This window comes from Thiocapsa sp. C2-2m, from assembly GCF_041903745.1.
Lineage (GTDB): Bacteria > Pseudomonadota > Gammaproteobacteria > Chromatiales > Chromatiaceae > Thiocapsa > Thiocapsa roseilacustris.
In genome coordinates this window covers 1-57,671 of record NZ_JBBWVD010000017.1, presented here as the reverse complement: position 1 = coordinate 57,671, position 57,671 = coordinate 1, and the positions used below count along the sequence as shown (strand labels likewise).

The 57,671-nt window shown below is 64.6% G+C and carries 43 protein-coding genes, 2 pseudogenes and 2 riboswitches (1 of these 47 running past the window's edge); of the genes and pseudogenes, 15 read left to right on the top strand and 30 right to left on the bottom strand.

The window, feature by feature from the left end:
• From AADX97_RS14500 to AADX97_RS14490, 3 genes are all read left to right on the top strand, one after another.
• Positions 1–1,706 carry the 3' portion of a phosphoketolase gene (locus AADX97_RS14500; RefSeq protein ID WP_374234047.1) on the top strand. It extends 691 nt beyond the left edge of the window, so the window shows 1,706 of its 2,397 coding nt (coding positions 692–2,397); its start codon lies beyond the left edge, outside the window; its stop codon occupies positions 1,704–1,706.
• Between the two features lie 223 nt (positions 1,707–1,929).
• The gene (locus AADX97_RS14495) at positions 1,930–4,458 is read left to right on the top strand and encodes a glycogen/starch/alpha-glucan phosphorylase (protein ID WP_374234045.1); all 2,529 of its coding nucleotides are present in this window, start codon (positions 1,930–1,932) and stop codon (positions 4,456–4,458) included.
• Between the two features lie 646 nt (positions 4,459–5,104).
• A complete protein-coding gene (locus tag AADX97_RS14490; protein ID WP_374234043.1) occupies positions 5,105–5,536 on the top strand; it encodes a PIN domain-containing protein in 432 nt (143 codons plus the stop codon).
• Positions 5,537–5,699: 163 nt separating this feature from the next.
• On the opposite strand, the gene AADX97_RS14485 is transcribed toward AADX97_RS14490, so the two are convergent.
• The 4 genes and pseudogenes from AADX97_RS14485 to AADX97_RS14470 all read right to left on the bottom strand — a co-directional run.
• Positions 5,700–6,467 (bottom strand): alpha/beta hydrolase, encoded by a 768-nt coding sequence (locus AADX97_RS14485; RefSeq protein ID WP_374234042.1) that lies wholly within the window; start codon positions 6,465–6,467, stop codon positions 5,700–5,702.
• 42 nt (positions 6,468–6,509) lie between these two features.
• Positions 6,510–7,289: a M15 family metallopeptidase gene (locus AADX97_RS14480; RefSeq protein ID WP_374234040.1), complete on the bottom strand. Its 780-nt coding sequence runs from the start codon at positions 7,287–7,289 to the stop codon at positions 6,510–6,512.
• A complete protein-coding gene (locus AADX97_RS14475) occupies positions 7,277–9,355 on the bottom strand; it encodes an EAL domain-containing protein (protein ID WP_374234039.1) in 2,079 nt (692 codons plus the stop codon). Before AADX97_RS14475 ends, AADX97_RS14480 begins: the two co-directional genes overlap by 13 nt.
• A 412-nt stretch (positions 9,356–9,767) precedes the next feature.
• Positions 9,768–10,235, bottom strand: a pseudogene (locus AADX97_RS14470) (histidine kinase dimerization/phospho-acceptor domain-containing protein); the annotation flags it as partial.
• Positions 10,236–10,296: 61 nt separating this feature from the next.
• On the opposite strand from AADX97_RS14470, the gene AADX97_RS14465 reads away from it, so the two are divergent.
• The 4 genes from AADX97_RS14465 to AADX97_RS14450 are packed head-to-tail and all read left to right on the top strand — an operon-like array spanning position 10,297 to position 15,132.
• A complete protein-coding gene (locus AADX97_RS14465) occupies positions 10,297–10,497 on the top strand; it encodes a hypothetical protein (RefSeq protein ID WP_374234038.1) in 201 nt (66 codons plus the stop codon).
• A gap of 20 nt (positions 10,498–10,517) precedes the next feature.
• Positions 10,518–13,277, top strand: a complete 2,760-nt coding sequence (locus AADX97_RS14460; protein WP_374234037.1) for an ATP-binding protein — start codon at positions 10,518–10,520, stop codon at positions 13,275–13,277.
• Positions 13,270–13,641, top strand: coding sequence for a response regulator transcription factor (locus tag AADX97_RS14455; protein ID WP_213456541.1), 372 nt, complete (start codon positions 13,270–13,272; stop codon positions 13,639–13,641). The genes AADX97_RS14460 and AADX97_RS14455 overlap by 8 nt, the downstream gene beginning before the upstream one ends.
• Before the next feature lie 18 nt (positions 13,642–13,659).
• On the top strand, positions 13,660–15,132 hold the full coding sequence (locus AADX97_RS14450; RefSeq protein ID WP_374234035.1) for a DUF294 nucleotidyltransferase-like domain-containing protein: 1,473 nt from the start codon (positions 13,660–13,662) through the stop codon (positions 15,130–15,132).
• Between the two features lie 68 nt (positions 15,133–15,200).
• Here the strand turns inward: AADX97_RS14450 and AADX97_RS14445 are convergent, their stop codons facing one another.
• The 8 genes from AADX97_RS14445 to AADX97_RS14410 all read right to left on the bottom strand — a co-directional run bounded on the left by AADX97_RS14445 (position 15,201) and on the right by AADX97_RS14410 (position 23,252).
• A complete protein-coding gene (locus tag AADX97_RS14445) occupies positions 15,201–15,953 on the bottom strand; it encodes an adenosylcobinamide-GDP ribazoletransferase (protein WP_374234034.1) in 753 nt (250 codons plus the stop codon).
• Positions 15,954–16,535 (bottom strand): histidine phosphatase family protein, encoded by a 582-nt coding sequence (locus tag AADX97_RS14440; RefSeq protein ID WP_374234033.1) that lies wholly within the window; start codon positions 16,533–16,535, stop codon positions 15,954–15,956.
• Complete coding sequence (gene cobT, locus AADX97_RS14435) at positions 16,535–17,590, bottom strand: nicotinate-nucleotide--dimethylbenzimidazole phosphoribosyltransferase (RefSeq protein WP_374234032.1); 1,056 nt, start codon at positions 17,588–17,590, stop codon at positions 16,535–16,537. The genes AADX97_RS14440 and cobT overlap by 1 nt, the downstream gene beginning before the upstream one ends.
• On the bottom strand, positions 17,587–18,159 hold the full coding sequence (cobU, locus tag AADX97_RS14430) for a bifunctional adenosylcobinamide kinase/adenosylcobinamide-phosphate guanylyltransferase (protein WP_374234031.1): 573 nt from the start codon (positions 18,157–18,159) through the stop codon (positions 17,587–17,589). Before cobU ends, cobT begins: the two co-directional genes overlap by 4 nt.
• 191 nt (positions 18,160–18,350) lie before the next feature.
• Positions 18,351–18,956: a cob(I)yrinic acid a,c-diamide adenosyltransferase gene (gene cobO / locus AADX97_RS14425; RefSeq protein ID WP_374234030.1), complete on the bottom strand. Its 606-nt coding sequence runs from the start codon at positions 18,954–18,956 to the stop codon at positions 18,351–18,353.
• Positions 18,953–19,540, bottom strand: coding sequence for a hypothetical protein (locus tag AADX97_RS14420; protein WP_374234028.1), 588 nt, complete (start codon positions 19,538–19,540; stop codon positions 18,953–18,955). Before AADX97_RS14420 ends, cobO begins: the two co-directional genes overlap by 4 nt.
• Before the next feature lie 343 nt (positions 19,541–19,883).
• Complete coding sequence (gene btuB, locus AADX97_RS14415) at positions 19,884–21,734, bottom strand: TonB-dependent vitamin B12 receptor (protein WP_374234027.1); 1,851 nt, start codon at positions 21,732–21,734, stop codon at positions 19,884–19,886.
• 218 nt (positions 21,735–21,952) lie between these two features.
• A riboswitch (cobalamin riboswitch) is annotated at positions 21,953–22,176 on the bottom strand.
• Between the two features lie 110 nt (positions 22,177–22,286).
• Positions 22,287–23,252: a calcium/sodium antiporter gene (locus tag AADX97_RS14410; RefSeq protein ID WP_374234026.1), complete on the bottom strand. Its 966-nt coding sequence runs from the start codon at positions 23,250–23,252 to the stop codon at positions 22,287–22,289.
• A gap of 323 nt (positions 23,253–23,575) precedes the next feature.
• Between AADX97_RS14410 and AADX97_RS14405 the strand changes: the two genes are divergently transcribed.
• The gene (locus AADX97_RS14405; protein WP_374234025.1) at positions 23,576–26,449 is read left to right on the top strand and encodes a UvrD-helicase domain-containing protein; all 2,874 of its coding nucleotides are present in this window, start codon (positions 23,576–23,578) and stop codon (positions 26,447–26,449) included.
• Between the two features lie 209 nt (positions 26,450–26,658).
• Here AADX97_RS14405 and AADX97_RS14400 read toward each other — a convergent pair whose 3' ends face one another.
• The 15 genes from AADX97_RS14400 to AADX97_RS14330 form a co-directional block, all read right to left on the bottom strand.
• On the bottom strand, positions 26,659–27,630 hold the full coding sequence (locus AADX97_RS14400; protein WP_374234024.1) for a calcium/sodium antiporter: 972 nt from the start codon (positions 27,628–27,630) through the stop codon (positions 26,659–26,661).
• Positions 27,631–28,005: 375 nt separating this feature from the next.
• Positions 28,006–28,275 carry a DUF29 family protein gene (locus AADX97_RS14395; protein WP_374234022.1) on the bottom strand — a complete coding sequence of 90 codons (270 nt, stop codon included), beginning with the start codon at positions 28,273–28,275 and terminating at the stop codon, positions 28,006–28,008.
• Between the two features lie 63 nt (positions 28,276–28,338).
• The gene (gene ppdK / locus AADX97_RS14390) at positions 28,339–31,113 is read right to left on the bottom strand and encodes a pyruvate, phosphate dikinase (protein ID WP_374234021.1); all 2,775 of its coding nucleotides are present in this window, start codon (positions 31,111–31,113) and stop codon (positions 28,339–28,341) included.
• 574 nt (positions 31,114–31,687) lie between these two features.
• Positions 31,688–33,553: an allophanate hydrolase gene (gene atzF / locus AADX97_RS14385; protein WP_374234020.1), complete on the bottom strand. Its 1,866-nt coding sequence runs from the start codon at positions 33,551–33,553 to the stop codon at positions 31,688–31,690.
• Positions 33,550–37,278, bottom strand: coding sequence for an urea carboxylase (uca, locus tag AADX97_RS14380; RefSeq protein ID WP_374234019.1), 3,729 nt, complete (start codon positions 37,276–37,278; stop codon positions 33,550–33,552). Before uca ends, atzF begins: the two co-directional genes overlap by 4 nt.
• A 156-nt stretch (positions 37,279–37,434) precedes the next feature.
• Complete coding sequence (locus AADX97_RS14375; protein ID WP_374234017.1) at positions 37,435–38,163, bottom strand: urea amidolyase associated protein UAAP2; 729 nt, start codon at positions 38,161–38,163, stop codon at positions 37,435–37,437.
• A gap of 10 nt (positions 38,164–38,173) precedes the next feature.
• Positions 38,174–38,911: an urea amidolyase associated protein UAAP1 gene (locus tag AADX97_RS14370; protein ID WP_374234016.1), complete on the bottom strand. Its 738-nt coding sequence runs from the start codon at positions 38,909–38,911 to the stop codon at positions 38,174–38,176.
• 70 nt (positions 38,912–38,981) lie between these two features.
• On the bottom strand, positions 38,982–39,761 hold the full coding sequence (locus AADX97_RS14365) for an ABC transporter ATP-binding protein (RefSeq protein ID WP_374234015.1): 780 nt from the start codon (positions 39,759–39,761) through the stop codon (positions 38,982–38,984).
• The gene (locus AADX97_RS14360; RefSeq protein WP_374234014.1) at positions 39,758–40,582 is read right to left on the bottom strand and encodes an ABC transporter permease; all 825 of its coding nucleotides are present in this window, start codon (positions 40,580–40,582) and stop codon (positions 39,758–39,760) included. Before AADX97_RS14360 ends, AADX97_RS14365 begins: the two co-directional genes overlap by 4 nt.
• 310 nt (positions 40,583–40,892) lie before the next feature.
• Positions 40,893–41,981, bottom strand: coding sequence for a putative urea ABC transporter substrate-binding protein (locus AADX97_RS14355; RefSeq protein WP_374234013.1), 1,089 nt, complete (start codon positions 41,979–41,981; stop codon positions 40,893–40,895).
• A gap of 59 nt (positions 41,982–42,040) precedes the next feature.
• Positions 42,041–42,214: riboswitch (guanidine-I (ykkC/yxkD leader) on the bottom strand.
• Positions 42,215–42,585: 371 nt separating this feature from the next.
• Positions 42,586–44,409 (bottom strand): RyR domain-containing protein, encoded by a 1,824-nt coding sequence (locus tag AADX97_RS14350; RefSeq protein ID WP_374234011.1) that lies wholly within the window; start codon positions 44,407–44,409, stop codon positions 42,586–42,588.
• A gap of 14 nt (positions 44,410–44,423) precedes the next feature.
• Positions 44,424–45,227, bottom strand: a complete 804-nt coding sequence (locus AADX97_RS14345; protein WP_374234010.1) for a hypothetical protein — start codon at positions 45,225–45,227, stop codon at positions 44,424–44,426.
• A 1-nt stretch (position 45,228) separates the two neighbouring features.
• Positions 45,229–45,690 carry an OsmC family peroxiredoxin gene (locus AADX97_RS14340; RefSeq protein WP_374234008.1) on the bottom strand — a complete coding sequence of 154 codons (462 nt, stop codon included), beginning with the start codon at positions 45,688–45,690 and terminating at the stop codon, positions 45,229–45,231.
• A 180-nt stretch (positions 45,691–45,870) separates the two neighbouring features.
• The gene (locus AADX97_RS14335) at positions 45,871–46,356 is read right to left on the bottom strand and encodes a gamma-glutamylcyclotransferase (protein WP_374234007.1); all 486 of its coding nucleotides are present in this window, start codon (positions 46,354–46,356) and stop codon (positions 45,871–45,873) included.
• Positions 46,356–46,943, bottom strand: coding sequence for a DJ-1/PfpI family protein (locus AADX97_RS14330; RefSeq protein ID WP_374234006.1), 588 nt, complete (start codon positions 46,941–46,943; stop codon positions 46,356–46,358). Before AADX97_RS14330 ends, AADX97_RS14335 begins: the two co-directional genes overlap by 1 nt.
• A gap of 214 nt (positions 46,944–47,157) precedes the next feature.
• On the opposite strand from AADX97_RS14330, the gene AADX97_RS14325 reads away from it, so the two are divergent.
• The 6 genes from AADX97_RS14325 to AADX97_RS14300 all read left to right on the top strand — a co-directional run bounded on the left by AADX97_RS14325 (position 47,158) and on the right by AADX97_RS14300 (position 53,213).
• Positions 47,158–48,270: a glycosyltransferase gene (locus AADX97_RS14325; RefSeq protein ID WP_374234005.1), complete on the top strand. Its 1,113-nt coding sequence runs from the start codon at positions 47,158–47,160 to the stop codon at positions 48,268–48,270.
• 87 nt (positions 48,271–48,357) lie between these two features.
• Positions 48,358–49,803 (top strand): TrkH family potassium uptake protein, encoded by a 1,446-nt coding sequence (locus AADX97_RS14320; protein ID WP_374234004.1) that lies wholly within the window; start codon positions 48,358–48,360, stop codon positions 49,801–49,803.
• A 291-nt stretch (positions 49,804–50,094) separates the two neighbouring features.
• Positions 50,095–50,568, top strand: coding sequence for a thioredoxin family protein (locus AADX97_RS14315; protein ID WP_374234002.1), 474 nt, complete (start codon positions 50,095–50,097; stop codon positions 50,566–50,568).
• On the top strand, positions 50,565–51,815 hold the full coding sequence (locus tag AADX97_RS14310; protein WP_374234001.1) for a hypothetical protein: 1,251 nt from the start codon (positions 50,565–50,567) through the stop codon (positions 51,813–51,815). The genes AADX97_RS14315 and AADX97_RS14310 overlap by 4 nt, the downstream gene beginning before the upstream one ends.
• Before the next feature lie 49 nt (positions 51,816–51,864).
• On the top strand, positions 51,865–52,173 hold the full coding sequence (locus AADX97_RS14305; RefSeq protein ID WP_374234000.1) for a hypothetical protein: 309 nt from the start codon (positions 51,865–51,867) through the stop codon (positions 52,171–52,173).
• Between the two features lie 560 nt (positions 52,174–52,733).
• Entirely contained in the window at positions 52,734–53,213 is a 480-nt protein-coding gene (locus AADX97_RS14300) for a hypothetical protein (protein ID WP_374233999.1), read from the top strand.
• Between the two features lie 384 nt (positions 53,214–53,597).
• Here AADX97_RS14300 and AADX97_RS14295 read toward each other — a convergent pair whose 3' ends face one another.
• Complete coding sequence (locus tag AADX97_RS14295; RefSeq protein ID WP_374233997.1) at positions 53,598–54,287, bottom strand: transposase; 690 nt, start codon at positions 54,285–54,287, stop codon at positions 53,598–53,600.
• 57 nt (positions 54,288–54,344) lie between these two features.
• On the opposite strand from AADX97_RS14295, the pseudogene AADX97_RS14290 reads away from it, so the two are divergent.
• Positions 54,345–54,623 (top strand): annotated as a pseudogene (locus AADX97_RS14290) (ISNCY family transposase); the annotation flags it as partial.
• Between the two features lie 439 nt (positions 54,624–55,062).
• Here the strand turns inward: AADX97_RS14290 and AADX97_RS14285 are convergent.
• Positions 55,063–55,533 carry a hypothetical protein gene (locus tag AADX97_RS14285; RefSeq protein WP_374233996.1) on the bottom strand — a complete coding sequence of 157 codons (471 nt, stop codon included), beginning with the start codon at positions 55,531–55,533 and terminating at the stop codon, positions 55,063–55,065.
• A gap of 450 nt (positions 55,534–55,983) precedes the next feature.
• A partial coding sequence (locus tag AADX97_RS14280; RefSeq protein ID WP_374233994.1) for a hypothetical protein occupies positions 55,984–57,671 on the bottom strand: 1,688 nt, incomplete at its 5' end.

Sequence of the window (57,671 nt, the reverse complement as noted above, 5' to 3'; positions counted from 1 at the left end):
AGCTTGCCGAGCTGATGCGCGGCTACGGCTGGACGCCCTACTTCGTCGAGGGCGACGACCCCATGACGATGCATCAAACCATGGCGGCCACCCTGGATGCCTGTCTCGCGCGGATCCGCGCATTTCAGCAGGAGGCCCGCACGAGCGGCAAGGCAATGCGCTGCCATTGGCCGATGATCGTGCTGCGCACGCCCAAGGGCTGGACCGGCCCCGCAGAGGTCGACGGCAAGAAGGTCGAGGGCTTCTGGCGTGCCCATCAGGTGCCGCTGTCGGGCATGCACGACAACCCAGCGCATCTCAAGCAGCTCGAAGACTGGATGCGCAGCTACAGACCCGAGGAGCTGTTCGACGACGCGGGCAGGCTGATCCCGGAGCTGCGCGCACTTGCCCCCGAGGGAACGCTGCGCATGAGTGCGAACCCGCACGCCAACGGCGGTCTATTACGCCGCGCCTTGCGCATGCCGGATTTCCGCGACTATGCCCTTCACGTCGCCGAGCCGGGGAAGATCCGCGCCATGAACACCAAGCCGACGGGCGCCCTGCTGCGCGACGTCATGGCAAAAAACATGGACAATTTCCGTGTGTTCGGCCCGGACGAGAACACCTCGAACAAGCTCGACGCGATTTACGAGGTGTCCAAGAAGCTCTGGCTCTGCGAATACAAGGAAGAGGACGCGCAAGGCGGTGAGCTCTCTCCGGACGGTCGCGTCCTCGAGATGCTCTCCGAGCACACCCTGGAGGGCTGGTACGAGGGCTATGTCCTGACCGGCCGGCACGGCTTCTTCGCGACTTACGAGGCCTTCGTCCATGTCATCGACAGCATGTACAACCAACACGCCAAGTGGCTCGCGATCTGCGAGGAGATTCCGTGGCGCGCGCGCATCTCCTCCTTGAACCTTCTGATCACCTCGACCGTCTGGCGGCAAGATCACAACGGTTTCACGCATCAGGACCCCGGTTTCCTGGATGTCGTAGTCAACAAGAATCCGGAGGTCACCCGCATCTATCTGCCCCCGGACGTGAACACCCTGCTCTCGACAGTCGACCATTGCCTACAAAGCCGCGACGACATCAATGTGATCGTGGCCGACAAGCAGAACCATCTCCAATACCTGGACATGGATGCCGCCATCAAGCACTGCACCAAGGGCATCGGCATCTGGGATTGGGCGAGCAATGACCAGGGTGTCGAGCCCGACGCCGTCATGGTCGGCTGCGGGGACATCCCGACCAAGGAGGCCCTGGCCGCCACCGCCCTGTTGCGCGAGCACTTTCCGGACCTCCGACTGCGCTTCATCAATGTCGTGGACCTCTTTCGCATGCAACCCGCGGGTGAGCATCCACACGGCCTCTCCGACGCCGACTTCGACAGCCTCTTCACCAAAGATCGGCCGGTGATCTTCAACTTCCACGGCTATCCCTGGTTGATCCATCGCCTCGCCTATCGCCGCACCAATCACACGAACCTGCACGTGCGCGGCTACAAGGAAAAGGGCAATATCAACACGCCGCTGGAGCTCGCCATCGAAAACGAGATCGACCGCTTCAGCTTGGCCATCGACGTCATCAACCGGGTCCCGCGTCTGCAGGTCGCGGGTGCGCACGTGAAGGAGAAGCTGCGCGACATGCAGATCGACTGCAGAAACTACGCACACGAGCATGGCATCGACAAGCCCGATGTCGATGACTGGATCTGGCCCTTCTAAACCGCGTCCAGAGCGAAATGCTAACTTTCGAGTAATTCGACGTTTGGTGCATCCACAGCCCTTGGCGGGGACGCGGTTTAAAATAATATATTTTTTAATACCTTAAACCGCGCCAGCTCCGGCGGTCGTCAAGTCTGCCGGGGCCGATCCCATCCAAAAACATCGCATACCGCGCCGGGCGCGGTTTAAGTCCGAAACGCTGCACTGCCGACGAGACGCCACCATGAACACAGCAGTCGCCCACGACTCCGATGCCCCGGCCGAAACCCAGACCGAGACGCCGACCAAGACTCACGAGCATACCCGCACGGGCATGTCGAAGGCGTCTCTGAAGCAGGCCTACATCGACAACCTCTTCTATGTTCAGGGGCGTTTCCGCGAGGTCGCCACCTCCCACGACCTCTATATGGCCGCTGCCTACACGGTGCGCGATCGCATGCTGGATCGCTGGGTGAAGTCCGCCCAGGTCTACAAGACGTCGCGGGCACGCACCGTCTGTTATCTCTCGGCCGAGTATCTGCTCGGACCGCATCTGGCCAACAATCTGGTGAATCTCGGGATCTCGGAGGTCGCCCGGGACGCGGGCGAGGAATTGGACCTCGACTTCAAAGCCATCCTGGAGGAGGAGGAGGAGCCTGGTCTGGGCAACGGCGGGCTCGGTCGCCTCGCCGCCTGCTACATGGATTCGCTGGCGACGGTTCAGATCCCGGCGATCGGCTACGGGATCCGCTACGAGTTCGGGATCTTCGATCAAATCATCGAGGACGGCTGGCAGATCGAGCGCAGTGACACCTGGCTGCGCAACGGCAACCCCTGGGAGATCCCGCGGCCCAAGATCAGCTTTCCCGTCATGTACGGCGGCCACACCGAGCGCTATCGCGATCATGCGCAACGCCCGCGGGTTCGCTGGATTCCGAGCATGGTCATCAGCGGGGTCGCCTTCGACACCCCGGTCCTGGGTTACGGGGTCGACAACGTGAATCTGCTGCGGCTGTGGAAAGCGGAGGCACCCGAATCGTTCGACTTCCAGATCTTCAATGGCGGGGACTATTACGGTGCGGTCCACGCCAAGATCGAGGCAGAGACCATCTCGAAGGTCCTCTACCCGAACGACGAGCCCGAGGCCGGCAAGGAGTTGCGCCTCAAGCAACAGTACTTCTTCGTATCCTGCTCGATCCAGGACATGATCCGGTTGCACCTGAACACCGTCGGCCCCCTCGAGACCTTCCACGAGAAGTTCGTCGCCCAGCTCAACGACACCCATCCGGCAATCGCCGTGGCCGAGCTGATGCGCCTGCTCATGGACGAGCACGAGATGACCTGGGACAACGCCTGGCCCATCACCCGCGAGACCTTCTGCTACACCAACCATACCCTGTTGCCAGAAGCCTTGGAGACTTGGTCGGTCGGCCTCTTCGAGCGGTTGCTGCCTCGCCATCTGGAGATCATCTACGAGATCAACAAACGTTTCCTCGACGAGGTGCGAGTGCGTTTCCTCGGCGACGAGGAGCGTGTCGCGCGCATGTCGCTGATCGACGAGACGGGTGGACGGCGGGTCCGGATGGCCCACTTGGCCGTGGTCGGCAGCCGTGCCGTCAATGGGGTCGCCGCGCTGCATTCGGAGCTGATCAAGACGACCCTGTTCAAAGACTTCTACGAAATGGCCCCGGAGCGCTTTCACAACGTCACCAACGGTGTGACGCCGCGGCGCTTCATCGTGGTGAGCAACCCGCGTCTGGCAAATCTGATCACCGAGGTATGCGGCCATGACCGCTGGATCCGGGATCTCGAGTGTCTGCACGATCTTGAGATACACGCCGATGACCCCGGACTCCAAGCGCGTTGGCGCGAGGTCAAGACCGCCGCCAAGCGCGATCTGGCGGTCTGGCTCGAGCACCATGCCGGGGTGCTCCTTGATCCGCAGACCATGATGTTCGACATCCAGGCCAAGCGCCTGCACGAGTACAAGCGCCAGCATCTGAACGTCCTGCATATCATCCGCGTCTATCAGCGCCTGAAGCAGAGCCCGAATCTCGGCATGGTCCCGCGCGCCTTCATCTTCGGCGGCAAGGCGGCCCCCGGTTATTACATGGCCAAGCTGATGATCAAGCTGATCAACTCGGTCGCCGAGGTGATCAACAACGACCCGCAGGTCAATGGTTACATCCGCGTCGCCTTCATGCCCGACTTCAACGTCAAGAACGGTCAGCGACTGTATCCGGCCGCGGACCTCTCCGAGCAGATCTCGCTCGCCGGCAAGGAGGCGTCGGGAACCGGCAACATGAAATTCTCGATGAACGGCGCGCTCACGGTCGGCACGCTCGACGGCGCCAATGTCGAGATCCGCGAAGAGGTCGGCGCGGAGAACTTCTTCCTGTTCGGGATGACCGCCGATGAGGTCCGTCGCAAGCAGGCCGAGGGCTACCGGCCATGGGACTATTACCACGGCGATCACGAGCTGAAATCGGACATCGACCTCATCGTCTCGGGGCTCTTTTCCCACGGCGACACCAACCTCTTCCGCCCCTTGACGGATCACCTGATCCATCGGGATCCCTTCATGGTGCTGGCCGACTATCGCGCCTATCTGGAATGCCAGGACAGGATCAGCGAGTTCTACGACCGGCCCGCGGAGTGGGACCGCATGTCGATCCTAAACGTCGCGCGGATGGGCCGGTTTTCCTCGGACCGATCGATCCGCGAGTACGCAGAGCGGATTTGGAACATCGTGCCGAAGCCAATCGGTGCCTAATCCTTATCCTTCACGCCGAGGACATGACATCTCTACACCGCGCCCAGCGCGGTATGCGATGTTTTTGGATGGGATCGGCCCCGGCAGACTTGATGACCGTTGGCGCCGGCGCGGTTTAAAATATTAAGAAAAATATAATGTTAAACCGCGTCCCCGCGAAGGGCCGTGGATGCACCAAACGGCGAGCTCACTCGACGATGAGCATCTCGCCCTGGACGCGGTTTAGTTGATCCAGGACAAAAAAAGTCGGAACAGCCGGATTCGCCGATAGCAATGATTCGGACACCTCCGCATACTGTCTGCGACACGTACAACCCGAGTCATGACGACGAGCCGAGATCATGGAGACGATCAACAAGGTCACCGATGTGCCGCATGGAATGCATCTCGGCGAGACAGACGTCTTGCCGTATCACAACCGGCGCCGCCCCAAGACACGTCCGTGCTCATCCCCCGCTTCACCCCGACCGGCAACCCGATCGGAACACACCTCGGCCGATCGATTCCCGAGAACACGGCACTCTGCCGACATCGCTGCGGCAGCGTCGGATGTGCCTGCGCGGTAGGTCATCCCGTGCGCCGCCGACAAGGGCGCATGATTCGCAACCCAAGGATCCGAAACACCAACAACGCAAGGAGCAAGGCGATGACCGCAACACCCAAGACACTCGTCGATATCACGGTCTTGATGGACGCACTCGACAACGAGCAGGAAACGGACAATGCATCCAACGCCATCCTCTCCCTCGCGGCCGGGGGACGTATTCAAGGCTATGTCTGCGCCACAGCCATCGACCCACTCCATAACGAGCTCGCACGCAAACTAGGCGCGGCCCGGGCACGATCGGAGATCCAGCGCGTCTGTGCCATCCTGGCGATCGCTCCGGTCGATGCAGGAGTCATCGACGGTGCCATCGGCCTCGACTGGCGATATCTCGACGATGCCCTCACCCTCGAGAGCGCACGCCTGAGCGGAGTGGACTACCTCGTGACGCTCAACGGTGACGATTTCGACCATCCATTTGTCACCGTTCACGCACCCGAAGAGTTCATTCATTTCATTGAACAACAACCTTAGGTAATTTCCGGGAATAAGCATCCCGACTGCGCATTCCCGGCAGACCTGTAGGGGCGAATTCATTCGCCCTACAGGCCGGTAGATCCTTTCACAGAAACCACCTTCATGTCGGAAGGGCTGCCGAACCGAGCCGGCTCGCCGCAGCCGATGGGCCTGACGGCCTTTACGGCGAGCAGTCGCTGACCGCCAGCTCGCAGTCAGAAGAGCCGGTCTCGCAGAAATCCAAGCAGGTGAAGAGCCGCCCTTCGAAGGCGGCATCGACCGCGATATGCCCGGATTCGGCACGCACCTCGAATCCGGGTTGCGTGACCGGTTGGTGTTGCACCAGTGTGAGCCGATCGGCCGGGTAAGAGACGTCCAAGGCCACCTGCATGGGGTAGTAGCCGTCGAGAAAGCGGCGCATATAAGGCCCGTTGCGCAGCCGGTAACGTCCGTCGCCGAGGGCGAACAGGGCTCGGCTCTCGGCGCGAATACACAGCCTCGCCTCGGGCGTGATGTCCGTGAGCTGGACCGAAGGACCCTCCACCCAGGCACGCCCGATCCCCTGCGCACTGACCACCTCCAAGCCGCGAATCCGCTCGGCGTTGAAGAGGATCTGCGCCGCGCGGACCGCGTCGAGATGCTCGTGACACTGGGTCAGCTCAATCCATCCCTCGCGCAGACTCTCTGCCCCGATGCGGATCCGATTGACATGCCGATGGGTCTCGGCGGCACGCTCCGGCTCGACAAACCGAAGCTCGCCGTCACTCACCGCTGCGATACGGGCCTCGAGGTCCATCTCGGGCCAGTCAACTTCATCCGGGAACGCGGCCTCGGCGGATGTATCTTCGGCAAGCGCGGATCCCCCCGCCAGTCCCCACAAGAGAATCGCGAAGCAGCAGCTCAGCGGCACGAACGAAAGGGCTCGCTCGCCGATCCTTGATTCGGTCATCGGTGTCATGCTCGGTGTCATGGATCGCAACATGCTCGCTCCTTATCGCACGGGGACATCGAAATAAGTGTCGGGATAGGGCTCGTCTACCAGCGTGTAATGCCACCACTCCTCGGCGAGGTTGCGAAAACCCTGCTCGCGCATGGAGGTTTTCAGCAACAGCCGATTCGCCATCGCATCACCCGTGATGGCCGGGTTCAACGTATGTGAGAGCGGACTGAAGCAATCGAAACCCGTGCCCATGTCGACGCTGTTGTCCGCGAAACGCTCCGAGGCCGGGTTTTCGCACGAACGCCCGGGGGCGGCGGGATCGAACGCCGGTTGATCGGGCGTCGGCACGGGAACGATGGTCAGATCGACCGTACTGCCTCGCGAATGTCCGGAGCGCGCCGCGATATAACCGTCGTCGAACAGGCTGGCCTTCTCGACATTCGGATAAAATTCGACCTTCATGCGCTGGTCGTCGAGATCCGCGGCCCAGGCAACGAACCGGTCGACGGCGCGCTGCGGCCGATAGCAGTCGTAGATCTTCAGTGACAGGTTCAGCTCGCGCAGGGTCGCCTGCACCCCGGCCAAGGCCGCTGCCGCCCGGTGGGTCAAGAGACAGAGCGGCGCCTCGTAGCCCTCGATCGGGCGACCGACGAAGTTGTGCTCCGTGGCATAGCGGATATCGAGCACGACATCGGGAACCACATCGCGGATGTCGACCAAGTCGGCCTCAACGAGCAGCGACGACTCTGCAATCACCGAGCACGACATCCAAGCCCCGAATGTCGCCGGCAGCAAACCCTTGATCAAAAATTGAAAAATTACCCCGCGCATTCAGTCATCCTCCAGTAGAGCTTGTTTCGATCAACGGGTACTCCGCGCGATGGCGCGGGGGCGAGGCAGGCCCCGCGAAGGGGCGTGCTCAGCGAGGATTCTCGACGCCGGACATGTCGCTGCGGCGCTGGCGCAGGCCTTTGAGCGCCTGCACCAGCGCCGCGCTGTGGGCCTCGAGCCTTGACCAGCCTTGCTGCACCTCGGGGTGACCGGCCACCGGGTCGGCCTCGTTGACCAGGGTCGCGGACGAGCGCGCCCTCAGCGCCTGCACGATGCCGAGCAGCGCGGCCCCTTCCTGATGCGAGGCGTAATGGTGACCCTCCACCGCACCGAGCTCCGCCTTCGTGTTGTAGCGGCGTTGCGTGCCGGGCTTGGCTAACCAGACACCGAAGTTGCAGGCCTGCGCGCCCGGCGGCGGCGAGGTATTGGCGCATGGCCTTCATCCAAGCATGATGCTCCACCTCGGCCAACAGCAGGGGCACGTCGCCGGGCTCCAGCGGGGTGATGTGCAGCCAGCTCGGCGGAACCTGCCACTGGGCCAGCCACGCCGGCATCTCGGCTGCGGGCATGGGCCGTGCGATGGCGTAGCCCTGGGCCAGATCACAGCCAAGCTCCAGCAGCATCCGGCCTTGGTGCTCGGTCTCCACCCCCTCCGCCAGGGTTTGGCGGTCGAAGCTGCGGGCCAGCCCCAGCACGCTGTTGACGATGCTGGCGTGCTCGCTGTCGTCGAGCATGCCGCGCACGAAGCTCTGGTCGATCTTGATGGTCTGGGCCGCGAGCTGCTTGAGAAAGGTCAGCGAAGAATAGCCGGTGCCGAAGTCGTCGAGCGAGCAGGTCACCCCCATGCGCTGCACCCGGGCGATCAGCGCCGCCTCTTCGGCCATGTTGTCGAGCGCACTGGTTTCCAGAATCTCCAGGTCAAGCTGGGCCGGGGCCACGCCGGGCTGCGCCGCGAGCTGGCGCGCCAGCCGGGGGACGAAGTCGGGGTCGGCGAGTTGCAGGGCGTCCACATTGACGCCCACGCAGGTGCAGATGCCCCGGGCGTTCCAGGCCGCCAGCTGGGACAGGGCCGTTTCGATGACCCAGTCGCCCAGCGTGACGGCCAGCGGGTGCCGCTCCAGCAGCGGGATGAACTGGCCCGGCGGCACCAGCCCGCGCTGCGGGTGCTGCCAGCGGATCAGGGCCTCGAAGCCGGCCACTTGGCCGGTGGCCAGCCACACCTTGGGCTGGTAGTGCAGGCGCATCTCGCCCGCGGTCAGGCCCTGTCGCACCTCCTCGATGCGGATGAAGCGCTCGCGTGTGGACTCGTCCTTGAGCGGGTCGAACAGGTGGTAGCGGTTCTTGCCGGTGAGCTTGGCGAGATACATCGCTTGGTCGGACTGGCGCAGCACTTGTTCGGCCTCCATGCCGTCGGCGGCCTGCGGAAACACAGCCACCCCGATGCTGGCGGTCAACTGCAGCTTGTGGTCTTCGAGACTCAGCGGCTCGGCCACCGCCTGCAGCATGCGTCGCACCGGCGCCGCAAAGGCGTCGGGATTGTCGAGCGGGGTCAGGATCACTGCAAACTCGTCGCCGCCGATGTGGGCAAGGTACTGCCGGTCGCGCAGGGACCGGGCCAGGCGCTGGCCGATCTCCACGATGAGCTGGTCGCCCCGCAGCAGGTCGGAGGTGCACCGCTCCAGCTCAGCTTGCTGAATGGCGTTGGCGCGGCGCATCGCTTGCAGCGCCAGATGGGTGCCGACCCGGGCCAGCACCTCGGCCTCTTGGAACGGCTTGGTCACATAATCGACCCCGCCCGAGGCAAAGGCACGCACCTTAATGTCGGTCTCGGCCAGGGCGCTGATGAAGATCACCGGCACCTCGGCCAGCCCGGGCATGGCCTTGAGCCGGCGGCAGACCTCGTAGCCGTCCATGACCGGCATGCGCATGTCCATCAGCACCAGGTCCACGGGCCGCTGCCCGAACCGGTTCACGGCCTCGGCGCCGTCGCCGGCCTCGGTGATCTCGAACCCGACCGAACCGAGGACGTCGGCAAGCAGGCGGCGGTTGTCGGGCAGATCGTCCACCACGAGCAGGCGCGGCGCCGGGGTGCCGGAGGGCAGTTGCCAGCCGTTCGCGTCCGCTTCTGTTGATGCCTGGACCGCCTGGGCCGGTGTCCTGCACCTCGAACCACAGCGCGGCGGCCCCGGCCAGGCCGCTGTCGTGCCCCGCCATGGCGGCGGGCCAGCTCGGGCCGGCGCGCAGCGTGACCGTGCCGACCCGGGTGAACTTCACCGCGTTGCCCAGCAGGTTGATGAGCACTTGGCGCAACTTGCCCTCGTCGCCGTGGACCATCGCGGGCAGATGGGGGTGGCGCGCCATCTTGGGGTGCAGACCCTTGGCCCGGGCGCGCAGGGCAAACAACTCCGCTAGGTCGTCCAGCAGTGCGTGCAGGTTGAAGTCCAGCGGGTTGATGGGCAGACAATCGGCCTCGATCTTGGAAAGGTCAAGAATGTCGTTGATCAGGCCCAGCAGGTGCTCGCCGCTGCGTGCGATGGTGTCGATCTGCTCGAGCTGGCGCGGGGCCAGGGTCGGGTCGTGCGCCAGGATCTGGGAAAACCCGATGACGGCGTTGAGCGGGGTGCGGATCTCATGGCTCATGTTGGCCAGGAAGGCGCTCTTGGCACGGTTGGCGGCCTCGGCGTCTTCCTTGGCCTGCGCCAGCTCAGCCGTACGGGCATCGACCAGCTCGCTGAGGTGATGGCGGTGCTGCTCCAGCTCCGCCCGCGCCCGCTTGCGTTCGGTGATGTCATGAAAGGTGCCGGTGAGCACGTCGCCTGCGTCGGTGCTCACCCGTTCGATGCAGCGCAGCTCGGCGATCGACACATCTTTGCGTCCAACGGGCGTTCCGGCCTGCTCCAAATTAGGACATCGATTCGAGGCAAGCCGGACCAGACGACCCGGCATTCGCCCACTATACTGCCCAAACATGCCCAAACATGCCCGAACCTCATCCGGTCACCGGCCTATGCCCCGTGCAACCTTGCTGCGACAACGCCTGCTGCTGCTCTTCCTGGCCGGGATGCTACTGCTGTTCTCGCCGCTAGTCATGCAGTTCGAGAGGCTCGGCCGCTGGCTCGGGGCGCCTGTGCTGTTGATTTATCTCTTCGTGACCTGGGCCGGGTTGATCGCCGTCGCGGCCTGGATCGTTTCGCGCACACGCGATTGATCCGCGCGAGAACCGGCGCAATGATCAACGGCCCGCTGATTATCGGGATCTCGTTCGCCTACCTGGGACTCCTCTTCGCGGTCGCCTACTGGGCCGATCGGCGTGCCGAGCAGGGCCGTTCGGTCATCGCGCGCCCGACGATCTATGCCCTCTCGCTCGCCGTCTATTGCACCGCCTGGACCTTCTACGGCAGCGTCGGACGCGCCACCGAGAATGGGCTGGGATTCCTGCCCATCTATTTGGGCCCCACCCTGATGGTGCTCCTGTGGGGCTCGCTCCTGCTCAAGATGGTGCGGGTCAGCAAGGCCGAGCGCATCACCTCCATCGCCGATTTCATCGCCTCACGTTACGGCAAGAGTCAACTTCTCGGCGGCCTGGTGACCATCATCGCCGTCATCGGCGTGGTTCCCTATATCGCGCTGCAGCTCAAGGCGATCGCCTGGAGCTTCACGATCCTCTCGCATTATCCGGAGGTGCGGATGCCGGTGCACGGCGACGGACCCTTCTGGGGCGATACCGCCTTCGTGGTCGCGCTGCTGCTTGCCGCCTTCACCATCCTGTTCGGCACCCGTCATCTGGATGCGAGCGAGCGCCATGAAGGACTCGTCGCGGCCATCGCCTTCGAATCCATCGTCAAGCTCGTCGCCTTTCTCGCGATGGGACTCTTCATTACCTTCGGCCTCCTCGGCCTGGGCGGGCCGGCGTTGCCGCCGATCGAGGACAGCCCGCTGCTGCTTCCGTTGCTCGAGCCGAGCATCTCGCCCTTCGCCGACTGGTTTGCCATCTCCCTGCTGGCCGGTCTGGCCGTCATTCTGCTGCCGCGCCAGTTCCAGGTTGCTGTCGTGGAGAACAGCGACGAGCGCCATCTGCGCCGCGCGATCTGGCTGTTTCCGCTCTACCTGCTGCTCATCAACCTCTTCGTGGTGCCGATCGCCATCGCGGGGCTCCTGACCTTCCCGGACAGGACGGTCAACGCCGACACCTTCATGTTGACCCTGCCGATCGCCTTCGAGCAGCCCTGGCTCGCGCTCCTGGTCTATATCGGCGGGCTCTCGGCCGCGACCGGGATGGTCATCGTCGAGACCATCGCACTCTCGACCATGGTCAGCAACGATCTGGTCCTGCCGGCACTGCTGCGCCGCTGGCGCCGCCGTCCGCCAGCCGCGGACCTTGGACGTCTGCTGCTGACCATCCGGCGCGGCGCCATCGTCGTCATCCTGCTGCTCGGTTTCCTCTACTACTGGCTGGCCGGCGAGGCCTATGCCTTGGTCGGTATCGGATTGATCAGCTTCGTCGCCGTCGCACAGTTCGCGCCCGCCGTGATCGGGGGGCTCTATTGGCGCGGCGGGACGCGCGAGGGGGCACTTGCGGGCTTGTCCGCAGGTTTTTTGCTCTGGATCTACACGCTGCTCCTGCCCTCCTTCGTCAAGTCCGGTTGGCTCCCGCCGGCATTCATGGAATCAGGCCTCGGCGGATTCGACCTCCTGGCCCCGATGGCGCTGTTCGGCCTCACCGGCTGGAACGAGATCACGCACGGTCTTTTCTGGAGCCTAACCGCCAATATCGGCGCCTTTCTCTTCGTCTCCTCGCTGCGCGCACCCAATGCGGCGGAGGCATCCCAGGCCGGGATCTTCGTCGATGCCTCGCGACGCACCGCGCTCGCGAGCGCGCCTCTATGGCGCGGGAGTGCGGAGATTACGGAGCTGATGAGACTGGCCGAGCGCTTCCTCGGATCGGCCCGTACCCGCGCGGCCTTCACGCAATACGCGCACTTGCGCGGACTGGACACGCCCGAGGCACTTCCGGCCGATGCGGAGACGGTCTACTTCGCCGAGACGCTGCTCTCGGGGGCGATCGGCGGCGCCTCGGCCCGGGTGATGGTCGCCTCGGTCACCGACGAGGAGCCGCTCGGGCTCGACGAGGTCCTAAACATCCTCGACGAGGCATCCCAGATTCGCGCCTACAGCCGCCAGCTCGAGCAGAAGTCGCAGGCGTTGGAAACCGCGACCGAGGAGCTGCGCGCGGCCAACATCCGGCTCCAGGATCTGGACCGCATGAAGGACGACTTCATCTCCTCGGTTACCCACGAGCTGCGTACCCCGCTCGCCTCCATTCGGGCCTTCTCCGAGATCCTGTTCGACGACCCCGACATCGACTTCGAGCAACGGCGCCGCTTCCTCGGCATCCTGGTCAGCGAGACCGAGCGGCTCTCGCGCCTGGTGAACCAGGTGCTCGACCTCGCCAAGATCGAGTCCGGCCACGCCGATTGGCGCACCGAGGTGGTGGAGCTTCAGACCGTCATCCACCAAGCCGTGTCGGCCACCGAGCAATATGTCGAGGAGCGCGGCTGCCGCGTCCATCTCGAGCTGCCCGGCGAATCCGCTATGGTCTGGGGCGATCGCGACCGCATCGTACAAGTGCTGGTGAACCTCCTGTCCAACGCCGCCAAGTTCGCTCCGACCGGATCGGGCGAGGTCTGGATCGGACTCTCGCCCGCCGACGCGGCCTGGCGGGTCTGTGTCGAAGACAACGGCTACGGCATCCCCGAAAGCGACCTGGAGCTGGTCTTCGAGAAGTTTCACCAAACCGCGCGGGGCGGCTCTAAGCCCGGCGGGACCGGACTGGGTTTGCCCATCAGCCGTCGAATCATCGACAATCTGGGCGGCCGCATCTGGGCGGAGGGCGCGCCCGGAAAAGGTGCTACCCTTTGCTTCGAGCTGCCCGCCCATCCGGGGAACCCAACGGACCGAAGGCCTGACCATGAGCCTGACCATGAATAAGCGGATCCTGATCGTCGACGACGAGCCCAATATCGTCATCTCGCTCGAATTTCTGATGATGCGCGAGGGACACGAGGTCCGCGTGGCGCGCGACGGCGAGGCCGGCCTGGCCGCCGTGCGGACGCATCGCCCGGACCTAGTGGTGCTCGATGTCATGATGCCCAAGCTCGACGGCTTCGCCGTCCTCGAAGCGGTGCGCGCCGATCCCGGGCTGGCCGGAACACGGATCCTGATGCTGACGGCAAAGGGGCGCGAGGCGGAGCAGAACAAGGGCCTCGCCCTCGGTGCCGACGCCTACATGTCCAAACCCTTCTCGACCCGTGACCTGGTCGACAAGGTCAAGGAACTGCTCGAACGCACCTGACGCCGACGGAGCAACCGCATGTCCGAGACCGAGCACCCGGTGAACGACGCGTCTGATCTCGTGGCCGTCGGTGGAACCGACCAAGGCCTGCTGCGCAGCTTGGCGCGGCGACAGCCGTTGATCGTCGGCCCGGCGACCAGCCTGCGCGAGACCCTCTATCATTTCAGCCAGGATCACCTGGACGCCGCCGTCGTCTGCGACCCGGCGAGCGGATTGCCGCTGGGCCTAATCCGACTGCGCGACATGCTGCATGTGATCGGCTTCGAGGGCGGCGGGCTCGACGATCCGGTCGCCGTCCACATGATCGGCGCTCCACTCACGCTCACCGCGGACGCACCCGCGCATCGCGCACGGGTCATGATGGCCAAGCGCGGTGCCGAGCATCTGCTCCTGACCGAGCATGACGGGCGTCTCTTCGGTCTGGTCAACCAGGCCGACCTGCTGGGGCTGCGCGCCGGCGGGGCGGAGACCCTGATCGCCGCCATCAAGGCCGCTCGCGACGTCGAGGCCATGGCGCTCGCCGCCGATCGGGTGCGGCGGCGCGGCGAGGAGCTCTTCCACTCGGGGATGGGCGTGGAGACACTCTGCTACTGGATGTCCGGTCTCAACGACCTGATCGCCATGCGGGTCATCGAGCTGATCGAGGACGAGTTCGATCTCCCCGCCGTGCCCTGGTGCTGGATGGCCTTCGGATCGGAGGGTCGCCTGGAGCAGACCTTCTCGACCGATCAGGACAACGGACTGCTCTTCGTGCCGCCGGACCCGGACAGCAGCGAGTCGGTCCGTCAGGCCTTCCTGCCGTTCGCCCGAGCGGTCAACCAGGCGCTGCATTTCTGCGGCTTCGAGCGCTGTCGCGGCAACATCATGGCCGGCAACCCCGACTGGTGTCTGAGCGCGGACGAGTGGCGTAAGCACTTCCAAACCTGGCTGCGCGAGCCCGAGCCCCAAGCCCTGCTCAACGCGGTCATCTTCTTCGATTTCCGCCCGCTCTACGGCAACGACGAGCCGGTCGACCGGCTGCGCGACTGGCTGAGCCGAACCGCGCCCGAGCAGACGCGCTTCTTCCACTGTCTCGCCGAGCAGGCACTCGGCGTCGCCCCGCCGCTCGGCTGGGCCGGGCAATTCGCCTTCGATCGTAACCGCGACTTCCCGCACACCATCGATCTCAAGACCCAGGGCGCACGCTTCTTCATGGACGCCGGCCGACTTTGGGCACTCAAGCACAGCATCTGGGCAACCAGCACCGCCGAGCGTCTGCGCCTCGCCGGTGCTGCAAAACGACGCGACCCGGAGGAGATCGCCGCCGAGATCGAGTCCTTCCACCTGATCCAGCGGTTCCGCATCCACCAACAGCTCACGACCAAAGACCCGGAGGCGGTCAACCGTGTCGATCCCGACGACCTCAACGAGCTGCATCGATTGATGCTCAAGGAAGCCTTCAAGCAGGCCAAGAAGCTACAGGCACGGATGAAACAGGAATTCGCCCTGTAGGTTGTACTGACGATAGGAAGCACAACACCGCCGATGGTGGGTTGTGCCTCGCTACCGCTCGGCACAACCTACGCGATGAGGGTTGCGGCGAAGACGACGGCGAGGAGGAGCACCGTCTCGGTGATCTCGACGAGGGCACCGGCAGTATCTCCGGTGAACCCGGCGATCCGGCGCATCATGGTTCGGCGGGACAGCCCAAAGACGGCCAGGGTCATTGCGCAGAGCGCGAACCCGATCCAACCGGCGATCGAGACGCAGGCAATCCCCGCGACCAGGGTTGCCGCCCAAGCCGCGCGACGCGGCAGTTGCGCCATCTGCTCGGAGGCCATCCCCCGGTCACGGGCATAGGGTGTGGTCAGCATCAAGAGCGGCAATTGCGCCCGTGCCAGCAGCGGAATCAGGAGCAAGATCCAGGCGGAGCCGCTTGCAATCAGGGCCTGGAGCCCGGCCCATTTCGCGATCAGCACAAGCCCGATCGCGGTCACCGCGGCGGGTCCGCAGCGCGGGTCCTTCATAATCTCCAGGGTCCGCTCGCGGCTCGCGATCCCGCCGACCCAGGCGTCGGCGCTGTCGGCCAGACCGTCCAAGTGCAACGCACCGGTGGACCAGACCCAGAGGATCAAGACCAAGGCTGCAGCAACGCCCGGATCCACGGACGCGAGCGGGGTCGCGGCTAAGGCCATCAACACCCCCAACAGCACACCGATCGCGGGATACCAAGGCACCGACAGGCCCGAGAGTCGGGGCTCGAAGGGGCTCGGCTCGGGAAAGGGCAGACGCGTCAGAAGACGTCCGGCAAGCCAGAGCGGACGCAGGTCCACTCAGGGAGGCCCGTGGCACATGAGACTGGGTCGCCCAGGAGACTCCGGCACGCGCAGGCGGGAAAGACAGGCCGGAGGGACCTCGATGAGGAGCGATGCCTCGGGCGGCATCCGCAGCACCTCGGCGAGAACGACCCGGATCACGCCGCCGTGGGTGACGGCCAGGGTGAAGGGCTCACCCGCATCGCACACCTGGCCCCAGACCGCCCTGACCCGCTCGCGAAAGACCTCGAACGGCTCGCCGCCGGGCGGTGCGTAGCCGACCGGATCATCCCAGAAGCGGGTCAGCTCTGCGGCCGGGATCTGGTAAGCGGCCAGTCCCTCCCAGGCACCGAAGCCGCGCTCGCGCAGACCGGGCAAGATCGCTAAGGGGAGTTTGTGGCGCTCGGCGAGGCGCTGCGCGAACGCGCTGCAACGCCGCGACGGCGAGGAGACGACCCGCGTCCAATCCGGATTCGCGGCGGTCGCACGTGTCATCTGATCCCAGCCTTCGGCACTCAGCGGGTCGTCATGTCCGCCCCGAAAGCGCGCGCCGCCCTGCGCCTCGCCGTGACGCAGCAAATCCACGAAGCAGTCCTGCATCAGGCCTCGCTCACCCCGGCATCGCCGAAGGTCGCCATCTGCTGATGCAGCGTACAGGCCAGGCGCAACAGGGGCACGGCGACGGCGGCACCGCTGGCTTCACCGAGTCGCAGGCCCAGATCGAGCAGCGGATCGGCATCCAACGCGGCCGTGATACGCCGATGTCCGGGTTCCGCGGAGCCGTGCGAGAACAACAGCCAATCGCGCACCTCGGGCTGAAGGCGCACGGCGGCGAGCGCCGATGCGCTTACGACGAAGCCGTCGACCAGCACCGGGAGTCCGCGCTGGGCGGCCGTGATGAAGGCACCGACCATCGCGGCAAGCTCGAAACCGGAGAGGCGAGCCATCAGCTCCAACGGGGTGCGATCGGGTGTGACATGACGTGCCAGGGCCATGCTGATGACCTCGGCCTTGCGCGCGACCCCGGGCTCATCCAGCCCGGTGCCGGGCCCGACGAGCGCACCGGCCGGCAGATCCAGCAGCGCACAGGCCAAGGCCGTCGCCGGGGTGGTGTTGGCGATCCCCATCTCGCCGCATATCAACAATCGCGCCCCGCTGTCCACCGCACGCTCGGCCGCGGCGCGGCCGGCATTCATGGCTGCGGCGAGTTGCTCGTCGGTCATGGCCGGCTCCCGCGCGATGTTGCCGGTCCCCGCACCGATCCGCTCGGGGCGCATGTTCGGGATCGGCCCCGGATCTTCGACCGTCCCGAGATCCGTGATCTCCATGCGCGCATCCAGTGCACGGGCGAGCACCGAGATCGCGGCACCGCCACCGGCGATGTTGCGCACCATCTGGTTGGTCACGGCCTGCGGGAAGGCAGAGACACCCTCGGCCGCAACCCCGTGATCGGCCGCGAACAGCAGGATCTGCACCGGATCGGGCGACGGGGTGGGGGTGCCCTGCAATCCGGCGAGCCGGATCGCGATCTCTTCGAGTCGGCCCAGCGAGCCGCGCGGTTTGGTGAGCTGATCCTGCCGGCGCCGCGCCGCATCGGCGGCCATGGCATCGATCGGTAGACAGGGTTGGCTGATCCAGCGTAGACCTTCAATCATGCCGCTTCTCCTTTGAGCACGAGGGGCAGACCGGCGACGGTCAGGATGACCCGGTCGCAGCGAGCAGCCAGATCCTGGTGCAGCACGCCGGCCAGGTCGCAGAACCGACGCGAGAGCGCGCCGAGCGGGACCACGCCCATGCTTGTCTCGTTGCCGACCATGATGAGGCGCCCGGGCGCCCGTGAAACGACATCGAGCAGTGCCCGGGTCTGATCGTGCAGACCCGATTCATCCGTTGTCATAAGCCAGTTCGTCAACCAGAGTGTAAGACAGTCGACCAGGATGCACCGATCGGGCGCACATTCGCGCTCCAGCACCTCGGCCAACAAGAGCGGTTCTTCGACGAGCCCCCAGTCGCGCGGGCGACGTTCGCGATGCCCGGCAATCCGCCGGGTCATCTCGGCATCCCCCGCCCGGGCGGTCGCCACATAGACGACCGGCAGTGCGCTTTCGATGGCCAGACGCTCGGCCAATCGGCTCTTGCCCGAACGCACGCCCCCCAAGATCAGGGTGCGTGCGCCGGCATCACCCTCGCCCCCGTTGCAGCAAGGTCCGGACCGGTCATCCATGCTTAAACCGCGCCCCGTGCAGTATGCATCATGTGTTGGATGGCTTGGCCGCGCCGGCTCCGACGACTGTCGGAGCCGGCGCGGTTTAAAGGATTAAACATCTTAAATTCTAAACCGCGTCTCACTGGGATCAAGGAGATCTCCGAAGGTCAACGAACAACGAAAACGACGCATGTCGCTCTGGACGCGGTTTAGAGCTCGACCCCTTTCTGCGCCATGATGCCGGCATCGAAGGCATGCTTGAGCGGGCGCATCTCGGTGACTGTGTCGGCGATCTCGATCAGCTCCGCGGGCGCCGCACGACCGGTCACGACCGCATGCTGATGGATGGGACGGTTCTGCAGGGCATCGAGAACCGCATCGAGCGGGACCAGGCGGAGCTTGAGCGCGATGTTGAGCTCGTCCATCACCACCATGCCGAAGGCCGGATCGGCAAGAAAAGCGGCGGCCTTCTCCCAAGCCGCCGTCGCCGCGCGCCGATCCGCCTCGGCATCCTGCGTCTCCCAGGTAAAGCCCTCGCCCATCACGTGATACTCAAGCTCCGGGAAGCGCCTGAAGAAGGCCTCCTCCCCGGTCGCAAAACTACCCTTGATGAACTGGACCACGGCGACCTTCATACCGTGGCCCATCGCACGGGCGACCATCCCGAAGGCCGAGGAGCTCTTGCCCTTGCCGTTGCCGGTGTTGACGACCAGGACACCGCAGTCCTGGTCGGCCCGGGCGATGCGGGCATCCACCAGCTCCTTCTGGCGCTGCATGCGCCGGCGATGGCGATCCTGTGCGCTCTCGTCGGTCATTGCGGACGTGCACGCTCGGAGCGAGCACCGGAGACGGCGCGCGCGAGTGTCAGATGAACGACCGCCGCCAGGCTGACATAGACCATCAGGTGCAGCAGGGTCGCGGGCATGTAGGTCGCGAAGCGTCCGAGCAGCTCAAGCGCGCTCAGATCGGCAAAGCGACCGGAGAAGAGATAGAAGCCGCCGCTGGCGAAGACCTCGGACAGGACACCGCCGACGAGCAGCGCGCCGAAGAGCACGGGCAGGCTTCCCTTCGTCAACTCAAGACGACCGGCGGACCAGCGCCCCATCCCCCAGACCACGCCATAGGCCGGAACCAACATCCAATAGGCCGGGGTCATGCAGTAGCCGCTGACGCCGCCCCAGCCGATGGCGGTTAGATCGATGAAGGTCGCCAAACCGAACAGGGCCGGGAAGCCCCAAATCGAGCGCAGGTATAAACCAGCCAAGAAGAAGACGGCCAACGAGGCATCCGGAAGATGATGCGCCAGCGGGGCGAACTGCTGGCCGCGGGTCGCCGCCATGAGCCCGGCCAAGGCAAGGCCGATCAGGATACGGCTACGAGAATCGGTAATAAGGGTCATGAGTTCGAGTCTCCTGGTCGCGTCGCCGGGGCGACGATGTGGTGTTGCTTTGGTCCCGTGCGGTCATTGTAGGTGGTCGCACGGGGGGGCGAAAGCGGTTGGGTTGGGGGGGGTATCAGCTATCAGCTATCAGCTATCAGCCTTCAGCTCCGATGTCTGTTCCTGTTTTCGGTTTGGACGCCACCGGCCGAGAAGCCGGACGGGAGCGACGACAATTGCCTGCCCTCGAATGGCCGATCGCTGATGGCCGATGGCTGATAGCTGATAGCTGATAGCTGATAGCTGATAGCTGACGGCTGACGGCTGACGGCTGACGGCTAACGGCTAACAGCTAACGGCAATCTCAAGGCTCATATCTCAAGGTCAGGTAAAACGCCCTCCCCGGCTGGTTGAACAGATACGCGGTCTGGTAGTCCTCGTCGAGTGCGTTCTCCAGTCGCCCCTGAATCCGCACCGCGGGTGTGAGGGCATACTCGGCACGCAGACCCAGCAGGGTGTAGCCGTCCAGACGCTCGTTGTTGGCCAGGTCGTCGAAGCTCCGCCCGGCGAGATAGAGACTAAGACCAGCCGACCAGCGCTCGAACTGACGATCGAGGTCGAGCTGGAGCATCTGCTCGGGTCGTCGCGGCAACAGATTACCCTGATTCGGGCCGTCCGAGCGATTTTCAGGATCCAATAGGGTGAGACTCGCGCCGAGATCCCACTCCTGGATTCGGACGATCCCGGACGCCTCGAACCCGCGGATACGGGCCGAGGCGATGTTGGCCGGAGCGAGGGTGACCGCATCGAAGGTGATCAAGTCGTCGATGTCGGTCTCGTAGAGACTCAGCTCCCAGCGACCGAGCGGGAGCGTTCCGGTCAAACCCAGCTCGACACTGGCTGACTCCTCGGGGGACAGATTCGGGTTGCCGAAGCCGGGATAGTAGAGGTCGTTGAAGGTCGGCGCCTTGAAGGCGGTACCGTAAGAGAGCGACACGCGAATCCCCCGATCGAAGAGATAGCCCCAAGCAAGGTTGCCGGTGGTCTGTCCACCGAACTGCTGGTAGTCGTCGTATCGGAGGCTGGCCGCAAGCTCGTTCGCGCCGATGGAGCCGAGATACTGTCCGTAGACGCCCGTGTTGCTGCGCGAGTCGTCCCTGTAGTCCACCGTGCCCGAGATCCGGTCGACCTGGTAGTCCAGACCCAAGGTGAAGAGTTGATCCGGGATCAAGGCGAGATCGTTCTGGATCCCGAAGCTGTCGCGCTCGGTCTCGAAGCTGTCGACGAAGCGCTCCGGGACGAAGGCGTCCGCATAGAACGCCCGATAGCTGTCCTGACTCCGACCGGCCGAAAGGATCAATGTCCAGGGATCGAGTGGACGCAAGGTGCCTTCCACACCGAAGACCTGCTGATCGGAGCGCGAGAGGTTCCCCGAAAAGATGGAGCCGTCGAAATCGGTTCGGTTTTCGGAGGTCAGGAGACTGAAGTCGACCGCGGCCCTGTCGCTGAATTCATAACCGGCACGCGCACTCACGCCCAGGTTGCGGTAGCCGTCGCGATCCGGCTCGTCCACGCCGCAGCCGGCGAAGGGGAAGGCGCGGCCGTCGCAGGCGTTGATCCCGTCGGTCTGCTCCATGTTGGCACCGAGGTCGAACCAGCCACGCTCGCCGCCGCCCGAGATGCCGCCCGCGATGCTCGCGGTATCGAAGCTCCCCGCACCGACGCTGAAGCGCGGTCGCAGATCTCCGCCGCCGCGGCGCGTGAAGATCTGGATCACGCCGCCGATCGCCTCGGAGCCGTAGAGACTTGAGCGCGGTCCACGCACGACCTCGATACGCTCGATCTGAGCGATCGGCAAATCCTGCAACGGAGCGTTCCCGAGGGTCGCCGAACCCACTTTCACGCCGTCGATCAGGACCAGCACATGGCCGGCATTGGTCCCGCGCAGAAAGATCGACGCGGGCTGACCCGCCCCGCCGCTGCCCGAAATCGAGACGCCGGGGAGGCCCCGCAGCGCATCCGGAACCGAGCGAAACTGACGACGCTCGATCTCCTCGCGATCGATGACGCTGACGGAGGCCAGGGTTCGATCTTCGGACTCGGGCGTTCGCGTTGCAGTCACCACAAGTGGATCAAGAATCAGGGTCTGCGTGTCCGCGTACACAGGCAGGCCGAGCGACAGCGACACGACCGCCGCCATAAGAGGAAATCTCATCGACAAACTCCAACAAAGGCCCGAGCGCACCCGCATGGGCCAGCAGAAGAATGGGTCGAGAGATGACGAACGGACGAGAGCGGAGCCGCAGGCAAACGACGGGGCCGGCATCCCGGCCGGTCGCCCCGCGCGACCCCGGTTCGAGGCTCCATTCAATTGCTCGAAGACGACGAGGGCCGAAGACAGGCCGGCCCTCGTACGCACGCGAGACACATCGAAACGGTCCTCGATCATCCGGCCGGTCTCCGGGCTTACGAGCGGGGTCGGACCCCGGACGCGGCGCCTTCCCGTGATGACTCACAGTGGCATTTCGCCGCGTCTTGACTCGTCTACCGTTGCGGGGGCAGCGTCGGCGTTGCGGCACCCGAAGGGTCCGCGCACCGACTTCCCGTTTAACCTCGAGGGAAGAATGCCTCGAGGCACCGAAAGATCAGCTACCGAGCCTAAGGTTTTCTCGATCGACACGTCAATCCGCGCGCCACTTGTCCGAGCCCGTTCTCTGACCTGGATCAATAGATGCTAACGCAGTCCAGCGACCGGGGATGGTGCCGATCAGAAGATGGTGCTGATCAGATAGGACGTATAGGCGACGAAACAGCCGAACAGCAGCAGCCCCTCGAGCCGATTGATCCGGCCCGGACCACGGAATCCGTAGCCGATTACGAACAATGACAGGGTCAAGGCGCCCATGATCATCATGTCTCGCGAGAGCACCTCCGGCGGCAACGTCATTGGATGGATGGCTCCCGCGATACCGACAACCGCCAAGGTATTGAAGAGGTTGGAGCCGATCACGTTCCCCACCGCCAAGTCGTGCTCGCCCTTGCGAACGGCGATAAGCGATGAGGCCAGCTCGGGCAACGAGGTCCCGATCGCCACGATGGTCAGACCGATGACGAGATCGCTCACACCCAACCCGTGGGCAATCTCGACCGCTCCCCAGACCAGGATGCGCGAGCTGATGATCAGGAACACCAGCCCGACGGCCAACCAGGTCAAGGCGCGGGGCAGCGGTATGGGATGGGCATCGAGCGACTCGACCACCTCTCCGGCCAGCGCATCGGAGCGCTGACGCAGGCCCTCTCGGATCGACCAACCCATCAGAACCGCAAAGACGATCAGAAAAGACCAGGCGTCCATGCGTGTCAGCTCACCGTCCCAGAGCATAACGATGGCGAAGACGGTCACGGCCGTCAGGATCGGCAGCTCCTTGCGCAAGACGCTCGAATGCACCGCGATCGGGCTGATCAGCGCCGTCAGACCCAGAATCAGGGCAATATTCGTGATGTTCGATCCGTAGGCATTGCCCAACGCCAGCCCCGGATTCCCCTGAGACGCCGAGATGGCGGAAACCACCATCTCGGGCGCCGAGGTACCGAAGCCGATGATGACCATGCCGATCAAGAGCGGCGGCATGCCCAAGTGGCGGGCAGTCGCGGCAGCCCCGTCGACGAAGCGATCGGCGCTCCAAACCAGCAGGGCCAAACCAAAGATGACAGCAAGTATCGGCAGAGCCATAGAGATCGGGACGCCTCGTCGCGAGAACCCGGATTGAAGGGGACCGCATTCTATCAGCACCGATCGTCTCGGACGCAGCCTCGGGCAGCCGAAAGAGGGGGCGGGCTCCAAACCGCTTAGGGTTTCACCTGGAGTCCTTAGTCAAACTCTGCCTGCGACCGCCAAGACCGTCATTCATGCGCAGCGCCTGCACATCCCAAAGCGCGCACGGGATCTTTCGGTTCCCTCGACCGACATGCCCCCGCATCTGCGTTAGCATGTTGCGTCTCCCAACGTCCGACGACCCCGTAACACCCATCACCGATCCCCCATCCCCGATACCGATGAGAATCCTCACCTACCGCGGTCTCGACACCTCGACCATCCCGGGTTACGAGAAGCTCGCCGCGCATCTCGCAGCGGATGACTTCCGCTCGGCTGACGTCAAAAAGATCGGCGACAACCTCTATCGCGCTCGCCTCGACCGCAGCAATCGGCTGTTGTTCGCGCTCTACCGTCACCAGGGCGAACGCTGCGCGCTGATCCTGGAATACATCCACCAGCACGCCTACGAGAAGTCGCGCTTTCTCGCCCGCGGTGTGGCGATCGACGAGGAGCGCATCCCGGATGCGGGGCCGCAGTTTGCGGACGAGGCACCGGAGCTGCCCTACCTGAATCCGCACCTGCACCGCTTTCATCTGCTCGACAAGGTGCTGTCTTTCGACGACGAGCAGGAGCAGATCTACCGCCTGCCGCCCCCGCTGGTCATCATCGGCTCGGCCGGGAGCGGCAAGACCGCGCTGACTCTGGAGAAGATGAAGGACGTGCGCGGCGACATCCTCTATGTCACCCGCTCGCCCTTTCTCGTGCAGAACGCGCGTGCGCTCTACTACGCCAACGGCTGGGAGAACGACGAGCAGTCGGTGGATCTGCTGTCGTTTCGCGAGTATCTGGAGAGCGTCCATGTCCCGGAGGGCAAGGAGATCACCCCGCGCGCCTTTGACGCCTGGGCCGCCCGGCAACGTCTGCCGAAGGCGCTGAAGGATACCCATCGCGTCTTCGAGGAGTTTCAAGGCGCGATCACCGGGACCGACCCGGAGCTTGCCTATCTGAGCCGGGATGCGTATCTGTCCCTCGGGATCAAGCAATCGATCTTCGCGCCCGAGGATCGTGCCGACGTCTACGAGCTGTTCGACAAGTATCGGCGTTTCCTCGACGAGCAGGGATGGTTCGACCCCAACCTGGTGAGCCATGCCTGGCTGTCCCGCGTTGAACCGCGTTACGACTTCGTCGTGGTCGACGAGGTTCAGGATCTCACCAACGTTCAGCTCCTGCTGATCCTACGCGCGTTGCGCGACCCGCGCCGGTTCCTGCTGTGCGGCGATTCAAATCAGATCGTGCATCCGAACTTCTTCTCCTGGTCCAAGGTGAAGAGCCTGTTCTGGCATCAGCAGGGCGACGGAAAACAGGCCGACAAACAGGCCGATCCCGGCGCCGACCTGATCCGTATCCTCAACACCAATTTCCGCAACTCCCCGCAGGTCACCGAGATCGCCAATCGGCTGCTGCACATCAAGCATGCGCGCTTCGGCTCGGTCGACCGGGAGAGCAACTATCTGGTACGCAGCCGCGGCCCGACGCGGGGCCGGGTCGGCCTGTTGCAGGACAGCGATCAGGTGAAGCACGACCTGGATCGGCGCACCGCCGCCTCGGCGCGCTTCGCCATCCTGGTGCTGCATCCGGAGCAGAAGGCCGAGGTGCGCCGGTTCTTTCGGACCCCCTTGGTCTTCTCGATCCACGAGGCCAAGGGGCTGGAATACGAGAACGTCCTCCTGTACGGATTCATCTCGGGCGAGGAGAAACGTTTTCGCGACATCGCCACGGGGCTCGACGAGTCCGACCTGCAGGGCGAGCTGCGCTATGCACGTGGCCGCGATAAGGGTGACAAATCACTCGAGGTCTTCAAGTTCTACATCAACGCCCTGTACGTCGCCGTGACGCGCGCGGTGAAGAACCTCTACCTGATCGAGCCGCGCCCCAAACAGCCGCTGCTTGACTTGCTCGGCCTGACCCATGTGCACGAGGGCGTGGAAGACGTCGAGGAGCAGCGCTCGACGCTGGACGAATGGCGTCGCGAGGCGCACCGCCTCGAGCTTCAGGGCAAAGAGGAGCAGGCCGCCGAGATCCGCGAGCAGATCCTCAAGCAACGCGCCGTCCCCTGGACCATGCTGAGCGGGGACGCCCTGGCCGACCTCAAGACCAATGCGCTGGAGCGCGGCGACAAGAAGGGAGGCATCGCGCTGATGGAATACGCCCTCGTCTATCATGATCAACGCCTGCTCAATGCCCTGATCCAAAAGGGTGTTAAAGCGGCGAAGCACCCCGACAAGGCGCTGCCCGTGCTGGAGAAGGGCCACTACCTACCCTACAGTCTCAAGCAGCCGGATGCGGTGTTGCGATTGGTCGACCGATACGGGGTCGATTTCCGCAATGTCTTCGGACAGACATCGCTCATGATCGCCAGTCGCATGGGCAATGCCGAGCTCGCCGCGCTGCTGCTTGAACGGGACGCGGACACCGGCCTCGTCGACGCCAACGGACTCAACGCCTTCCAGATCGCGCTGGATCGGGCCTGCGCCGACGAACGCTTCGCCCGCACCAAGCTACCCGCCGTGTTCGAGCGCCTAGCCCCGCCCGCACTGGATATCCAGATCGACGGACGCCTGGTCAAACTCGATCAACGACTGATGGAGTACCTGATGCTCTGCATCGCCATGGTGCTGTTCTATCAGCGCCTCGGTGAGAATTGGGTCCGGCGCGGTGACCTGTTGTCGGCCGTCGACTTCGCCGAGCTGCTTGCGCACTTCCCGGAGTCCGTCGTCCCGGCGAAGCGCAAGAAACGCTCCTACATCTCCTCGATCTTGTCGAAGAACGAACGCGACCGCGACGCCCCCTACAATCGAAAACTCTTCGCGCGCTGGCGTCGCGGCCAGTACATCATCAATCCGCAGCTCGCGCTCCGGGTCGAGGGCGAATGGCGGAAGATCTACGAGGTCCTCGCTCCGCAGCGTTTAGGTGCGCAACTGCGTGATCCCATCCGCTGGGGTCAGCATGTCTGGGACCCGAATGCCGAGGCCGAGCGCGCGGTCACCATGCTCTGCGAGCAACTGAAAACAATGAGCGAGGGCCGGACGGACGAACGGCCCGTCCGCTTTTGAAGCCATCCATGCGGGCTAATCGCGGGGGGAAAGTCCGACCGGTGTCGCCAAATCCTCCCTCGGGATGATGCGCTGAGCCTGGAAACGGCGGTTGGCCCTTCAGGCAATTTCCGGAAAATTCCATTCCCGTAGGTTGGGCCGACGATAGGAAGCACAACTTCCGCCAGCGGTTGGTCGTGCCTCGCACGACTCGGCACAACCGACGGCCCTTACGGTTTGAACAGGGTGCTGATCAGGAAGGAGGTGTAGCCGACATAGCAGGCCAGGAGCAGCACTCCCTCGATGCGATTGATTCGACCCGGTCCGCGGAACCCGTAGCCGATCACGAACAAGGACAGTGTCAGCAGGCCCATCACCATCATGTCGCGCGAGACGACCTCAGGGGGCACGACCATCGGATGGATCGCCCCCGCGATCCCGACCACCGCAAGCGTATTGAACAGATTTGACCCGATGATGTTGCCCAGGGCAATGTCGTGCTCACCCTTGCGCGCGGCGATGATCGAGGAGGCGAGCTCGGGCAGCGAGGTTCCCACAGCGACGATCGTCAAACCGATAATGAGGTCGCTCACACCCAGTGCATGCGCGATCTCGACCGCACCCCAGACCAAGAGTCGCGAGCTGATGATCAGCAAGACCAGACCGATGACCACCCACAACAGCGCACGGCGCAAGGGCATCTCGGCCGCATCGAGCTCCTGTGTCATCTCGCCGGCAAAGGGATCGGAGCGATGCCTCAGACCCTCGCGAATGGTCCAGACCATCAGTGCCGCGAACACGCCCAGGAAGGCCCAGGCGTCCATCCGAGTCAAGTCGCCGTCCATAAGCATGACGATGGCGAAGACCGTCACTGCGGCGAGGATCGGAAGCTCCTTGCGGAGCACGCTTGAATGAACCGCGATGGGGCTGATGATCGCGGTCAGGCCCAGGATCAGCGCGATATTGGTGATGTTCGAGCCGTAGGCATTCCCGAGCGCGAGCCCGGGGTTACCCTGCATGGCCGCCAAGGCGGAGACGACCATCTCCGGGGCCGAGGTTCCGAAGCCGACGATCACCATGCCGATCAGCAAGGGCGGCATGCCCAGATGTCGGGCGCTCACGGCGGAGCCTTCGACGAAGCGATCGGCGCTCCAGAGCAGCAGCGCCAGACCGAAGGCGACGGAGAGTGAAGCTAGAACCATAAAGAGCCGAAACGCCTCGTGATAGGGGTTGAACTTGGCAGGCTGCGGAGTCTACGCGATTCCGGGGACAGTATATGTGACTCATGGAGCTGAGGAGGGTCCGGCATCCGCTGAATAACGGACCCTGGCCGGCGGCATCAGTATCCGTAACTGGCCGATGCGGCCTTCAGGGACGCCTCAAGGGGGTAAGAATCGCGGAACAACTCGGTGGATTGGCGACGGTGGCATAGTCCGGCATGCTCAGCGCGGAGTATTGTGAGGATTCCATGTGAAACAAACTCAGCGACAACATCGGGCTCACCCAATTAGCCTACGGGACAAAGGTAAGCTGCCATCCAGGGTATAATTTGTCCCGCCTTACGACTATAAGGTGCCTCAGCCGCTCGGCAACCAATCGCCGTCAAGCACCTCGCCGACGGTCCAGGGACAGGTCCTCGGCAGATCGGCGATACCGGTCTCGCGGGTGGCGGCGTCCAGTGCATCGTCCCAGGCATCGGCCCACCAGTCGGTGTCCTCCAGCGATCGGGCCAGGCCTGGGGTGCGACGAAGGCGTCGCTCGATCCCTGCGCGCTGCGTCCGGATCGTGGTCTCCCAGCTCGCGCCACGCCGCTCCGGCTGAAACCGCCATTTCAGCAGGTGCGACAAATCGATAGCGCCTGTTCCACCGGATCGAACGGCCATCCCTGGCCAAACATCAGATCGCCTTCCCTATCGAGTCGCCTTCAGTGCCGCATGGGCCGCCGCGAGCCGGGCGACCGGCACGCGTGGACCCGAGCAGCTGACATAGTCCAACCCGGCTTGATGGCAGAAGGCGATGGATGCCGGGTGGCCGCCGTGCTCGCCGCAGATGCCGACATGCAGGTTGGGCTTGACCGAGCGGCCCCAGTCCACGGCCAACTGCATCAGCTTGCCCACACCCTTTACGTCCAACACCTCGAAGGGGTTGTCCTGCAGGATGCCGGACTGGTTGTAGAGCGGCAGGAACTTGTTCTCGGCATCCTCGCGCGAGAAGGAGAAGGTCGCCTGCGTCAGGTCGTTGGTGCCAAAGGAGAAGAACTCGGCCTCCTCGGCGAGCGACTCGGCACGCATGCAGGCCCGCACCACCTCGATCATGGTGCCGAACTTGAAGTTCACCGGCTGGCCGTAGGTCTCGGTCACTTCGTCGTGGATGCTGTCGACGAACGACTTGACCAACCTCAGCTCCTGCGCTGTGCAGACCTGCGGCACCTTGATCTGGGGATGGACCTCGATGCCCGCCTTGGTGCATTCCGCCGCCGCTTCAAGGATCGCCCGGATCTGCATCTGGTAGATCTCGGGGAAGGTGATGCCGAGACGCACGCCGCGATGACCCAGCATGGGGTTGGTCTCGTAGAGCGCACGGACCTTGCGCAGCATCGCCTCCTTCTTGGCGATGGCATCCTCGACGATCGCCGGATCCACCATGCGGCGAAGCGACTCGATATCGTGCCGGACGTTGTCGGGCGAGTGCAAAAGTCCCATGGCCCCAGCCAGCACGCTCATGCCGCGGGTCGTACGGGCGAGCCCGCGCAGGTCCGTCAGCTCGCGCTCCAGGACATGCTCGTCTGGCAGGAACTCGTGGATCGGCGGGTCGAGCAACCGAATGGTGACCGGATTTGGCGCCATCACCTCGAACAGATCGCGGAAGTCCTTCCGCTGCAGGGGCAGCAGCTTGTCGAGTGCCGCTTGGCGCGTCTCCGGCGTCTCGGCGACGATCATCTCGATGACGACCGGCAGACGCTCCACATCGTTGAACATGCGCTCGGTGCGCGCCAGGCCGATGCCGACCGCGCCGTACTTGCGCGCACGCCGGGCGTCCTCGGGCGTGTCCGCGTTGGCCATGACCTTGAGCCGGGCCACCTCGTCGGACCAGCCGAGGAGGACGTCGAGCTCGGGCGTGAAATCGGGTTCCACGGTCGGGATGGCGCCGAGGTAGACCTTGCCCGAGGTGCCGTCGATGGTGATGACGTCGCCTTCCTTGAAGCTGGTCAAACCGACCCGCGCCTCTCGCCGGTTCACATCCACACTGATGCCTTCAGCGCCGGCGACGCAGGGCTTACCCATGCCGCGTGCGACCACGGCGGCGTGCGAGGTCTTGCCGCCGCGCGAGGTCAGGATGCCTTCGGCGGCGAAGAAGCCGTGGATGTCCTCGGGCTTAGTCTCCTCGCGAACCAGGATGACCTTTTGGCCGAGCTCGTGACCGAATTGCTCGGCGCGATCGGCATCGAAGACCGCAATGCCCGAGGCCGCGCCCGGCGATGCCGGCAGGCCCTGTGCGACCGACTCGGCCTTGACGGTCGGATCCAGCCGCGGGAAGAGCATCTGCTCAAGCAAGTCGGGCTGGATGCGCAGCAGCGCCTCTTCCTTGTTGATCAGACCCTCGCGCTCCATCTCCACCGAGGTGCGCACCATGGCGACCGCGTTCATCTTGCCGTTGCGTGTCTGCAGGCAGAAGAGTTGACCGCGCTCGATGGTGAACTCGAAGTCCTGCACCTCGCGGTAGTGGGTCTCGAGCTTCTCGCGCAGGATGTCGAGCTGAGCGGCCATCTCGGGCATCTCCACGCGCAGGCGCGAGATCGGCTTGGGCGTTCGGATCCCGGCGACCACGTCCTCGCCCTGGGCGTTGACCAGATATTCGCCGTAGAGCTTGTTCTCGCCCGAGCCCGGGTTGCGCGTGAAGGCCACACCTGTCGCCGAGTCGTCGCCGCGGTTTCCGAAAACCATGGTCACCACGTTGACCGCGGTGCCGTTGGCCATCTCGGGCGTGATGTGGAACTGTCTGCGATAGTCGACCGCGCGCTTGCCGCCCCAACTGTTGAAAACGGCCTTGATGGCGATCTCCAGTTGCCGATAAGGATCGGACGGGAAGGGGTGGCCGGTATGCGACTCGACGACCCGCAGGAAACGCTCGCTGACCTCTTTTAGGTCACTGGCGCTCAGGTCGACGTCCTGCTTGGCGTGCGCCGCCTCCTTGACCGCGTCGAGCTCATGGTCGAAGGCGGCATCCGGCACCCCGAGCGCGACCTTGCCGAAGAGCTGAATGAAGCGGCGATAGGCGTCGTAGCCGAAGCGCGCATCGCCGGTTGCGCGGATTTCACCCTGCAGCGTCTCTTCGTTCAGACCCAGATTCAGAATAGTGTCCATCATGCCCGGCATGGACATGGCGGAGCCCGAGCGCACCGAGACCAGCAACGGCTTGTCCGAATCGCCGAAGCCCTTGCCGGTCTTCTTCTCGACGGCACGCATTTGCTCGTGCACCGCGTCCATCAGTCCGGGCGGCAGCGCGCGATCGGGCGAGTCGAGATATTCCAGGCAGGCCGCAGTGGAGATGACGAACCCAGGCGGGACGTTAAGCCCCATTTGGGTCATCTCGCAGAGATTGGCGCCCTTGCCCCCGAGCAATCTCTTGTCCTTGCCGTCCCCCTCTTCGAATGCGAACACCTGTTGGGTGGTTTGGGATGCCATTGTTCGAATGTACCTCTCTCGTCATTTTGTTGCGGGTTGTCTGGACTAAACCGCGCCCGGTGCGGTATGCGTCGTCTGTTGGATTGGCTTGGCCGCGCGAGATCCGCTAACTGTCGGAGCTGGCGCGATTTAAAGTATTAAAAATAGTAACTTTTTGAACCGCGTCACCACAAAGCCCGGAACAATCCTTGAGCCCAACACAAAATGAAAATGACCCATTTCACTCTGGACGCGGTTTAGCGCACGCAGACCCCTGCCGCGGCGATCCGCCTATTGTCGCAGAGCTTCGCGGTTCGGTCGGGATGAATTTCGTGCGGCGGTGCCGGGGCCGGCTCACTGCCTCCTGCCTTCAGCCATCGGCCGAGTAGGTTGTGCTGACGATAGGAAGCACAACGTCCGCCGACGGCTGCTTCCTGCCTTCAGCTATCAGCTATCAGCTATCAGCTATCAGCTATCAGCCGCGTAGGTTGTGCTGACGATAGGGAGCACAACGTCGGCCGACGGCTGGTTGTGCCTCGCACGGCTCGGCACAACCTACAACCGCGGCGGTGGCTGTTGGACGCTCACCGCTGACCTAAACCCCGACAGCCAGATACGCCCGCCACCCGCCGAGTGCACTGATGTCTCGCGCACCCTCCGCCGCGAAGCCCTCGCAGATGAAGCCCTTTTCCCAACGGTCGTCGTCCAGCTCGACGCTGCCGAGTCCGAGCGGCGCGGGGATGCCGGCGAGGAAGCTGCCGACGGTTGACTGCGGAAGCGCCCAGATCTCGACCTCGATGGCGACACCGTCGGTCGGGACGCGGATCAGGCCGGGGCGCTCGGGTGGACCGCCGGGGAGTGCGTAGAGGCGATAGCGTGGCGCGGTCTTGGTTGCGGACAGGAGTCGGGCACCGCGCTCGATCAGTTGGTGATTGAGCGCGAGTCCGGAGAGGTGGGCGCCGCAGACGACCAGTGGCAGCATTGCGGGGTCGGTCTCCTTCGGGATTTCTGCGGAACCCGAATCGGCGGGTCTTGGTTCCCATCCGGAAACCGCCGACACTGGGTGCCCGGTCGCGCCCTGGGTCGGCCAAGCGTTCTGGCTCGGATCCAGATGAATACGCTCGGCCAGGCGTGCCAGAACCGCGTCGCTGAGGGCCGGACCGAAAAGGGTGACGCCGAACGGCAGACCGTCGGGCCGCATCCCGGCGGGCACGGCGACGGCAGCCAGATCGAGCAGGTTCATAAAGTTCGTATAATAGCCCAGATTGCTGTTGAGCCGGATCGGGTCGGCGACGACCTCCGCGATGCGATAGGGGGTCGCGATCGTCGGGGTCAGGATGCAGTCCAGATCGGGCCAGAACGCGTCCGTTCTGCGCTTGATCTCGGCCAGTCGGTATTGGGCCTTGAAGGCGTCGACCGCGCGCGCCTCGGCCGCCGGCTCGATGATGGCGCGGGTGACCGGGTGCAGCGTCTCCGGGCGGGTTCGCATCCAGTCCTCGATCGCGGCGTAACGCTCCGCGACCCAGGGACCTTCGTAGAGCAGACGAGCCGCCTCGACGAAGGGCTTGAAATCGATGGTATCCGCCTCGCCGCCGAGTGCGCTCAGGCGTCTCGTCGTTGCCTCGAAGAGACTGGCGCTCGCCGTGTCGCCGAACCACTCGAGCTCGGCGGGTACCCCGAAGCGAAAGGGCGCGTCGGCCCATTTGTGCGCCGGCCGCGCGGACGACGGTGAAGGTCGCGCGAATGGATCCTCGGCATCAAAGCGAGCGGCAATCGGCATCAGCACCTCGGCGTCGGCCAAATCCAACGTAAAGAGGCTGACACAATCGAGCGTGCGGCAGGCCGGCAGCACGCCGCGGGTGCTGACGAGACCGCGGGTCGGTTTGATGCCGACCAGGTTGTTGAGCGCCGCCGGGACCCGCCCCGAGCCGGCGGTGTCCGTTCCCAAGGCGAAGCTGACGAGCCCGTGCGCGACCGCTGCGGCGGAGCCCGAGCTGCTGCCGCCGGCGATGTAGGCCGGATCGAAGGCATTGGGCACCACGCCGTAGGGCGAGCGGGTGCCGACCAGCCCGGTTGCGAGCTGATCGAGATTGGTCTTGCCGATGGGCAGCGCGCCGGCGGCGATCAGGCGCTCGACGACGGTGGCTGAACGCTCCGGGGTCCAGGCAAACTCCGGCAGCGCGGCGGTGGTCGGCACGCCGGCGAGGTCGATATTGTCCTTGATCGCGAAGGGGATGCCGTAGAGCGGGAGTGTCTCGGGATCGGCCTCGGACAGCCGCGCCAGATAAAGCGCCAGCTCGGCGTCGGACAGGACATGGATCCAGATGTTGTCTGCCGCGTGCTCGGCGATCCGGGTGCGGATCTGCTCCACCAGCGTTGCCGGCGTGAGCCGGGCCTCGCGATAGGCGGCGCGGAGATGGCGGATCGAGAGATTCAGGGGCGTCTGCGGTGCTCGGCTCATGCTGTCTTCTCCGTTGGGTCGGCGGTATCCAACACCAAAAGTGCCTGACCGGGTGTCACCTGAGCGCCGCTCCGACAGAGGATGCGCGCGACCCGTCCGCTTCGGTCGGCATGCACCGCGATCTCCATCTTCATGGACTCCAGAACCAGCAGCACTTGGCCGGGCTCGACCTGCTGCCCGACCTCGACCTCGAGCTGCCAGAGACTGCCGTGGACATGGCTCTCGATCGCCAGCTCGCCCGGCGCGAGCCGCAGCGACTCAGCCTGCTCGTCGATGTGCCCGGACGCACCGTCGCCGACATCCTGATCAACCTCGAGCTGACCGGCCGCGGCCCAGCGCTCGCGCTCGGCCTCGAAGGCGGCCTGTTGGCGTGCCTTGAAGGCCGTGATCGACACCGCGTTCGTGTGGAGAAACGCCTGGTATTCGGCCAGGCTGAACCGCGTCTCCTCGACCTCGAGCCGAAAGCCGCCGCGCGGAAAGGCCTCGCGCAGCTCGGTCAGCTCCTGCTCGGAGACCGGATAGAAGCGGATCTGGTCGAAAAAGCGCAGCAGATAGGGCCGCTCGAAATCCGGGGTGCGCTTGAAGCGGTTCCACATCTGGAGGGTGCGTCCGACGAACTGATATCCGCCCGGTCCTTCCATGCCGTAGACACAGAGATAGGAGCCGCCGATCCCGACCGCGTTCTCGGGTGTCCAGGTGCGGGCCGGGTTGTATTTGGTGGTCACCAAGCGATGCCTCGGATCCAGAGGCGTGGCGACCGGCGCGCCCAGATAGACGTCGCCCAGACCCATCACCAGATAGCTCGCCTCGAAGAGGATGCGCCGAACCTCATCGATGCTGTCGAGCCCATTGATGCGGCGGATAAACTCGATGTTGCTCGGACACCAGGGCGCGTCCGGTCGCACCGACTGCATGTACTTCTCGATCGCGAGCCGGGTGGACGAGTCGTCCCAGGACAAGGGAAGATGCACCACGCGCGCCGGCACCGACAGTGACTCGACGTCCCCGAGCGCCTGCTCGCGCGCGACGAGTCGATCCAGCAGGGCATCGAGCTTCAGCGCACGGCTGTCGTAGCGCACCTGCAAGGAGCGAATGCCCGGGGTGAGCTCCAGCACACCGGGGATCGGCTCGTCGCGGAGCGAAAGCATCAGGGCATGCACCCGGAAGCGCAGCCGGATGTCCAGCACCTGGGGGCCGTACTCGACGAGCAGATCCTTGTCGCCGGAGGCCCGGTAGGTCACGCCGACCGGATGCTCCGGCGGATCGATCCGACGCAGGCGCGGGTCGGCCAACCGCGCCGGTCGTAGGCTGGGCAAAGCCCGCGCTCCCTCATCAAGCCGTGCGTCGCCTTCGGTCGGGCGTACCCATCCTACAAGCTGCGGCGCCGCGGTCGGTGCTGAACGCCGGAGGATCATGTCGTCGCGGGCCGCCTCCAGCGCATTGGCCGTCTCCTGATCGACCGGCACAAAACGCACCCGATCACCCGGCCGAAGCTGCCCCAGACACCAGCGATCCGCCGAGATGACCGTCGCCGGACAGACGAACCCGCCCAGACTCGGTCCGTCCGGACCCAGGATCACGGGCATGTCGCCGGTGAAATCCAGCGTCCCCAGGGCATAGGCGTTGTCGTGGATGTTGGAGGGATGCAGCCCGGCCTCGCCGCCGTCGGGCCGTGCCCAGGTCGGCTTGGGTCCGATCAGACGCACGCCGGTGCGGCTCGAGTTGTAGTGCACCTCCCAGTCGGTTGCGAAGAGGGTTGCGATGTCCGCGTCGGTGAAGAACTCGGGGGCACCGTGCGGGCCGTAGATGACGCGAAGGGTCCAGGTGTCGCCGTAGCGCGGGATGATCTGCTCTGCCAGGCACGATACGCTTGGGCCGTTCCCGTCCGTGATCGGCTCGGCGAGCGGATCCGGATCGGTCGCCAGATGCAGTACATCCCCGACCTGCAACGGACGCCCGCCGTGCCCGCCGAATCGGCCGAGTGTGAAGGTGGCGCAACTGCCGAGATAGGTCGGCACCTGCAGGCCGCCGCGCACCGTCAGATAGGCGCGCGCCCCGGACCCGACCAGCGCACCGAGACGCAGCACCTCTCCCGCACGCACAGCGACGGGACGCCACCAAGGCAGCGGACGTCCGTCGATCTCCGTCGCCATCTCGGCCCCGGTCAGACAGACGAGCACATCGCGATTGAAGCGCAGGGTCGGCCCCGTGACCGTCAGCTCCAGCCCGGCGACGTCGGGCGCGTTGCCGAGCAGCCGGTTGCCGAGCCGGAACGCCAGATCGTCCATCGGCCCCGACGGGGGGATACCGACGTCCCAGTAGCCCAGTCGCCCCGGCCAGTCCTGCACCGTGGTCTGGGTGCCGGCGGCGAGGACGTCGATGGTGTCGGGCCGATAGTCGAAGCCCGCCAGTGTCGCGGTGTGGTGGCGGCCGGCCACGACCTCCGGATCGCGAATGACCCGGCGCAGATAGTCGAGATTGGTCTCGATGCCGGCGATCTCGGTCCGCTCCAGCACCTGCCCCAAACGCGCGAGCGCTGCGAGGCGATCCTCCGCATGGACGATGACCTTAACGAGTAGCGGATCATAGTAGGGCGAGACCTGGGTGCCGGTCTCGATCCAGGTGTCGACGCGGACATCCGACGGCAGCGCAACATGGGTCAAGAGCCCCGCGCTCGGCTGAAAACCCTTGCCCGGATCCTCCGCATAGAGACGGACCTGGATCGCATGACCTCGCGGCTCGACGGCCAGCCCGCCGAGATCCGGCAGACTGCCCGCCCCCAGACGCACCATCCACTCGACCAGGTCGACACCGGTCGCCGCCTCCGTGACGCCGTGCTCGACCTGAAGACGCGTGTTGACTTCCAGAAAGTAAAAGGCGCCGCGCTCGGGGTCGTAGATGTATTCGACCGTCCCCGCCGAGCGATAGGCGACCGCGGCACCGAGTCGGCGTCCGGTCTCCAGCATGGCGGCGCGCAGCTCGGGCGGGAGGTTCGGCGCGGGGGTCTCCTCGACGACCTTCTGATTGCGCCGCTGCAGCGAGCAATCGCGCTCGCCGAGCGCCACGACGCCGCCGAGCCCGTCGCCGAAGATCTGCACCTCGATATGCCGCGCCCCACGGACATAGCGCTCCAAGAAGATCCCGGCATCGGCGAAGTTGCTCTGACCGAGCCGACGGACCCGCTCGAAGGCATCGGTCAGCTCGTCGGCATCGGCGCACTGCTGCATCCCGATCCCGCCGCCGCCCGCCGTGCTTTTGAGCATCACCGGGTAGCCAATCCGGTCCGCCTCGCGCCGCGCCAGCTCGGCGTCCTCCAGCAGACCGCTGCCGGGCAGCAGAGGCACGGCGTTGGCCGCGGCCAGCTCGCGTGCACGGTGCTTCAGCCCGAAGTCGCGCAACTGTGCCGGGGTCGGTCCGAGGAAGACCAGACCACGCTGCTCGCAGACCTCCGCGAAGCTCGCGTTCTCGGACAGGAAACCGTAGCCGGGATGGATGGCCTGCGCACCGGTCGCCTCGGCAGCGTCCAGGATCCGACCCATGTCCAGATAGGACTCGGCCGCCAACGCCTCGCCGATACAGACCGCCTCGCCTGCCAGGCTCACATGCCGCGCCCCGGCATCGGCGCGCGAATAGACCGCCACCGACCCGATACCCAAGGCGTCGAGCGTGCGGATGATGCGGCAGGCGATCGCGCCGCGGTTGGCAATCAGGACATTATCGAACATCGTCGGCGCTTCCAAACGGTCGTGGGTCGTTCCGCATCGAAACTCGGAATGTCTCTCACGGAGACTCGGAGAGCACGGAGAATCCGAGGTCTTTTCGTCATCAGCTTCGTGTCTCCGTATCTCCGTGAGAGGAACCTCAGATTGCGGGTACCTCAATCAGTCCCAGATGAGCATCCGCGCCGGCGTCGGGTTATAGGCATTGCACGGATTGTTGAGCTGCGGACAGTTCGAGACCAGGACGATCAGATCCATCTCGGCTCGCAGCTCCACATACTTGCCGGCGTCCGAGATGCCGTCCTCGAAGGTCAGGCGACCTTCCAGGGTCACCGGCACGTTCATGAAGAAGTTAATGTTGGCGGTGAGGTCGCGCTTGCCCATGTCATAGGCAGACTCGGCCAAAGCGATCAGATAGTTGTCGCGGCAGTTGTGCATCGGCCGCTTTTCCAGCGCATAGCGCACTTGGTTCGACTCGGCGGCGCAGGCACCGCCCAAGGTGTCGTGCCGCCCGCAGGTGTCGGCGACGATGGTCGCCATCGGGTTGCCGTCGTTGGAGAGCAGGACCGAGCCGGTCGTCAGATAGAGGCTTCCTTGGGCGCGAATGGTGTCCACGGCGCTGTAGCGCTCGGCCGGGTCACGGGCGTTGTAGAAGAGGGTGTCCACCGCCTGGTTGCCCATGAGGTCGAGGATGCGCAGAGTCTGGCCGGCCCGCAGCTCATGCAGCCAGGGCTCGCCGGCCGGGATCTCGTGATCGTAGACGGCGTCGGAGGGATCGAGCCGGCTCTCGATCAGGTTCGCCGTGAAGTCGGCGACGGGATGGGCCAAGTCCGGAGTCGGAGGCTCGGTCGGGATCTGGGTCGGGATTTGGGTCGGGATTTGGGTCGTCATGCCGGTGCCCTCAGAGCTGACAGTGATAGATGGCAGTACTGGCGAAGCCGCGGCCGTTCTCCGGACAGGAGATTCGGCAGGGGTCGTCCTCGGCGGCCTGATCGGCGCGATAGATCGTCAGATCGACCGGCTTGGGCGACCACTTGGTCGTGGGGTCGAGCGGATGCGGACAGCTGTTGAGCACCACCAAGGTGTCCATCTCGGCACGCAGGTCGACATGATCGCCGGGCTTGGAGTGACCGGTCTCGAAGCACATGACGCCGCCCTCGTCGACCGCAACCTTGCTGAAGAAGTTGACGTTGGCGACCAGATCGCGACGCCCGAGACCCCACTTGCCGAGCTCGATCAGAAACAGCTCGCGGCCGTTGCGCAGGAAGGCATTGCGCGCCTCTTGATAACGGGCCACGCCGAAGCGCTCGCGCACCAGGCGTGCATCGCTCACCCCGCAGAAGGTGTCGTGCCAGCCGCAGGTATCACCCGTAATCGAGACCAGGATCCGACCCATGTCGGAGTAGCAGACATGACCCGCGGTCAAGAAGGCGGTGTGCTGCGCCTTGAGCGTATCGGCCATGTTGTAGCGCTCGATCTTCTCGTGCGCGTTGTAGAAGAGCGCCGAGCAGTTGGCCCCGCCCCGCCGATCGGTCAGTCGCAGCGCGAAACCGCGGCGAATGATGAAGGACCAGTGACGCGCACCGGGCAGCAGCTCGCGGTGGACGATGCGCGCGGGGTCTAAGGGCTCGGTAGTCATGGTGGTCTCCTCGGGTGATGGGGTTGGCGGAGCTTCCAGCTCTCAGCTCTCAGCTCTTGGATTGGTAGACTCACCCCTCACTCCTCTCCGCCGGCCGCCCCAACACCTCCGCCAGCGTTTCCGGATCTGCCTGTCCGATCGGCAGGTCGTAGGTGATTCCGGCGCCGTAGGCTTGCGGCGCATCCGGGTCGTAGCGCAGTTTGTCGAAGACCAGGAGGCGCGTGCCCAGGTAGAAGCCCTCGCGGATGTCGTGGGTGACCATAAAAACGGTTAGGTTGTTCTCGCGCCAGAGCCGCAGCACCAGCTCGTGCATGTCGCGGCGGATCCCCGGATCGAGCGCGCCGAAGGGCTCGTCGAGCAGCAGGATGCGCGGGTGCATGACCAGCGACTGGGCGAGCGCGAGACGCTGCTGCATGCCTCCGGAGAGCTGGGTCGGGTACTTGCGCAGTGCTTGCCCGAGACCGACCGCATCAAGCATCGCAAACGCCTCCTCTTGCGCGTTGCGACGGGCGGCCCCGAAGAGCCGACCGGTCACGGGCGCGGCACGCAGCTCCAGTCCCAAGAGGACGTTGCCCAGCACCGAAAGGTGCGGGAACACCGAGTAGCGCTGAAAGACGATGCCGCGATCAGGCCCCGGCTCGGCGGGCAGGGTCTCACCGTCGAGCAGGATCCGCCCGCGGCTCGGCGTCTCCTCTCCCAGCAGCAGGCGCAGCAGGGTGGTCTTGCCGCAGCCAGAGGCCCCGACGATGGTGCAGAACTCGCCCGGCGCCACGGTCAGGTTGAGTCGCTCCAGCACGACCTGATCGCCATAGGTCATCCAGACGTTCTCGAAGCGGATCCGCGGTGTCATCGGCCCGGCTCTCCGGTGTGATACCAGGGAAAGGCCCGGCGCGAGATCTGTTTCAACAGGAAGTCGGTCAGATAGGCGAGGATGGTGATCCAGACCACGTAGGGCAGAATGACGTCCATCGCGAGATACCGGCGCACCAGAAAGATCCGATAACCGAGCCCCTCGGTGGCCGCGATCGCCTCGGCCGAGATGAGGAAGAGCCAGGCGGTGCCGAGCGTCAGCCGTACCGCATCGATCAGCCGCGGCAGCACCTGCGGCAGGATCACCCGCAGGACGATCTGCCAACTGTTCGCGCCAAGCGTCTGCGCTTTGATGATCAGCTCGCGCGGCAGCTCCTGCACCCGCTGCTGCAGATCACGCACGATGAAGGGCGTGATACCGACGACGATGAGGACAACCTTAGAGACCTCGCCGAGCCCAAAGACGATAAAGAGGACCGGCAGCACCGCCATCGGCGGGATCAGCGACAGCACCGCGACGAAGGGCGCAAACCCGGACCGGATCAGCGGGATGGCACCCAGGGCAACCCCCAAGATCAGACCGATCGCCGCACTGATCCCGACGCCTTGAGCCAACCGTCGCAGACTCGCCCCTGTGTCTTGCCACAACAGGATCTCGCCGGTGCGCTGGCTTGGCTCGCTGGTCAGGCGCACGAAGGACTCGGCGAGCGTGCTGAACGACGGCAACAGCTTATCGTTCGGGTTCTCCGCCAGCCGCGCATCCGAGGCGAGCAGATAGACGACCGCCAGGACCACGAAGGGCAGGAGCGCGAGTGCCGCCGTCGACACCCGTCCGGGGCGTTGGTTGATGAGTCGTTTCATCGGTGGTCCTGGATGGCGGAGGGAGCGCTGTTAGCTGTTAGCTGTTAGCTGTTAGCTGATACCTGTTAGCTGATAGCTGATAACTGATAGCTGGAGGCTGGCGGCTCTCAGTACTCGTAGGTTGTGCTGACGACAGGGGGGCACAAATTGCGCCAAGGGTTGGTTGTGCCTCGCACGGCTCGGCACAACCTACGCCCATCGTTTCGCGGAGCACTCCGTTGCTCAGGTTGGCATAAGGGTTTCCGGAATGCGCCTAACCGATAACCGATCACCGATCACCGATACCCAATAACTCAGCAACGGCTGCCCATCACAGCGCCCCGTCCGCCGCCATCTGCATAAACTTGGCATCGAAGCGCAGCTTAAGATTGCCGGAGTCGCCGAAGGAGCGATCGCCGGGGAAAGCGACGCCGATGAAACCCGGGTTCGGCGCACCCTCGCCGAGCAGGCCGTGATCGAAGGAGAAGCTCGCCACCTCCTCCATGGTGAGCGGCAGCTGCTCGCTCTTGGCGAAGGCCACGGCGTCGGCCGGCTCGAAGAACATCTTGGTGCTGGCGAGCTGGGCGTCGTAGCCGGCGAGATCGGTCCCGGACGCCTTGCCCATCGCGGTGCGCGCGGCCCGTCCGGCCTCGTCGTCTTTGGACATGATCGACATGGTCTCGTACCAGGCGCCGACCAGGGCCTTGCCGAGCGCCGGGTTGGCCTCCAGGGTCTCGGTGTTGACGACCATGAGGTCGATGATCTCGCCGGGGATTTTGCTCGAATCGAACACCTTGGCGGTGTTCGGCATAGCCAGGATCTCGGAGACCAGCGGGTTCCAGGTGACCACGGCCGTGGGGCCGCCGGAGGCGAAGGCCGAGACCATGTCGGCATCCGAGGTGTTGACGACGGTCACGTCGCGCTCGCTCAGACCGACACTCGCCAGCCCGCGTGCCAGCAGATAATGCGAGACCGAGAGCTCGACCAGATTGACCTTCTGGTCCGCGATTTCGGACAGCTCGGTCTTGTCGCGGAGGATGACGGCATCGTTGCCGTTGGAGAAATCGCCGATGATCAGTGCGGTGGAATCCACGCCGCCCGCCGCCGGAATGGTCAACGCGTCCATGTTGGTCATGACGCAGCCGTCGAAGGCCCCGGCGGTGTATTGGTTGATCGACTCGACATAGTCGTTGATCTGCACCAGCTCGATCTCGATGCCGTATTTGTCCGCCCACTTCTTCACGATGCCGGACTCGGCCGCATAGTCCCAGGGCATCCAGCCGACATAGATACTCCAGGCAATGCGGAACTGATCCTTGGCCAGCGCGTTGCCGGAGATGGAGAGCGTTGCAAGCAGCAGGGCGGTCACGAGGACGCGGCCGACACGGGTCTTGGGGCGGTTGGACGGAGTGAATGTCATGGCAGGCTCTCCCGAGGTCAGGTTACGAAACGGAACGCGGGAGAACCTGCATGCAGGTGATCTCCCGGGCTTTTATCCCGCCGTGTAACCTGCCCCGGTCGATACGCCCTGAAACTTTCGGAGTCCGGGATTAGCCGGCTCGGGAAGGTGTTAGGACGGATCGGCGGATCAGGTCGGCAGCTCTCGGACCAGACACCCGCGTTTAGCGGATCGGAACCCTAGCCACCTATTCGCCGAATTGTCGCTTGAGCTGCAGGGCGGACGACGCACCTGCAGGTTCTCCTGGGGTAGTGGTATGCAGATCATGCGCCAACGACGGCAATCAAGGCTGCGAGTAGCCGGTCGGTCCCCCTCCCCCGGCCCCCTCCCGCGAGGGGAGGGGAAGAGTCTAATGCCTTGTTTGAAATCACTCCCTCCCCCCTTGCGGGGGAGGGCCGGGGAGGGGGAATGCTCACCGCTGCGACATGGCATTGTGTCCCCGTCATCCCGGAGAGTGCCCATCCGGACCGGGGCTTCCGCGCAGCAAAGGCGCACTCAAGGTCGAACAGCGCACGATTTAGGTGCATGCCGTTCCTGGCCAGAAGCCGGCGACCGGCCGCGGGCATCAATACTCGAAGTTCCAGTCGAGACCCGAACCACCCGGATCCAGTCGAACCCGCTTGTCGACCACGCCCGCGGGAACGTGATCGCCCAGGATCAGACTGATGTCGACGCGCCCGGAAAGCCAGGTCGCCAAGTCGGCATCGCCGTTGAGGCTGATCCGCCGTTCGGCTCGCGCCGCGAGCGTCAAGAAACCACGTCGGTCGCGCGGATCGGACAGCTCGGCAAGGACATGACATATGGGGCGCGGAAGCAGCAGAAAGAGACCCACGCCCTGCTCGCGATCCATGGCTTCGCGCACCAGCTCGCGCGAGCGCCGATCGGTCAGGGTCGAGGCGAGGACGAGGGCACGATCCGGGTAACGCGCGACCAGTCGATCCAGCGCCTGGTCGGCCAGCCGCCGCAACCGCATGCCGACCGGACAGCCTGCGGCTGGCTGTGGGATACCGACGATCAGCAAGCGCAGGATCCCGAGCCCCTGGCGTGCGAGCAGGGTCGGCAGACCGCGCACCGCAAAGCGATCCAGGTCCTTCATCGGCTCGGAAAGATCGGTGTAGGGGATCAACTGGGGATGGTGCTTGAGCTGATTGTTCCGCACGGCGGCATAGCTCCAGCCGTCAAGATGACGATCCGCGGCCCAGCGCTCGTGCTCGATGATGGCGAGTCGCTCGACCTCCAAGGGCGTCAGAACGAAGGATTCGACCATCTCCTCCGGCACCGCTCGGGCGTCGGTCACCGCGAGCTTGGCCCAAACATGGTCGGCTTGATGACGATTGGCCTGCCGATAGGAGGTCGCGAGCAGCTCCCAGGGTTGGCCCGCCGGCTCCAGCCCAGGATCGCGGCCTTGAGCGGCAATACTGTCGCGATAATGATCGTGGATGGTCCGGGCGACCTCGTCGCCGCGTCCGTCGAGCAGCACGGAGGCCCGGCAGACCTCGCGCAGATAGGAGACCGGGATGATCTGGCCGTCCCAATCCTCGATCCCGCCCCGGGCCGTTGCAGTTCCGACCTCCTGCGACAGACCGATCTCGAACAGGATCGGGGGCGAAACACCCTGGATGTCTGCAAGCTCGCGCGCGAGCTGCCGAACGGTCTCGATACCCTCTCCCGCCGCGTCCGGAAGACAAACAACGGCAAGAGTGACGGGCACGGCATCGGTCGGCGGTGCGCTGGACGCGTGTGTCTCCTTCGAGCATGCCCCGCGCAGCATACTCGGGGTGTCCTCGATCGGGCCGAATCGGATGTCCGCGACCTCGGGTGCCTGCGGATAGGCGCCCAAGAACGCGGCTCCGACCGCATCGCTGTCCGCGCAGACGACACTGATGCGCGGGCGGCCGGTCCCATACTGGATCAGGCGCAGGGCATGCACCAGGATCGCCTGAGCCGGATCGGCAAAGCCGGCGATGAGCAGATGAGGCCGTTGGCCGAAGCGCGGGTCCATGCCGAGGTGCAGCGGCCAACGGTTCAGTAGGGCACGTGCGGCGCGATTGCGGATCGCGAAGGTCTCCAGTCGCAGGGGCCCGTTCGGGTCCGGGAGGGGAAGCGGCGGTGGCGGATCCTGCCCGTGCATCAGGATCAGGCGTTGGGTGGCTCGCCTCCGCCGGCCACGCGACTCGGCACGGGCAGCGATGGCTTCAACCAGCGCGGGCGCGCTCGGAGGATCGGCCAGGATGAGGGTTTGAATCCGTTTCGGATCGAGCATCTCCAAGCGCTGTGCATCAATCCGCAGGGCCTTGCGTCCCTCCAGGCGCAGACCCTCGACGACCAGATCCGCGAGCGGCCCGGGGCCGCAGACCAGGATGGGAAGCGGCCCGAAGGCAAAGGACATCCCGTCTCGCATCATCAGCGTGCGAGGGCCTGCTCGGCGAGCGCCGGCAGTGTCTCGTGCGCGTCCGCCAAGTCCGACACCTCGATCAGATCGCGCTCGGCCTCTCCGACATCGACATCGACATCGGGAAGGCTCCCGCCGTCGCGACGCCAATCGGCAAGCCGATCGGCAATGCCGCCGCTGCCGGCGAGGACCAGAACGCGACCACCGGTCCGCAGTCGGTGCATCACATCCAGACGCGTGATTTCCCCGCCGGCCGCGACCAGCATCAGCGTGCCGCGCCCGCGGGCCAGACGATCCGCCACGGCGCTGATCCAGGGCGACTCATCACCCCAGCCGTCGCCCGGCACCAAGATGAAATGGGTGTGGTCGACATCGAGCCGCACCTTGCCGTCCTTGCCGTCCTTGCCGTCCTTGCCGTCCTTGCCGTCCTTGCCGATAGGCTGCTCGGACTTGACCGTGCCGATCGCCACGGCGCCTTGCGGCGCGATCCCGATCAGCGGGAAGCGCGCATCGGTGCCGCGACGCGCCCGCCCCATCAGCGCCATGACACCGAAGGCGGTGCCCCCGTCGATGACGGCCGCGCCGAGCGCGTCGAGTTGCGGCGCGATCCGCTCGAAGAGTTTCAGCAATGCGGGCGCCACCGCCTCGGACAGATTCGCGGCACCGCCGACCAAGACCAGAACGGGTCTCGGGTCGGTCAAGCCCACGGAGCTCAGTGCGGCGTCGATCTCGTCGGGCGCGGGGCACCCGTTTGGATCGGCGATCCACACCGACGGCGCGAGACCGGAGCGGTTGCTCGTCGCGTCCGACGGCACGTCATTCCGTCTCGTGGAGGACGTTTCCCGCTTCGTCCCGAAGCGTCACGCGCATCGGAATCCCTTGCCGAATGCTGGCCGAGACCACGCAGAAGTCCTCGAAGAGACCCTTGCAACGCGCGAAGCGCGGGGATGCCGTCACGGTCTCCCCGAGGATCAAGGTGATCTCCATCCGGCCGACCCGCAGCCGCTTCTTCTCGTTGCGGACCATGACGCAGACCGCCTCGGCACGCAGGCAATTGTCCGGCGGCTCCTCCTTGAAGACGCAATAGAGCAGACTCGCGCTCAGACAGTTGGCCGCCGCGGCGGCGAGCAGACGCGAGGCGTTCGGTCCCTTTTGCTCGCCCAACGGGGGCGGCTCGTCCATGAGCAGATCCGCGGCGCGCTTCCAGTCGAAGGCGACATTGATCTGAAAGCCTTCCTGCTGCTCGAGATGGATCTTGAAACGGCCTTCTTCGGACATCGGGCTTACTCCAGCGTCGATAGGTAACCTGTCAGAAATAGATTGAGCACCGACTCTAATCGTTGTCGTTGTCGTTGTCGCTGTCGCTGTCGCTGTCGCTGTCGATTACGATAAGCGTGGGAAAGGCATTCTCTCGTCGAGTTGTTTGACTTAATTTTTGAACCGTTCCTAAGGCTCGGATCAAGCGGATGAGCGGACCGACTCTGAATCACTCGACTGCGCAACCGTCTTGCGGCCCGTCTCGCCGAGCAACGGGCCGCGGGTCTTCGGATCACGCACCCGGCGCACACCAGCGGCTCGGATGGAGTCCGGATCCGCCACGAAGCTCCGCCAATCGCCGCCGGGGATCAGCGGACGATCCCGTACGGATCCGCGAAACAGATAGATCCAGGCCCGTCCGAACGGCGTCGCCAGAAGTCGGCGGTCGTAGAGTGCGGGATAGTCTTCGAGTCGATCGAGCCGGCGCAGACCGGCATGATCCACGGCATAGACCTCGCCCCGGATCGCGGTTGCGCCGCCACGCACCGCGCCCGGATAGGCGCGGAGCAGATACAACGAGAAGCACGCCTCCGTGCGATGCGACCCGAGATACTCCGCCTGCACGAGCAGATGGTGATTGACCTCTCCGCGCAGGAGGGTCCCGTAGACAAAGACGCGCTGTCTCATCAGGCTTCGATGCGGGTGCCCAGCAGGTCGAGGAACTTGCGCATCCACTCCGGATGGGCCGGCCACGCCGGGGCGGTCACCAGATTGCCGTCGGTGTAGGCATTGGAAACGGTCTCGTTGACCTCGCACCAGATGCCGCCGGCGCGCTCCACCTCGGGGCGCACGGCCGGATAAGCCGTGCAGCGTTTGCCTTCGAGAATCCCCGCGGCGGCCAGGATCTGTTGCCCGTGACAGACCGAAGCGATCGGCTTGTCGCCAGCCGCGAAATGCCGGACCAGCTCGATCACGTGCGGATTCAACCGCAGGTACTCGGGGGCACGGCCGCCCGGGATGACCAAGGCGTCGTACTTGGCGGGATCGACCGTATCGAAGTCGGCCGTAATGGCGAAGCGGTGCCCCGGCTTCTCGCTGTAGGTCTGGTCGCCTTCGAAGTCGTGGATCGCGGTGCGCACCCAGTCACCGGGCTTCTTGTCCGGGCAGACGGTGTAGACCTTGTGGCCCACCATCTGCAGGATCTGAAGCGGTACCATCGCCTCGTAGTCCTCGACATAATCGCCGACCAGCATCAGGATCTTCTTCACCGCCATGATTCTGTCCTCGTTGTGATCAAAGCTCGTGTAGACACCAGACTATAACACCCACGCAGGGTGAGGATCGCCGGGGCTCCGTGCCGATGTGCGCGACGCAGAACCGAGCACGAAGACATCGACGCGCACAGCGATGTCACCTCCAATCGACCCGCTCCGCGCACCCGGCCGGCGCCGAAACGGGCCGGTATTCATCACCCCGCGAGAAACCTTCATGCCGAGCACCAAGCCCCCCATCGCCGTCTTCGCATCCTTCTCGGGTGCCGGCGGGGTCGAGCACATGCTCGTGAACCTCATCCGCGGTGTCCTTGACCTGGGTCAGCCCGTCGATCTGGTGCTGATGCGCGCCTCCGGTCCGCATCTCGCCCGGCTCCCGGCCGAGGCCAACCGGATCGAGCTGGGTACCCGCCACAGTGCGCTCGCCGCCCCGGCGCTCGCCCGCTATCTTAGGCGCCGTCGCCCCGCAGCCCTGCTGGCGGCTAAGGATCGCGCCGGCCGGGCCGCGGTGCTGGCGCGAGCGCTGGCCGGTACGGACACCCGCTTGGTGATGCGGCTGGGGACCCACCTCTCCGCGGCGATGGCCGAAAGGACCGGAATCGAGCGGTGGTTGCGCTATACCCCGATCCGTCTGCTCTACCCGCGGATCGATCACATCGTCGCCGTCTCCGAAGGCGTCGCACGGGATACTGCGCGGATCGCCCGCCTGCCGAGCGAGCAGATCAGCGTGATCCGCAACCCGGTCATCACGCCGGAGCTGAACCGCTTGGCCGCCGAGCCCTGCCCGCATCCCTGGCTCGCACCGGGCGAGCCGCCGGTCATCCTCGGCGCAGGGCGCCTGCAGCGTCAAAAGGACTTCCCGACGCTGCTCCATGCCTTCGCGCGGCTGCCGCGGGACATCGATTGCAGACTCGCGATTCTCGGCGAGGGCGGCGGCCGATCCAAGCTGGAGACGCTAATCGGCGAGCTCGGCTTGAGCGACCGCGTCGCGCTGCTCGGCTTTCGAGACAATCCCTATCCCTTTCTCGCGCGTGCCCGTCTGTTCGTGCTGTCCTCCGCCTGGGAGGGCTCGCCGAACGTCCTGACCGAGGCCATGGCGCTGGGTATCCCGGTCGTCTCGACCGATTGCCCGAGTGGTCCGTTCGAGCTCCTGGACGGCGGACGCTACGGGCCGCTGGTGCCGGTCGGTGATGTCGAGGCGCTCGCCGATGCGATGCAGCACACCTTGGAGCATCCGCTGCCCCCCGAGAGGCTACGCGCCGCCGTCTCCGAATACACGCAGGAACGCAGCGCCGAGCGCTATCTGGAGGTGCTCGGTGTCGCCCGCTGAGACTGCACGCCCGGCTCCTCCGTCGCACTCCGTTCGGCGCGCTACACGCTCGCTGCCCGGAGCCGGATCAGGCGCTCGGGAGCGCCCATGAACCTGGTCCTGGTCGGTCGGATCATCGGCATCTATGCGCTGATCTTCGGCATCACCTTGATCGGCCCGATCCTCGTGGGTGTCTGGTATCGGGAGGCGGAGGTCGTGCATTTCCTCTGGCCGATGCTCGGCTCGCTCGCGGGCGGCGCCGTCCTCTGGCTGATCGGTCGGCGCCGCGCGCGCGAGTTGAGCGTGGGCGACGGTTACCTGGTCGTGACCCTTTTCTGGGTCCTGCTGAGTATCCTGGGTGCGTGGCCGCTGATGAACGGCTTCGGTCTCTCGCCGGTCGACGCCCTGTTCGAATCCACCTCCGGGATCACCACCACGGGTGCGACCGTGATCGCCGGCCTGGACACCATGCCGCGCTCGCTGCTCTTCTACCGCCAGCAGCTGCAGTGGTTCGGCGGGATGGGACTCATCGTGCTCGGGGTGGCGGTCATGCCCATGCTGGGCATCGGCGGGATGCAGCTCTACCGGGCCGAGGCGCCGGGTCCGCTCAAAGAGGAGAAACTGACCCCGCGATTGACCCAAACCGCCCGTGCGCTTTGGCTGATCTACTTCGCGCTGACCCTCGCCTGCGCCGCCGGGTACTGGCTGGCGGGGATGACACCCTTCGATGCCGTCTCCCACAGTCTGTCGACGGTATCGACCGGCGGCTTCTCGACCCACGACGCCAGCATGGGCTATTTCGCAAGCCCTGCCGTCGAGGCGGTGGCCGTCGTCTTCATGCTCTTGGCCGCCATCAACTTCGGCGTCCATTACCTGGTTTGGCTCAATCGCAATCCGCTGCAGTATCTGCGCGACACCGAGGCGAGGACCTTCCTCGTCTTCGTGCTCGCCATGGTCCTGCTCGTCGGTCTGATCCTCTACCTGGAAGGCCCCTATGATCAGGTCCATGCCAGCCTGCGCGATGCCGCCTTCGAGGTGGTCTCCATCGTCACCAGCACCGGGTTCGGGATCGTCGATTTTGCCCACTGGCCGGATTTCCTCCCGCTCCTGCTCATCTACATCAGCTTCGTCGGCGGGTGCGGCGGCTCGACCGCCGGCGGCATGAAGGTCCTGCGCGTCCTGCTGATGGTCAAGCAGGGCACACAGGAAGTGCGTCAGCTGATCCATCCGCACGCAGTCCTGCCACTGCGCTTGGGCCGACGCATCGTCGACCCCCGCCTCGCGCGCTCTGTCTGGGGCTTTTTCGCGCTCTACAGCTTCGCCGTCGCGACCTTGACACTCTTGATGATCCACGCCGGGCTCGCCCCGCTGGATGCCTTCAGCGCCGTCGCCACCTGCCTGAACAATCTCGGCCCGGGGCTCGGCGAGGTCGCCCTGACCTTCCAATCGGTCAGCGATTTCGGCAAGCTGCTCGGCGTCGTCGCCATGCTTCTCGGGCGGTTGGAGATCCTGACCATCCTGGTGATCCTCTCGCCGGCCTTCTGGCGGCGTTGACCGCAGAATCATCTCGACTCGGCGAGAGCTTTGGAACGATTCAAAAACAACCGAGATCCGTAGGATAGGTAGAGCGCAGCGAAACCCATCCTCACCGCTCAGACGTCCAATCCTGGTTGCGGTCCATCGCTCGTGACACCGCTCGGCGGTGTCACGCATGCCCCGTGGCGCTCTGCGCCACGTGCCACGATGGCCGGAGGTACACACAAGCCCCGGGTGCCGGTCCACCCCGGCATTTGATAAGGTGCCGGTACGCACTTTGTTTCATCGCATTCACGGAAGCTTGAACCCATGACCCGATTCGCTCGATCGGCCCTCCTCGGCCTTCTCCTGACATCCGGTGCCGCAGCCCACGCCGAGGCGCCGCACGGCTACGCCTTCAAGCCCTTCGACCAGGCCATGCAACAGGCGCGTGACGAGGGCAAACCCTTATTCGTTTACTTCGGCCGCTACGGCTGCGGCTACTGCGAGAAGACCAACAAGGAAGCCTTCTCCGACGCTCAGGTTCGCGAGCGTTATTCCGCGCATTACGTGCTCGCCTATGTCGATGCCGAGAGCGGCGAGCGTCTGCGCCTGCCGAGCGGCGAGCGCATCACCGAGCGCGAGCTCGGGACCCGCTACGACGCCTTCGTGACGCCCGTCTTTTCATTCATGACACCGGACGGTGAGACGGTCCTGCGTCTAGTGGGTGTGCAGCGGATCGAGGATCTGCTCGAAGCCGACACCAAGATCCAAGAGGCACTCGCCGCCGCGGGTGCCTCGTGAGCCGTTCTGTGATGGCTTGCGCCGGGCGTCCGGTCCACATCCCCAAGGCGCTCGCTGCCGGTCTGGCGTTGGCGACGGCCTCGGGGGCGATCGCGGCGCAGCCTTGGACCTTCGATGAGCCGTCGATCGAGGTGGCCGGGACCTCGGCGGGCGTCTTCCACCAGATGTCGTCCGCCGGACGACGCAGCCTTGCCGTCTCGGACGGGACGGTCGCGGTAGTCTGGGACGACGAGCACGCGGGAACCCCGCGCGCCTACCTGGCGCTGAAGGATCCGAATGCCGGCGTCTTTGCCCCCGCGATCCAGATCAGCGGCGAAGGCGACGCCTTCGAGCCCGCCGTCGCCGCCCTGCCCGATCGCCGCTTCGCCGTGGCCTGGGAGGAGGACGGACGGATCCTCGTGCGGCTCGTGACCCCGGAGGGACTCGGACCGTCCGCGGAGCTCAGCCCGAAAGGTGCTCAGGTCAGCCTGGACGGCTCCGCCGGGGATCTCGTCGCGGTCTGGGCCGATCGGCAGACCGGGACCGCGCGGATCATGACGGCGACGCTCGGCCGCGACGGCGCTCTCGGTCAGACGGTGAAGGGGCGCTGTCCGGCGGAAGCGGCCGCCCCGGCGGCCGACCAACTCTTCCCGACCGCCGCACAGGTCGGCGAACGGCTCGTTGTCGCCTGGGAGGATCGCCGTCCCGGTCACACCATCATCATGGCCACGGCAAGCGCACCCGGTCAGCCCTGCAGTTTCGATCCGCCGGTGCGAATCAGCGAGGACCCGCCGGGTCCCGTGCTGCCCTTCGGCGCAGGTCACGGCGTCGCACGGGTCGCGGTCGCACCCTATGGCGCCGACCGCCTGCTCGCCGCCTGGGAGGACAAACGCAACTTCCGTCACGGCTACGACGTCTATGCCGGACACTTCGGACCGGACGGATTCGGCCCGAACGAGCGAGTGCAGGACGACTTCGGCGAGCTGTCCGCGCAATGGCACGTCAGCGTAGCCGGCCACTCCGACGGCACGCTCGTCGCCGCCTGGACCGACGAGCGCGAAGGACAGGGCGACATCCTCCTGAGCTGGTACGCGGACGGCGCTTGGAGCGAGAACCTGCCGCTTCCAGGTGCATCCGGCGCGGAGGAGCAGAGCCACCCGTCCATCGCCCTGGACGACGTCGGCAACCTGCACGCCGCCTGGGTGACACGCGAGGCCAAAGGCGGACCGACCAACATCCAATACCGATTTGGGCGGCGCGCCGACTGACGCCTGGGCATCGCACTCCAGCCCCGAGAACCGCACGGACACGCACGAGATGCTCAGCCGAGGCCAAACCAAGGCGTTGATCCTCATCCTCTTTCTGCTCGGCTATTGGGCAGTGGGTCTCTACCCCTTCACCTTCGAGCCCTCGAAATATGTCGTTAATCAGGCCGAACGCACGGCCGACGGAGGCTTGTCGTTCCCCGGGGTCGGCATCGCAAGAACCCCCTGCGCTCCGGGCTGGCTGAACGGCATACAGGACGCGAACGCGCTTCAGGTTCTGGTCGTCGCCCCGCACCGACGATCCCGATCAGCAGGGGCCGGCCCGTCTCTTCACCATCTCCGACGGAACCTCCCAACGTAACCTGACACTCGGACAAGAAGGGTCCGATCTCGTCATCCGCGTACGCCTCACACGCGATCGAGTGGCCGCACCGGAAACGGGGCTAGCCTGAAGGATGAAGCCTGAATAAGACACATCAAGTCGCTCAAGCCGACCCAGCGCGGCCGGCGTCGTGGTGGCTCTCAAAGGAAAGACCCGACCTCAATCGCTCGTCTTCCGTCTTCGATGAGGCATTGGGGTTGTCCGGCCGAACGCCGGCCGTACGATCCGGTTCTCGGGCAGTCCCACACCCCCGGCTGCGCGCAGGCTCTCCAGCACCCGGCCGGCGGAGCCCTGCTCGATGAGGGATTTGCAGCGCATCCCGACAGCTTCGGCCTGTTCGAAGCAGTCCAAGGGTGCAAGACCCGCGATCGAGCAATCCGCGATCACAACATTAGGCCCTCTCGAGAACATCGGGGAGACTCCACACTTGGGGCGGATAACCTGTCAGTGCCTTCATGTTGACAGGCGGCACTTCCGTCCCAACCTCGTCGGCGTCAGACGGTCCAAGATCCTTTCCTAACCAACCCTGGAAGAGTCTTATGACGAATCATTTACGGCACGACGGATTGCTCATGCTTGGTCTGTCCATAGGAATCGGCATGCCGTTCGGCTCTGCCTTCGCGGACGGCACTCAGGTGATCAGCCGGTCGCAGACGACCGTGCTGGTGGATGTGAACTTGTGCAGTTTTGCTTCAACACGTTGTACCGATTCGGGCTCGGTTGGCGTGGCCGCCGACGGAAATGACTCGGTTGTGGGTATCCTTGTGCAGATCCCGAACACGGGCTTGGGGGAAACCGCGTTCTCGTTGGGCTCGATCACTAATCCCGGCGGCGTCACGCCGACATTCGTCACGACCGCGGCCTGTGCGTCCTGCTTTTCCGAGCCGCAACCCGGGGTCTATCGCCTGGCGGCCCGCCCTGCTAAGGGCAACTGGGCGAGCGGCAGCTATACGGTTTTGCTCACCGTTGCCACGCCCGGACCCGATAAGACGGTCGTCATCCCGATCGACATTCCATGAGACAGCCATTCGCGCAGGAGGCGCTCGACCGAAAGGCGAACGAATTGCCGAAGCCTTGGCGGTTCCGAGCTTCGCAAGGGACGCGGAAACCGGCGGAAGCCGGGCACGGAAACCGGGAGAAACCGGAGTAAACCGGGGACACGGAGGAAACGGAAACCGGGGACAGACCACGGTTTTCTGCTATCACTCGGTGCATCTGTTCCCGCGGGACAACGACCAATCGGTAGGACATGCGGAACGGCCTTCGAGATGCGACCAACCGTGGTTTCGTCCCGGGCAGTGAACGCTTTCGAAAACAGATAACGACGATGGTCGGTCGGCGCACTTGGCCCGGCATGTCCGGCCGACCGCGGAAAGAGGGCAATTACGGTGACACTGTACCATTTACACTAAGTTTAGTTGTCTCGGGTCATTCTTCTGCGAGGGCGGCCGGCCACGTTTGCCAGGACGTAGCGTGCGGCCAAGTCGTTTTTCGAGTTCGCCGAGCGCTTGGTCACCCATCAATGGTCGCCCTATCGTTTGACCCTTCGTGAGAGCGGCAACCTGTTCAGGATCGACTGGTACCTCCAAGAAGTCCGCGAAACGATCGACGCGATCCAGTAGTGGAGAAACAGTCACCAAGCCATCGTCCTGGCGCCGGAGATGTGCTGGCGTGCTGGACCAAGGCCAGTCGGCAGCCGTCGCAGCCAGCTTCGCCTTGACGGGATTCAAAGCCACGTATCGGAAAGCTGCCATCAAATGTGGTTCATCCATCGCCACACAACCGAACCGCCCTTGAAACAAATGGCCAGTGACCCGCAATCGTGCGTTGATGTACCCGCTATATCGACGATGCGTTTCGCCGACGGCGCGGGACAGTCCGGTCTCGTCAGAAGGCGCGAGAATCAAGTGAACATGGTTTGGCATCAGGCAATAGGACCAGACGTCCACGCCGTTTGATCGACACGCCTGGGCTAGCCAATCTCTGTAGAGCGCATAGTCGTCGTCTTCCATGAAGATCTGCTGGCGCATGTTCCCACGTTGCGTCACATGGTGGGGGATGCCGGGTACGATGATGCGTGGGAGCCGAGACATGGGCATAGCATAAGCCGAGCCCGAAATGGTGTAAATAGTAAAGTGTCACCGTAATTCAAAAAGGGCAAATGCTCGGCGGCCGAGCGCGAACGCGAAGGCGATCCGCGCTTCATCCAGCTGCGCCGCAAACACTCCGCCGTGGAGTCCGCCATCAACGCGCTGGAGGTTCACGGGCTCGACCGCTGTCGCGATCACGGGATCGACGGCTTCAAGCGCTATGTCGCCTTGGCGGTGGTGGCGCGCAACCTCCAGCGCATCGGTACGCTGCTGTTGGCGCAGGAGGCCGAGGAGGCGCGGCGCGAGCGGGAACGACAGCGCCGCCGACGCGCTGCTTGACCCTTTCGATCGGGTCCGGTGCCGACCCCGACGGGAGTGGTGCGCCTGCGGAATGGCGGTGATGCGAGTCATTCGCATTAATCCGGTTTAATTCCACGAATCCGCATCGAATGCGGCTCGATTGAATACGCTGGCCCCGGCCCGCCATTCAGGGCGAGGTGCCGGGGCGGGAAAAAAACGGGGTTTTCGGTCGAGCACTATCTATGTCTTTCGTGCCTTTGAATACAGTAATATGAGCAGCAGCGGTCCCGCCAAGTATAGAGCTAATGGAAACAAGAAAAATTGATGGTCCGAAAAGCGCACCAGCGAAAAGACCACCAAAAAAACCGCCGAGAACCCAACCTATGATGAGGCTCATTACTTTTGTTCACACCCCTTGGCGCTGTTGTATGTCATCCGACTCTTACGTCAAGGCTGGCGGTCGCAGCCGAGCCACTCGTTAGTCGGAAATTGGGCCGCCGAGAAGATATCGAACGGACCGTTCCGAAAGTGCTTCTATCTGTTCCTCGCTGAAGCCTGCCGCGTCACATACTTGATTCATCGCTGGGAACCAGCGCCGCGTTAGTAGGTCGTTGAGACGCTCCAGAAAAATCTCTTTCTTGGCTTCATCGGTAAGGAAGGGAGGTAAAAAGCAATGCGCGATGCATTGAAGGCCGAGAGCGCTCTTGTCCAAAAAGAACAGCCAATATGGGAATTCTTCATCAAGTGCGTAAACGCACTCTCTCACCACTTGAATCTCGAATAGTTCTTCGTTCCAGTCGTTGTATCCATGGAAGGCAATGTCTACGGATTCGAAGTACCTGAGTGCTCCTTCGGGTGAAGCAACCAAGGCATGCAGTGCCTTGAGCACAGAGATCGTATCCTTGGAGTTCACCTCCTCACGGGAGACGATGATAATCGGTGAAAACATGCGGTCTCCATTTTTGCCGCCTAACGCTCAAATCAGCCGCGCCAAAAAGCAGAGCGAAGCGGCGCTTTTCTTGGCGTCGGTTGGATTTGAATTTTAGGCTATCGAGTGTGGCAGTTGCGCCAGAACTGGTTTATGCCTCGCGGCACACATGAGCCCTTGCAGTTTCTATAGAGTGCGACAACATCCGCGAAATTGAAGAGTCCATCGCTGTTGACGTCACATATGTCACCTGATCGAGTAGCTTCCCAGGTTCCGCCGTTACATAGGACGTCTCCATTTAGAATCTCTACATCAGAAAAAACATCTGCCGTGTAGGAGCATAGAACAATGCTGCGTGGCCCTCCCAACTCCGGATGCGGTTCAAGTGATTCCCCGGTGAGACTCAGTTGGCCCGTCTCTGTCAGTTGGCCGCTAGGCTGTTCAATTTCCCATCGGAAGGCCGAGAAATGTTCATGCAGTTTTCATGGCCGGTCTCAGGGCACGCCGACGGCGAGCGAGCATGGAGGGCCCGAGGTGCGTGTGGACCCACCGCTCGACATCGATGGTGCGCACCGATGCCATCGCCTCGCGGATGACCGGGGCTGTGAGTTCGCAGAGGAAGGCCGGAATCAGCAGCACGAGCCTGCCGACTTCTTTGAGCGGGCCGCGGGCGGTGAAGGCTTTGTAATGGCCGAAGACCGATTCGATGATATCGGAGGACGCCAGCCAGGTCGCCCCGGCGGGAAGCTTGGCCGCCTCGTGTTCGAGGTGCTGGAGTATCCGTGTCCGGAACTCGGCCACCGGGGCCGCCAGCGGTCCCTGCGCAGCCAACTCGGCCTGCACCACCGCCGGTGTGGCGCACGAGAGGCCCCGGGTTTTCAGGACCGTCTGGATGGTCTTGGACACGGCGATCGTCTGCGTCCACTCGGGCAAGCGCGCGCGATACGGCAAGACCCAGGCAAACGCCTGGAGAAATCGCGCATAGCCCTGATCGGCCAAGCGCCAGAAGGTATCACCCAGATCCTCGAGCGCCGTGGCGCCGGCCGCATGCAGCGCCTCGCACAACGCCGCACGCGTCTCATAGTGCGTTCCGATCAGGGCACGCAAGGGTTCGACACGCCGCTTGCCCTGGGCCGTGCGCAACTGCGCCCAGGCATTGGCGGTGAAGACGCACGGGCGGCCAATGGCGCTGAAGTCGCCCTGATCGTGGTAGCCAATCAGGCGCTGCGCCCAGTCGACATGGGCATCCATCGCCATATAGCGCGCTTTGGTGCGCTGGCGCGGCGGGAGCAGAAACGCCAGATCGGTTTGTTGAAAGTGGCTCAAGGTTGCACCGGCCTGCTTCAAAAACCCCTGCCAGTGCGCGTCGTCGCGCCAGTGCGCCTTCAGGTGCGTGGCGATGGCATGGGAGATGTCATAGGTCTCCACACAGCTCGGCGCCTGTTGGCGAAACAAGGCGATGCCCTTGCGCACGTCGCTGCCGTGATCGGCGACGATCTGCACCGGCACACCCGTCCGCGCGCTCACCTGTTCCAGCACCGCCGCCACCCAAACACCGGTACTCGTGACCGTCGTCTCGACGGCCAGCACCGTCATGTCGCCATGCCGTGGCGAATAGCCGGTCTCGGCCAACCGGGCGACGGGAATGCCGAGCACAACCAAGCATTTCAGCGCGCCGAGGCCCACCGTCTCATCGATGACGAAAATCCAATCGTCGCGCCGCGGCAGGGGGCGCTGCAAGAGGGCCAAACCCAACCGACAGCACCAATTCAGCACGGTGGTCGAGGCGGGGACACCCAGCGGCAGATAGCCTGCCAACAGGCGCAGCACCCCACTGACCCCGCGACAACCGAAGCTGGCGTGCAGGTACAACTGCAGGCTGAGCTGCATCACCTCCAGGGAATGATGGTGGTTGGCAAGACGCGTCGGGACCAGCGCCATGGGTGGCTCCTCGCCACGTTCCGCGTCGGTTTCACCCCCGGATGCAGCGCTCGCCGGTGCTTGGCCTTCAGCCGCCAAGGCCCGCGCTTTCCAGTAAGCACGGCTGTCCTCCAAGTCGCGAATGCGCACCTGCGCCGCACGCAAGCGCTTCTGCCGCTCCAGCGCCTTGGCTCTCCAGCGGTCGCGCGCGTCGCGAAACAGACGGAGCAGCCGGGACA

Coding starts and splice junctions, on each gene's coding strand:
- uca (WP_374234019.1), bottom strand. CDS start 37,278: ATGTTCGATAATGTCCTGATTGCCAACCGCGGCGCGATCGCCTGCCGC.
- AADX97_RS14490 (WP_374234043.1), top strand. CDS start 5,105: ATGACCGCAACACCCAAGACACTCGTCGATATCACGGTCTTGATGGAC.
- AADX97_RS14400 (WP_374234024.1), bottom strand. CDS start 27,630: ATGGTTCTAGCTTCACTCTCCGTCGCCTTCGGTCTGGCGCTGCTGCTC.
- AADX97_RS14320 (WP_374234004.1), top strand. CDS start 48,358: ATGAACCTGGTCCTGGTCGGTCGGATCATCGGCATCTATGCGCTGATC.
- ppdK (WP_374234021.1), bottom strand. CDS start 31,113: ATGGCATCCCAAACCACCCAACAGGTGTTCGCATTCGAAGAGGGGGAC.
- AADX97_RS14455 (WP_213456541.1), top strand. CDS start 13,270: ATGAATAAGCGGATCCTGATCGTCGACGACGAGCCCAATATCGTCATC.
- AADX97_RS14335 (WP_374234007.1), bottom strand. CDS start 46,356: ATGAGACAGCGCGTCTTTGTCTACGGGACCCTCCTGCGCGGAGAGGTC.
- AADX97_RS14370 (WP_374234016.1), bottom strand. CDS start 38,911: ATGACTACCGAGCCCTTAGACCCCGCGCGCATCGTCCACCGCGAGCTG.
- cobT (WP_374234032.1), bottom strand. CDS start 17,590: ATGATTGAAGGTCTACGCTGGATCAGCCAACCCTGTCTACCGATCGAT.
- AADX97_RS14340 (WP_374234008.1), bottom strand. CDS start 45,690: ATGTCCGAAGAAGGCCGTTTCAAGATCCATCTCGAGCAGCAGGAAGGC.
- AADX97_RS14405 (WP_374234025.1), top strand. CDS start 23,576: ATGAGAATCCTCACCTACCGCGGTCTCGACACCTCGACCATCCCGGGT.
- AADX97_RS14480 (WP_374234040.1), bottom strand. CDS start 7,289: ATGCGCGGGGTAATTTTTCAATTTTTGATCAAGGGTTTGCTGCCGGCG.
- AADX97_RS14295 (WP_374233997.1), bottom strand. CDS start 54,287: ATGTCTCGGCTCCCACGCATCATCGTACCCGGCATCCCCCACCATGTG.
- atzF (WP_374234020.1), bottom strand. CDS start 33,553: ATGAGCCGAGCACCGCAGACGCCCCTGAATCTCTCGATCCGCCATCTC.
- AADX97_RS14450 (WP_374234035.1), top strand. CDS start 13,660: ATGTCCGAGACCGAGCACCCGGTGAACGACGCGTCTGATCTCGTGGCC.
- AADX97_RS14420 (WP_374234028.1), bottom strand. CDS start 19,540: ATGACCCTTATTACCGATTCTCGTAGCCGTATCCTGATCGGCCTTGCC.
- cobU (WP_374234031.1), bottom strand. CDS start 18,159: ATGGATGACCGGTCCGGACCTTGCTGCAACGGGGGCGAGGGTGATGCC.
- AADX97_RS14330 (WP_374234006.1), bottom strand. CDS start 46,943: ATGGCGGTGAAGAAGATCCTGATGCTGGTCGGCGATTATGTCGAGGAC.
- AADX97_RS14495 (WP_374234045.1), top strand. CDS start 1,930: ATGAACACAGCAGTCGCCCACGACTCCGATGCCCCGGCCGAAACCCAG.
- AADX97_RS14315 (WP_374234002.1), top strand. CDS start 50,095: ATGACCCGATTCGCTCGATCGGCCCTCCTCGGCCTTCTCCTGACATCC.
- AADX97_RS14305 (WP_374234000.1), top strand. CDS start 51,865: ATGCTCAGCCGAGGCCAAACCAAGGCGTTGATCCTCATCCTCTTTCTG.
- AADX97_RS14350 (WP_374234011.1), bottom strand. CDS start 44,409: ATGTCCTTTGCCTTCGGGCCGCTTCCCATCCTGGTCTGCGGCCCCGGG.
- AADX97_RS14285 (WP_374233996.1), bottom strand. CDS start 55,533: ATGTTTTCACCGATTATCATCGTCTCCCGTGAGGAGGTGAACTCCAAG.
- btuB (WP_374234027.1), bottom strand. CDS start 21,734: ATGAGATTTCCTCTTATGGCGGCGGTCGTGTCGCTGTCGCTCGGCCTG.
- AADX97_RS14325 (WP_374234005.1), top strand. CDS start 47,158: ATGCCGAGCACCAAGCCCCCCATCGCCGTCTTCGCATCCTTCTCGGGT.
- AADX97_RS14460 (WP_374234037.1), top strand. CDS start 10,518: ATGATCAACGGCCCGCTGATTATCGGGATCTCGTTCGCCTACCTGGGA.
- AADX97_RS14375 (WP_374234017.1), bottom strand. CDS start 38,163: ATGACGACCCAAATCCCGACCCAAATCCCGACCCAGATCCCGACCGAG.
- AADX97_RS14355 (WP_374234013.1), bottom strand. CDS start 41,981: ATGACATTCACTCCGTCCAACCGCCCCAAGACCCGTGTCGGCCGCGTC.
- AADX97_RS14300 (WP_374233999.1), top strand. CDS start 52,734: ATGACGAATCATTTACGGCACGACGGATTGCTCATGCTTGGTCTGTCC.
- AADX97_RS14410 (WP_374234026.1), bottom strand. CDS start 23,252: ATGGCTCTGCCGATACTTGCTGTCATCTTTGGTTTGGCCCTGCTGGTT.
- AADX97_RS14365 (WP_374234015.1), bottom strand. CDS start 39,761: ATGACACCGCGGATCCGCTTCGAGAACGTCTGGATGACCTATGGCGAT.
- AADX97_RS14465 (WP_374234038.1), top strand. CDS start 10,297: ATGCCCCGTGCAACCTTGCTGCGACAACGCCTGCTGCTGCTCTTCCTG.
- AADX97_RS14360 (WP_374234014.1), bottom strand. CDS start 40,582: ATGAAACGACTCATCAACCAACGCCCCGGACGGGTGTCGACGGCGGCA.
- cobO (WP_374234030.1), bottom strand. CDS start 18,956: ATGACCGACGAGAGCGCACAGGATCGCCATCGCCGGCGCATGCAGCGC.
- AADX97_RS14485 (WP_374234042.1), bottom strand. CDS start 6,467: ATGACCGAATCAAGGATCGGCGAGCGAGCCCTTTCGTTCGTGCCGCTG.
- AADX97_RS14440 (WP_374234033.1), bottom strand. CDS start 16,535: ATGCAGGACTGCTTCGTGGATTTGCTGCGTCACGGCGAGGCGCAGGGC.